The sequence below is a fragment of the Streptomyces sp. NPDC007929 genome (assembly GCF_042959065.1).
GTDB lineage: Bacteria > Actinomycetota > Actinomycetes > Streptomycetales > Streptomycetaceae > Streptomyces.
Map to the genome: position 1 here is coordinate 56,805 of NZ_JBIBKD010000010.1, position 55,976 is coordinate 112,780.

Genomic DNA, 55,976 nt, shown 5'->3' on the forward strand with positions numbered 1-55,976 from the left:
TCGAGGTCAGCGACCCTTGGGGGTATGGGCGTTCACTGGAGTGGGCGACCTCGTGCCCTCCCCCGCGGCACAACTTCGTGACGCTGCCGCGCATCCGCTCCGAATCCCCCGCCTTCGACATGCACCATCCCGATGTGGCCCAGCTGGATGAAGCCGAGAACACCGGGCGACGTGATGCGGTGGATGCCGAAGGGCACAAGGGCGAGCGGCAGTGAGACGCGTCCGACGCCCGGCGCCGACCGGTGAGGGGGGCCGTGGGCTGGCCGAGGAGGCCGAGGGCTTCCTCCTCGCCCAGGCGCATTGTGACCAGGCTCGGCGCGAGGCGGAGGACATCTGCGCGCGGATGCCGTGGCTGACCACCGCCCAGGCCGAGGAACTCACCGGTCATTACGTACGTCGGCGCCTCGACGTCACCCGTGACCTGCTGCGCACCACGGCCTTGCGGGCCGGCCAACTACGGCAGGAGTACGAAGCCCGCTACGTCGGCTTGCGCCGTGCCCTGCTCAGACGCCACGCGGCCGGCGTCTGCGCTCTCCTGGTCTGCCTCGGCGGAGCCGGCGCGCTGGCCCGCTTGCTCACACGCTGACCCGCCTGGGCACACGCTGACCGGCCTGGGCACACGCTAACCGGCCGCATGCAGCGATGGCTCCGCACCTGTCGGCTGAGTGCCCGGCCGGCTTCATGTGCTCATCGGTCGGCGCGCTCTGCCTGCCCCCCCGTCCTGCCTCCTTCCTGTCCGAAGGGCGCAGCGCCAGAGGCGGACAGCCGAACGGCCTAACGGCCCAACGGCCCGCCCGAAGGAGCGTGCCTCCCGCCGCAAAGGCCGCTGCGGTGGCCGGGACCACCGGATGGCTGAAACATGGTGCCGGTGGCGCCCTGTCACGGCATGCAGCGTGATGGCAGGGGTACTTCGTCCGCCTCACCCCCCATTCTCACGAGGAGCGTCCGGTGACCTTCAATCCGTTGGAGCAGCGGGGTATCCCGCTGGACCGCCAGCTGCGCAGCTGGCGCGAGCTGAACGTGGATCCCATCGACCCGGACCACTGCGACCCCTACACCCGCTGCCGCATCATCACCATGAACGGCATCGAGGTGGAAGCGATCCTCTTCAGCCACCAGCTGGCCCGGAACACCGTCGATCCTGAGGTCAAGCGGCAGCTGGCGCGGGTGCGCTACATCGAGGCGCAGCAGCAGAAGGTCGTGAACTGGCTGCTCCCGGGTGTCTCCTCGGTGCTGGAGACGACGATCGCCTACGAGCAGGTGGCGGTGGACCTGACGGCGTGGGTGGCACGGATGGAGCCGGACCCGTACCTGAAACAGGCGTACCAGTTCGGCGTGCTGGAGGACTTCGACCATCTGTACCGGTACGCCAACCTCTACGAGATGATCGAGCACCGCAAGGCGGAGTCGATCGTCGAGGGTCTCACGGAGGTCATGCCCGGCCGTCCCACGCGGTTCCACCACCGCGACCCGGTCGACAACGTCCGCGACCCGTACGCCAAGGACCAGACCGACCCGCTGTCCAAGCTGCACGCCCTGACGATCATGTCGGCGGAGCAGCAGACCATGAACTTCTACATGAACACCGGCCCCACCTACATGGAGCCGATCGCCCGCCAGCTCTACCAGGAGATCGGGCTGATCGAGGAGGAGCACGTCACCCACTACGAGTCCCTCGTGGACCCGGGTGAGACGTGGTGGGAGCAGCTGGTCAACCACGAGTACAACGAGTGCTACCTCTATTACTCGTTCATGGAGCAGGAGAGCGACCCCAAGGTCAAGGCGATCTGGGAGCTGCACCTGAACATGGAGCTGGAGCACCTGCACGCCGCCTGCGACCTGATGCGCCGCCACGACGGCCGCGACCCTGCCTCGGTTCTCGCTCCCGAGTTGCCCAACGTGCTCACCTTCGAGCCGAACAAGGGATACCTGCGCGAGTTGCTCGACACGCAGATGGATCTCACCACGCTCGGTGCCGGCTATGTGCGTGAGGCGCACGAGCGGTTCGAGAAGATGCAGGAGCAGATCCACGGCGGGGAGGCGCCCCCCAGCGACCGGGTCATGACCGAGCACGACGAGATGTTCGGCCGCGAGTACCGCGTCCAGACCGAGGGCGAGCACCCCGACCCCGCGCAGCGCGAGAAGTAGGAGGCCGGGATGTCCGAGCTGAAGACTCCGCACGCCGGGGACGACAACGCCGAGGACGACGACGTCGTCGCACTGCTGATGCGCCAGCACGGTGACATCCGCAACCTCTTCGACGAGGTCGAGGCGACCAAGGGCGAGGAACGCCGCGACGCTTTCCGGCGCCTGGTGCGTCTGCTGGCCGTTCACGAGACCGCTGAGGAAGAGGTCGTCCACCCCTTCGCGCGGAAGCGCTTGCCCGGCGGCGAGCGGGTCGTGGAGGAACGGCTCGCCGAGGAGAAGGCGGCCAAGGAGACCTTGAGCGCCCTCGACGACCTGGACACCGACGATCCGAAGTTCATGCCGCAGCTGCTGAAACTGCGCAAGGACGTCCAGGAACACGCCCGAGCCGAAGAGCGCTACGAGTTCACGCACATCCGCCGCAGCACCGACACCACCGAGCTCGCCGCCCTGGCCAAGGCGATCAAGGCCGCCGAGGCGATGGCACCCACCCGGCCTCACCCGGGTGTCGAGTCCGGGGCGAAGAACATGGCCCTCGGTCCGGTCGCGGCTCTCATGGACCGCACCAAGGACGCGGTCCGCAAGGCACTGAGCGGAGACTGACACTGCGGCGCCCTGGCCGGCCGCTCCCTCCGAGGGGCGGCCGGGGGGCTGGTGCCTTCCCGTGTCCACCGGTGCCGGTCTGGCGGCCCTCCGGACCGGCGGACGACGGGGCGGCGGCGTCAGGCCGGGGCGGCGAGCGGCGGGTGCTCGAGTACGCGGGGCCTGTACTCGACGAGCTGGATGCGGCCGTCGAAAGTGCGGTGTCCGATCATCTCGAGGCCGACGTCCGGATAGCCGTCGTAGATGCGCTCCGCACCCGTGGCTCCGGTGATCACCGGGAACATCACGACCCGGAACCGGTCGACGAGTCCGGCTCGCAGCAAGGAGCGGCACAGACTGAGGCTGCCGATCGTGCTCAGGAGCCCTGAGCCGTTCGCCTTCATGGCGCGGACCGCCTCGACGGCGTCGTCGCGGACCAGCGTGCAGTTGGCCCACGTCAGCGGTTCCTGGAGTGAGGAGGAGAACACCACCTTGGACGCTTGAGTGAGTTCGTCCACGGAGGCCTCTTCCTCGGGCCTGAAGTCGTCTTGGCCACTCGGGACCTCGCCTGCGGCGAAGCCGGACATCAGGCGGTACGTGTTCGCTCCCATCAGGTAGGTGACCTCGGGCTGCTCTTTGAGCCATGCGAGGTACTCCGGGCCTTCCAGGCCCCAGAACCCGGGCCATCCCTCTCCCGATGCGTAGCCGTCGAGGGAGGTGATGAAGTCGACGAGAAGCTCCGACATGGCGGTGTCCTTTCCTGGGTGTCACGAGCTTGGACCTTCCGGGAGCCGGAAACTCATCGGCCGCGCGTGGGGTGTGGGAGGGCGCACGCGGTGTGCAATGGGGCATGGGGTGTGCGCTCGGATGCGTCTGCATGGAACGTGCGCTCCCTGCCCTTACGCGGGCTGCCGGGGGCAGGGTGGGGGTTGCCCGGGGGCTGCTGTCCTGGCGCGACGTCCGGGAGAGGTGGGTGTGCCGGGTGGGCAGGGCGTGGTGCTCCCGCGCGGGGGCCGACATGCGCTGGTGTAGGGACAGGCGTGGCCGGTGCGGCCGGTCTGCCGCACCGGCCGGAGCCGGATCGTCCCGGGTGCCGCCGACGGGGTCGCGTGGGCGCCCACCTGCCCCGTGCCGCCCGTGCCGCCCCCGCCGACCGCTACCGCTCCGGGAGGACCCGTGCCGCAGGACATGGACTTCGATCTCCCCGACGACATGGGGATCAGCCCCGACCTCGAAGGCGCCCGCCGGCACAACCTGGACTGGGTGCGCCGCACCGGTCTGGTCGGTGATGACCGGTCCCTGGCCTGGTACGTCTCCTGGGACATGCCTCGCCTGGCCGCGCTCGGCTTCCCGCATGCCCGGGGCCCGGCCCTGGACCTGCTGGCGGACGCGATGGGGTTCTTCTTCGTCTTCGACGACCAGTTCGACGGTCCCCTCGGCCGGGACCCCGCCGAGACCGCCCGTGTCTGCCAGGTGCTGGTCGACATCGCGCACGGCGCCCCGCCGCCGCCCGGCGCGGACCCCTGCACCAGGGCGTTCGCCGACATCCGGACCCGCAGCACCGAAGGGGCCCACCCGGCCTGGACCGCCCGTACCGCGCACGAATGGGAGTACTACTTCGCCGCGCAGGCCCACGAAGCGCGGGGGCGTCTGCGCGGCACCCCGGCCGACCTCGCCGCCTACTTCCAGGTCCGGCGTGGCATCGCCGCCACCGATCTGCCCCTCTCCCTCGGGGAACGCGCGGCCGGCCTCACCGTCCCCGCGTCCGCCTTCCACAGTCCTGAGCTGCGCCTCATGCGCCGGGACGCCATCGACGTCACCCTCATGTGCAACGACGTGTACTCCCTGGAGAAGGAGGAGGCCCGCGGCGACATGGACAACGTCGTCCTGGTCCTTGAACGGGCCCGGCTCCTCCCCCGCCGCGAAGCCCTCATCGCGGCCCGGGAGGAGGTGGACCGGCGCGTGCTGCGTTTCCAGGACCTGGCCGGACAGGTGCCTGCCGTCTGCGCGCAACTCGGCCTCTGCGAGCGGCAGCGGGCCGACGTCGCCTGTTATGTCCGCGTCATGACCGCGTGGATGAGCGGCTACCACGCCTGGCAGAGCGGCACGCAGCGCTACCGCGATGCGCTCCGGGTCGTGCCGCCCTCCGGCCCCGGTCATCTCGGTCAGTTCTTGCACACCGACGTCCGCCGGCCACCGCGTCCCGGGTCGGGGTCGTCCCCGTCTCGGTGATCGAGGAGGCGCGTAGCAGGGGTGGGGTCGAACCCGGCCCCGAGACCCGCCGCCCGACCCGTCATATGATCTTGCGGCCGTGAACGGGGAGGACGAACAGCATGACGCGGAGCGACAAGCACCGGCGGAAGAAGCAGAAAGACGGGGAGTCGGAGGAAGGGTGCTGCATGGTCAGCCCGACCCGGTCGGCGTGCTGCCCCTACACGCCCACCTGCTCCACCTATGCCGTACAAGCCCTGCACCGCCACGGCGCCCTGCGCGGCGGCCGGTTGGTCCTGTCCCGTCTGCTGCACTGCCGGCCGGGTGCCGCCCGCCGACGGGGCCGGCTGGACCCGGTGCCATCGAGTCGCGGCTGACCGCTCCCCCGCGTTCGCCTGCCCGAGCCGGCGTGCGACCGGCCAAACCGCTGCATGACTGAACTACCCGGCGCCCTGAGGCCGTTCGGCGTGCTCTGTCCACGTGCGGTGGCAGTTGAGACTCGCGGGACCGGCGCTTCTCACGGAGTCATCGGGGCCCCCGTCCGGCCGGGCCGGCGCTTGAGCGGACTTTGGTGGCTGTCTTAAGGCTTCTTGAAGATGACCTTCGAACAGAGGTCTCAGCCCCGCCCGGGTCCTAGGCTCTCGAGCACCCCCCACAGGTCCGGTGGCCGCGATCGCGGCCACCGGATTCGGGGCCGAGTCAGCCAACCGACCAACCGAGGTGTCCTGCATGGGTTCCCGCCGAGCCGCTCGCCCGTCCCGCTTCCACGCCCGTCCCAGCAGCGGGCCGAAGACGCGTGGTCCCGCGCTGGTGATGGGAGCAGTCGCCGCGCTCGCGGGCGTCGGGATCACCGTGGCCGTGGTCAGCGGCGAGGACGGCGACGCGTCGGACCGGGTGGTCGCGAACAGCACGGACCGGACGCCGAACGCGGGAGATGCCGACGACGGGGCGGCGGCGCTCGCCTCTGCCTCGGCGAGCCCGAGCACCTCGGCGAGCGGCTCGCCGAGCGCGAAGCCGAAGGACGAGCGAAAGGAGTCGGCCGACCCCACTCCCCGCGCGCGGAAGACGACCGTCCCCGCCTCGAAGACACCCTCGCCGACCGCGGCGAAGAACGGTGGCGGCGGGGCGGCGGGTGGGTCCGGCGGCGAGCGGCCGGGCAGCGGTGGTTCGGGCTCCGGGGCGGGCTCGCAGTCCGGTGGCGGGCCCGAGGCCCAGGTGCTCGCGCTGGTCAACAAGGAGCGTGGCGCGGCGGGTTGCTCGCCCCTCACGGCGAACGACCGGCTCACTCGGGCCGCAGACGACTACAGCGACGTCATGGCGCGCAGCGGTGTGATGTCCCACACCGGGCCCGACGGCTCGACGATGACGACCCGGGTCGAGGCCGCCGGGTACCAGTGGTCGAACCTGGGCGAGAACATAGCCCGGGGCCAGGCCGACGCCGCCTCGGTGATGAAGTCCTGGATGAACAGCCCCGGGCACCGCGCGAACATACTCAACTGCTCCTTCAAGGAGCTCGGCGTGGGCGTCCACTTCGGGGACGGCGGCCCCTGGTGGACGCAGAACTTCGGCGCCGGGCGCTGACCCCGGCTGCTCCGCTTCCTCTCACCGTGCCCCGTCGCCTTCGGCGCCGCCCGCGTCGGCCAGTACGAACGACACCCGCACCCGGGCGCCGCCCAACGGCGCCCGGGTGATGGTCAGTTCACCCTCCGCCGTGCGGGCCGCCCGGGCCACGATGTCCAGGCCCAGACCCGTCGAACCTCCGACGCTGACACCTCGCGTGAGCGCTGCGTCGGGGTCGGCCACGCCCTCTCCCGCGTCGTCGACCGTGAGGTACACGTGCCGGTCCGCCCGCTCCACGCGCACGGCGAAGGCGGTGCCTTCCGGGGTGTGCCGGAAGACGTTGCCGATGAGGGCGTCGACGACGGCGGCGAGGTCGTCCTCGGGGAAGGCGACGGGCACCAGCCGCGGTGTGAGGGAGCGCTCCAGGGGCCGCCCCTGTTGGGTGGCGAGGACCGACCAGAAGTCCAGGCGCATGGCGACCACCTCGGCGACGTCGCACGCCTTCGCCGCACCGGACGCCGCTCGGGACGGGTGCGCGGACGCCAGTGGCGTACGGGCCGCGGCGATGATCGAGTCCAGTTCGCTCTCCAGCTGACCGGCCGCCTCCGCGACCCGGCGGGCGCTGGGCGTCGACCCCATCCGGTCGGCCTCCAGGTACAGCGCGGTCAACGGGGTGCGCAGCCGGTGTGAGAGGTCGGCGACCAGTTCGCGTTCCACTGCGAGCAGGTCCAGGACACGGTCGGCCATGGTGTTGAACGCCGCACCGGCCTCTTGAAGTTCGGGCGGGCCGTCGGGTTGGACCCGTACGTCCAGGTCGCCGGAGCCGAGGGCCAGTGAGGCGCTCTTGAGGCTGCGTGACGACCGTACGACGCGGGCGCCGAGCCGGTCGGCGACGAGCACCGAGCCGCCGACCAGACCCAGCGCGAGCAGCGCCATGACGCCCCAGGACGCGGCCACGCCCCGGGTGAGGTCGGCAGCGGGGACGAAGGCTTCCACGACCGCGACCCGGTCGCCCTGCAACACGACGGGCTGGAGGTAGACCCAGCCGCCGGAGGTGTCCACGGCCAGCGTCTCGCGCCCGCGTACGGCGCGGTCGAGCGCGTCCCTGGGCGCGTGCGGGGTGCCGACGAAGTCGCCGTCGGGCAGCCGTACGACGAGCTGGTCGGAGGAGCCGAGCTCGGCGACGGCCTGCTGTACGTCGGCGCGCCGGGTGGTGAGGGCGAGGACGGGAGACAGGGCGGACGCCCGCTGCTCGGCGGCGGTGGTGGCCCGGTCCCGTACCTGTTCGCGCACGAGGAGGGCGAGGGGGATGAGGAAGGACAGGGCCACCATGGAGGTGACGGCCAGGGCGATTCCGGCGAGGGCACGTCTCATGGCGAGCTGACCAGCTTGATACCCAGGCCGCGAACGGTGTGCAGATAGCGGGGCTTTCGGGCCTTCTCCCCCATTTTGCGGCGGAGCGCGGAGAGGTGGACATCGACCGTCTGGTCCTCGACGTACGGCTGCTGCCACACCTCGGCGAGTATGCGCTGCCGGGTGACGACCTGGTCGGCGTGGGCGGCGAGGTAGGCGAGCAGGTCGAACTCGCGGCGCGTCAGGGGCAGTTCCCGGCCGGACAGGTGCGCGGTGCGTGCGGTCGGGTCGATGCGCAGGTCCGCCACCTGAAGGACGGGCCGCCGGGCCGCCTGTACGTCAGCGGGTACGGACCGGCGCAGCACGGCGGCGAGCCGGGCGGCGAGCTGGCCACCGGAGAAGGGCTTGACCAGGTAGTCGTCGGCCCCCGCGTTGAGCAGCCGGATGATCTCGTTCTCGTCGTCGCGGGCGGTGGCGACCAGGACCGGTACGCGGGAGATGCCCCGGATCATGCGCAGTACGTCGAGGCCGTCGATGTCGGGCAGCCCCAGGTCCAGCACCACGATGTCGGGCGGGCTCTGGGTGATCTCGCGCAGCGCCTCGAATCCCTGGTGGGTGGTCCTGACCGCGTAGCCGTGCCCGGTCAGGACCTCTATCAGCGCGGCCCGGATGACGGGGTCGTCCTCGACGACAAGTACGGAGGCCATGAGCAGGCACGTTAGCCGGTCCGTCACTATGGTGTCGTGTCCCGCCTCCTGCGCTACCTGATCATATGGCTGGCCTGCACGGCAGCCAGTGTCACTGCTGTCATCCTCACGATTCACTTCGTGGTGGGGTCGACCCGGCCGACGGCGCCGGTCGCGCAGTCCGCGCAGGGGGAGTCCCTGAAGTCCCCGCGGCCCAGCCCCAGCTCCGCGAGACCCTCCCCGAGTCCGTCGGTCAGCAGCCGTGCGCCCAGCGCGCCGCCCCGCAGCAGCGAACCGGCGGCGGATCCCAGCCCGACGCCCACGCCTACACCGACACCGACCGGCCGCGCGAGCAGCTCGTCCGCGCCCGCCGATGTGGACGGCTCGGGGTGCCAGGAAGGCGGCGTGGGGGTCCACACGGTGACGTCCCAGGGCGGCAAGGCCACCGTGCGGTTCGGCGGCGACGCGGTGTGCCTGATCTCCGCGGTGCCGAATCAGGGGTTCACGGTGAGCACGAGCCGGACCGGGGCGCAGACGCTGACGGTGACGTTCTCGGGCAGCCGCCACCGGTCGGAGATCACCGCGACGGTCCAGCCGCAGAGCCGGGCCGGTGTCCGCGAGGTGTCGTGGTGACACCCCATTGAGCCGTCGCGAGGGGTCTGCCGCCCGGCCGGAGTGACCGGCTATGGGCTCTTCGGGTGTGTCCGCGCCAGTACCGCACCGGGCGTCGATGCTGCGGGCATCCTCGGAGCAGAGTCGCGGGACGGCTACGGCTCGGACGATCGAGGAGTGTTCATGTCAGGACAGTTTGAAGCGACCGTCGAGATCGATCGGCCGGTCGAGGCGGTCTTCGACTATCTCGCCGACGGGCGCAACGATCCGCAGTTCAGCCCTCGCGTGCTCCACATCGAGCGGGTCCCCGACGGCCCGACAGCCGTGGGGACCGTTTTCCGCAGCTCGGTCAAGGACGCCGGGATGAAGACGGCCAGGGAGTTCCGCATCACCGACCTCGAAGCCCCGGTGCGGATCCGGTGGGCAGAGGTGTCGAAGAACAGTGTGACCGCCGGAGAGGGGGGCTACGACCTGGAGTCACTGGGCGACGGCAGGACTCGCGTCCGCATCTTCAACGTTCTGGAAGGACACGGGATCGGCAAGCTCCTCCTCGGCCCGGCGCTCATCGCCGCTCGCAAGGACGCGCCGGCCTTCGGCGCCCGGATCAAGGCAGCAGCCGAAGCGGCCGTTCTTCCGAGCTGACCTCTCACGCCGCCGAGCGGCGTTCCGGCTGCGGAGCGGACCCTCCTGACCGTGGTGGCCTCGGGTGCGATCGGGCGGGGCGGAGGAACAACGCGATGAGGAGTGCCGACGCGACGAGGAATCCGCTCGCCCAGAGCGGCCCGAGGGCGCCTGCCCCGGTGCCGAGGGTGGCCGCGGCGATGACGGGGCCGACGGCGGCGCCCACGTTGAGCGCCGCCGTCGCGTACGAGCCGGCCATGGTGGGGGCTCCTGAGGCCTCGTAGAGCACCCGCGTGATCAGGGTGCCGCCCAGCGCGAAGGACAGTGCGCCCTGCACGAACACGAGGATGAGCAGGGCGACCGGCTCGTCGGCCAGCAACGCGAGGGCCGGCCAGCCGACGAGCAGCAACGGACCGCCGACCGCGATGACCGCTCCGGGACGACGGTCGGACAGGCGTCCGGCGACGGTGACGCCTGCGAAGGAACCGGCGCCGAAGAGCATCAGTGCGACGGAGATCCACCAGTCGCCCAGCCCGGCGCTGTCGGTCACCACGGGGGCGAGGAAGGTGAGACTTCCGAACGTCGCCGCGTTCACGAGCGCACCGAGCAGCATCATCTGGATCAGCCGCGGCCTGGTGAGCTGGGCGAGTTCCGTTCGCAAGGCCGGCCCGCCGGGCGCCTCGTCATCGCCGCGCCCTGCGGGGATGCCCTTCAGGATGCCGAGAGCCGCCGGCAGGCAGAGAGCGGCGACGGCCCAGAACGTGGCCCGCCAGCCGAGCGACGTGCCGAGCACCGAACCACCGGGGACCCCGGCGATCGTGGCCACCGTCGTGCCCGAGAGCAGCACCGCCAGCGCGCGTCCCGTCCTGCCGGGCGGGACCAGCGTGGCGGCAGCCGTCAGAGCGAGGGCGAGGAACCCCGCGTTCGCGAGCGCGGCGACGACCCGGGTGGCGAACAGAACGGGGAAGCTCGCCGTGACGGCGCCCGCGGCGTGAGCTGCCGCGAAGACGAGCACGAACCCGAGAAGGCTGAGGCGCCGAGGCCAGTGCCGGGCGAGCGCGGCCACCAGGGGGGCGCCGGCCGTCATGCCGATGGCGTAGGCCGAGGTGAGAGCGCCCGCTGTCCCGACCGTGACGTCGAGATCCGAGGCGATGTCCGGCAAGAGGCCGGCGAGCATGAACTCCGAGGTGCCCATGGCGAAGACCGCCAGGGCAAGAAGATAGAGCGGGAGAGGCATCGAGTGGCTCCGAGGTGAGGAGAAGCGCGAGAGGGTGATCTCGTCACCGCGGCCGGCCCCCGGCGCACGTACGCGTTCCCGTCGCGAGAAGCGGTACGACGACGGGCTACGAACTCAGTGGTTCAGGGGGCTGACGGCGTGACCGAAAGCCCCCACCTTGTCCGACTCAGGACTCGACATGGTCCGCACGCTACCCGACCGATGCCCGCCGAAGCATGGTGATTTCGAACCTGCCGGGCTGCGCCGTACGAGGGACTTAGGCATATTTTTCCCGGTCTCGCTCCACTAATGAGCAGGGAACGCCGAATCAGCTCGACCAGCAGGAGAGCGTGCCCATGAGCGGGACAGCCGACCCCCAGCGGAACTCGTCGCAGGACCTGCCCGACTGCGCGGCCGACCCGGTCGCCGGCATCGTGGCCGAGTTCGTGGGCGAGCGCATGGGGCAGCGGATCGCCCAGGGGCAGGACCCCGTGCTGCGCCCGGTGTTCGTCAAGTACCACGGCACCGCTCGCGGGGTGCTCAGCGTCGCCCCCGACCTGCCGCCGGAGTTGTGCGTCGGTTTCCTCCGGGCCGCCCGGGACAAGCCGGGCGGTCTGACCGCGTGGGTCCGATTCTCCAGCGACACCCTGCCGGACCGCCCGGACTTCCGCCGGACCCTCGGCATGGGCATCAAGCTGTTCGGCGTTCCCGGCCCGAAGCTGCTGGACGACGAGGACCGGGCGGACACCCAGGATCTCGTGCTCCAGAACCACGACGTGTTCTTCGTCGACACCGCCCGGGACATGTGCGAGTTTCAGCAGGATCCGATCGCGTACCAGAACGCCCACCCGGTGACCCGCGACATCCTGCAAGCCATGCGCAAGCCCGAGCAGAGCGCGCTGACAGCCGCGTACTGGGGCGTGCTGCCGTACGAGTTCGGGCCCGACCGGCATGTGAAGTACGTGCTCGTGCCCGTCTCCTGCCCGCCCGGTGACCCGCGGGCGGTCCCGCCGGACAAGGACCCCTCGTTCTTCCGGGGGGACCTGCGGCACCGGCTGGCCGCCGGTGAGGCGGCCTTCGACCTGCTGGTGCAGTTCCGCACGGATCCCGAGCGGATGCCCCTCGACCGTGCCACCGTCCGATGGGAGGAGTCGCTGAGCCGCCCGGTGCGCGTCGCGCGACTGACCCTGCGTCAGCAGGACGTGCGGGCGCGAGGCCAGGACGCCTACGGCGAGAACCTGGCGTACAACCCCTGGCACTGCCTGGCCGAACATCGGCCCGTCGGTAGCATCGCCGAGGCCCGCAAGGTCGTGTACCGGGCGTCGGCCGTACGGCGCCGCGACGCGAACGGCGTACCGGTGGCGGAACCCGGCCCGGCACGGGCACCGTCCGGTGAGCCCCACGGGCGTGACACCCGGGTCGTGCGGGCCGCGATCCATCCCGCCATCGGTGTGGCCCGGGTCGGTGACAGCGCGGAGGAGTTCTTCCTCGCGCCGGAGGTGGACGATCCTCCCCCGCTGCCCGCCGGGTCGTACAAGGACGCGACCGGCGCGCTGAAGCGGCAGGCGGCGCGGTTCCGGGTGTACGGCTACAACGCCGCCGGGGAGCCGGTCGCCGAGCTGACCGCGGACAACGCGGACATCCGCTGGACCGTGCACGTGGCCAACAAGAAGGCCGCCTGGTACCAGTTCCAGCTGGCCCTGGACATCCCCGAAGCGGCCGCGGCGCCCGACAGCACGCCCCGCAACGCCAAGGTGCCCGCCGCGGAGCGTGGCCGCCTGGTCATCGACCCCGGTCCGCGCTCGATCCGCGGCCGGGACCGCGCCGGCCGGCCCGAGTACCGGTTCGACACGGGCTGCTTCCTCGGCAAGCCCGTTGATCTGGGTGAGGTGCGCACGGACGGCGCCGGCCGACTGGTGTTCTTGGGCGGGCACGGTGTCTCGGCATCGGTGGACCACGCGCAGGCCACGCACTTCGCCAACAACGACGGCTGGCACGACGATGTCTCCGACGGCCCGGTGACCGCGCGGGTGCGCGTCGACGGCCGCGCGGTGCCGGTCGATCCGGCCTGGGTCGTGGTGGCGCCGCCCAACTTCGCGCCGGAGCTGAAGTCCGTGCGCACCATGTACGACCTGCTGTGTGACGTCTTCGTCTCCTCCGGGTCCCTGCCGGTCCCGGAGAAGGTCTCGTTCACCCGTGACGTTCTGCCGATCCTGCGGCGCCTGTGCGATCTGCAGTGGGTGAACCGCGGTATCGCCGCCCTGTTCGGGCACGGCGGCCGGGAGCACTTCCTGGCGCCGGAGCGGCTCGCCCTGCTGGCCGATGCCGGGCCGCGCACGGCGGAGTTGCGGCAGCAGATCTGGGCCACGATGCGGGACCTGGACCGTGACGGGCTGTCCCCCGTGCCGTGGCCGCCGCTCTACGGCGACTCGATGAGCGTGCGGCCGGTCTCCGCGCGGCAGCATCTGACGCTGACGTCGTTGCAGTACCGGTCCCTTGCCCGGTGGGCGGCGGGAGATTTCGAAGCCGACCACGATCCCGCGGCGGTGCCGCCCGCCGGCCTGGACGAGGTGCCGCTGACGGACCGGCCGGGCATGCTCGACCGCGCGGCCCTGTCGTTCTGTCTCGCCGACGCCTTCCATCCGGGGTGCGAGATGTCCTGGCCGATGCGGCACGGCACGCTGTACTCGGCCCCCTTCCGGGTGCGGCACCGCGATCCCGGCGCCCCCGAGGCCGACTACGGCCCCGTGCTGACCCCGCAGACGGCCCTGGGCGTCGACGGCCCGCTGTACGCGCAGGGCCCGGGTCATCTGACGCGGTGGATGGCGGTGCCCTGGCAGACCGACACCGCCCGCTGCCGCTCCGGCTACTACCTCGGGTACGGGCCGCGCTACGACCCCTACCTGCCCACCTTCTGGCCCGCGCGCGTGCCCAACCACGTGCTGACGGAGCAGGACTATGAGACGGCGGTCGACCCCGGCAGCCCCGCCGAGGAGCGTCGGGCCGCCTTCGAGCGGCGGGCCGTGTGGGACAGGTGGCTGCCCGCGGACCGCATCCAGCAGATGAACGCCATGGTCAAGGACTTCGGCAAGCTGGGCCTCGTGGAACGGCGCGCCGGTGCCGCCGACGATCCCGAGCTGCCCGCGACGATGTTCGTGGAATCCGCGGTGGGCTTCCGTCCCGAGCAGCCGCCGCCCGCGCTGCGCAACCTGCGGTGCCTGCACGTGCCGGAGGCGGCGGACCCGGCGCTGAACGGCGGCGCCGTGGCCGCGGCCCTCGCGCGGACGGACGTTCCTCACGAGCAGGTGATGGCGGGCTACTTCGAGAAGGTCGCGCGCTTCCCGGACGAACGGTGAGCTATGAGGTGATCGTGGCCGGAGGCGGCCCGGCAGGTGCCGTGGCGGCTCTGGTTCTGGCGCGGGCGGGACGCCGCGTGCTGCTCGTCGACAACGGCACGGCCGCGCTCGGGGCAAGGCCCGATCGCGGGGTCGGGAACGGGGCCCGGGCCGGGAACGGGAGCGGGAGCGGGAGCGGGACCAGCTTCGGGACCGAGCCCAGGTCCAGGTCCAGGTCCGAGTCCGAGCCCGGGACCGAGTCCGGGTCCGGCTCTGGGACCGAGTCCAGGTCTGGGTCAGGCTCCGGGACCGAGTCCAGGTCCAGGTCCGAGTCCGAGCCCGGGACCGGGTCTGGCTCCGGCGCCGAATCCAGGTCCGGCTCCGGGGCCGGGTCCGTGACCGTTCCGTTCCGGATCGGGGAGACCCTGCCGCCCGCGGCCCGGCCGCTGTTGCACGATCTGGGCTTGTGGCCCGGGTTCGTCGCGGCTCCGCATCTGCGGTGCGTGGGGACCTACGCCTCCTGGGGATCGGAGGCACTGCACGGTCACAGCCACCTCCACGACCCGCAGGGGCACGGCTGGCACCTCGACCGCGCCCGGTTCGACGCGTTCTTGCGCGCGGCCGCCGAAGCCGCGGGGGCGGAGCCGCGCCGGGCGGAGGTCGTGCCGCTTCCGCTGCGCGGCGGTGTCCCGCGCGTACTGATCCGGGCGGGCGGCCGGGTCGCGGAGGAGCGCTGCGACTGGCTCGTGGACGCCACCGGCCGCCGTGCCGTGATCGGCCGTCGGCAGGGGCGACGCCACAAGCAGGACCGGCTCGTCGCCGTGTACGCCCTCTTCGAACGCCGGCTGCCCGGTCAGCGCGCCGAGGACGCCGAGCTCCGTTCGCTGGTCGAGGCGGTCCCGCGAGGGTGGTGGTACACGGCCAGGGTTCCGGCCGGACGCGTGGTCGCCCACCTCACGGACGCCGATCTGGCCGACTCCGCGCTGCGCAGCGCCGGAGGATTCCTGGACGCGATCGGGCAGACCCGCCACGTCCGCACCCGTCTCGACGGCTACGACCCGGCCGCCGCCCCGGCGCCACGCTGGACCTCGGCCCACGGGCTGCGCCTGTACCCGGCGGCGGGTCCCGGATGGATCGCCGCCGGAGACGCCGCGCTCGCCGTCGATCCGCTCTCCTCCCAGGGCATCCTCAACGCCCTGCACACCGGGGCCCGCGCCGGCCTGACCGTCGAGCGGTGCCTGTCCGGGGAGCCGGCCGCCCTCGCGGAGTACTGCCTGTTCCTGGAGCGGATCGCGGGCGCCTACGCGCGGCATCACGCCGAGACCTACGGCCAGGAACAGCGCTGGCCGGGCCATACGTTCTGGGAACGCCGCCGGCACGCGCCGCTCGTTCCCCACCGGTCAGGAACTTGACCTTGACACGGTGACAAGGTCTTCACTTGGGCGCAGGAGGTGGTCCCGATCAATACGACCGGCGTGACCCTGCAGCACACCCGTGTGATCAATGCCCTGGGCGCCGAGGACGCGTCAGTACGGCTTCGGACGACCATGGCGCTCGGCTCGAACCCCGACCCCGTGTTCCTTGAGACGCTCGTCGAGCGGTGCGCGATCGAGCCGGACTTCTTCGTACGGGACATGCTGTCCTGGGCGCTGACCCGCCTCCCGCCGACGATCACCCTGCCCCGGATCCGCCAGGAACTCGGCTCCGAGCGTGCCCAGGCCCGCAGTCAGGCGCTGCACACCCTCTCCAAGATCGGCGACGAGGGCACATGGGGCTGGATCACCCGCGACATGCTGCGTGACGCCGACGACGAGGTCGCACGGACCGCGTGGCGGGTGGCGGTCGTCCTCGTGCCCGCGGACGAGGAGGAGGACCTGGCCGCCGAACTGGCGCGGCAACTCGGCCGTGGCGACCGGGATGTGCAGCTGAGTCTGAGCCGGGCGCTGGTCGACCTCGGTGACGTGATCGAGCCCGCCCTGGAGAAGGCCGCGGAGAATTCCGACCCGGCGGTGGCCGCGCACGCCCGTGCCACCGAGCTGCTCCGACTGGACCCTGAAACCGGTTTCGACGCGGCCCTCTACGAGGCGAAGCGCGTGGTCGCACTCGGCCCGCGGCGAGGGACGACAGAGCCGGTGCGGACCGCGCGCAACGCAGAGGCGCCGCAGGACGCGACGTGCTGATCGGCGATGTGGCCCGCCGCTCCGGCGTGAGCACCCGGATGCTCCGGCACTACGACGCGCTGGGGCTGGTGCGGCCGACGGGTCGCACCGTCGGTGGCTACCGCGAGTACTCCGCCGAGGATGTCCGCAGGATCTTCCATGTGGAGAGCCTGCGGTCCCTCGGGCTCTCGCTCAAGCAGATCGGACGCGTGCTGGAGGACCCGGCTTTCACGCCGTCCACCCTGGTCGGCGACCTCATCCGGCGGACGGAGGAGCGCCTGGCGCGAGAACGGGAGCTGCTGGAGCGGCTCCGGGCGATCGACGCGTCGGCGCCCACCGACTGGCAGGCGGTGCTGCGCATCGTGGAACTCATGCGGGGACTCGACTCGTCCAGTGCCTCGCACCGGCAGCGGGCGGCCCTGACCCCGCCGGAGGATGTGCCGGTGCCCGCCGAGTTGCTGGCCGGGGCGGTCCTGACCGAATCCGATCCGCATGTCGCGGGCGCTCTGCGCTGGGCTCTCGCCCGGGCGGGCGGCGACGGTGTGACGACACTGCGTGCGGGCCTGCGGTCGCAGAATGTCGACATCCGGCGGCGCGCGGTGCTGGCGATCGCCGAGATGCCGGAGGCTCCGGGAGCTGCCGCGGTGCTCACGGACGCCCTCGGGGACCCGGACCCGGTGGTGCGCCGGCACGCCGCTCTGGCTCTGGGCAGGCAGGGCGTGGCCGCGGCCGTGCCCACACTCGTCGGCATGGTGGTGGAGGGCGTCAACGACGTGGAGGCGGCGGAGGTTCTGGGGACGCTGTCCGTGGACCCCGGGTGCACGGACCGGGTCACGACCGCTCTGGTCGACGAACTGGACGCGCCCACCGTGGACGCCGCGACGCGGATCCGCCTCGCCCAGGCGCTGGTCGAGGTCGCGGGGGCCGCCGCGCAGGACGCCCTGCGCCGACTGGCCCAGGACGACGACGCCACGGTCGCCCTCGTCGCCTCGGCTCTTGCCGGAGTTCTACGAGAGCGGTCCCTGGAAGAGCGGACCGGCGAGCAGTCCTGACGGCGGTCAGGCCGCGGTCACTCGGCGGGCGTGGTGGGTCCCGGCGGAGGCCAGGTCCGTCGCTCGCCGGACGGAATTGGCGGAGGCGGCCAGCAGCGGCAGCCGGACGGCCGGGCTCGGGATTCGGCCCTGGGCGTGCAACACCCCCTTGATCAGGGTCGGGTTGGGTTCGGTGAAGAGCGCGGCGGACAGGCTGGCCAACTCGGCTCCCAGCCTGCGGGCCGGGTCGGTGGCGCCGCGCTGCCAGAGCGAGATCAGCTCGGCGAAATCGGCGGTGCGGATGTGGGACGACGCCAGGACGGCGCCGTGGGCACCCGCCGCGAGCAGCGGCGAGATGACGGCGTCGTCGCCGCCGAGCACCGCGAAGCCCGATGGTGAGGAGCTGAGCAGTTCCATCGTGGCCGCGTCGATCGCTCCGGTGGCGTACTTGACCCCGACGATCTCCGGCAGCCGCCCGAGCGCGTTCAGCGTCGGGACGCCCAGGGGCTGACCGGTGCGGTAGGGGATGTCGTAGACGATCAGCGGCATGCCGCCGTGCTCGGCGAGTGCCGTGAAGTGGGCGATCGTGCCCGCCTCGCCGGGCCGGGTGTAGGGCGGTGCGGGGACCAGCGCCGCGGTGACGTCACCGCTCTCGGCGAGTTCCCGCAGTGTCGTGATGGCGGCGGCGGTGTCGTTGGTGCCGACGCCGACGATCAGCGGCGCCCCGTGCGCCCGGCAGGCCGCCGCGCAGACGCGGACCACGGCCCGCTTCTCCTCGGTCGTCAGTGTGGCCGCCTCCGCGGTGGTTCCCAGGGCGACGAGTCCCCTGGCGCCACCGGCCGACAGCGCCTCGTGGGCAAGGCGGGCGAGCGCGTCCGGGGCGAGGCGCAGGTCGTCGGTGAACGGGGTCACGAGGGGGACGAACAGACCGGTGAGGTTCGCTTCGGGCTTCATGAGCCCAGCTTCACCGATACCGACCCGGTAGATCCAGTTCACATTTCTTCGCTCATACGTAAGCTGTCCTTATGCTCGATGTGCGACGTCTCCATCTGCTGCGCGAGCTGGACCGGCGCGGCACCATCGCGGCCGTGGCCCAGGCGCTGTGCTTCACCGCCTCGGCCGTCTCCCAGCAGCTGAGCGTGCTTGAGCGGGAAGCGGGCGTTCCACTGCTGGAACGCAGCGGCAGACGGGTGGTGCTCACCCCCGCGGGCCGTACCCTCGTCGCGCACGCCGATGCCGTCCTGGAGCGCCTCGAACTGGCGGTCGCCGAGCTGGCCGGGGCACGGGAAGGCATCGGCGGGCCGCTGCGGATCGGGACGTTTCCCTCCGGCGGCCCCGCGATCGTGCCCGCCACGCTGGCCGAACTGGCCCGGCGGCATCCCGCGCTGGAGCCGATGGTGCAGGAGATCGACTCGGCCCGGGTCTCGGACGGCCTGCGCGCCGACGAACTCGACGTGGCCCTCGTCCACGACTACGACTTCGTGCCCGCGTCACCGGACACGACGGTCGACCAGGTGCCCCTGCTGGAGGAGCCGATGTATCTGGCCACCGGCACCGCGCCGGCCACCGGTCGTTCCGCCCTCGGGGAAACGCTGGCGGAACTGCTCGGGCCGTGGGCCATGTCCCCCTGGATCACGGCCCGGGACGGCACGACCGGTCACGCGATGGCCGTACGGGCCTGTCAGGCGGCCGGGTTCCAGCCGCGCATCCGCCATCAGGTCAACGACTTCCGTACGGTCCTGGCGCTGGCGGCCATCGGGCAGGGCGCCGGATTCGTACCGGAGATGGCCACGGCCCACGCCCCCGAGGGCGTGGTGCTGACCCGGCTCCCGCTGTTCCGCCGTTCGAAGGTCGCCTTCCGTGCGGGCGGGGGAACCCACCCGGCGATCGCGGCGTTCGTGGCGGCGGCGCGGACGGCGGTGGGCATGACGGGCGGTGCCTCGCAGGCGGGCCCGGTCAGGCTGCCGGGGCGGGCGGAGCAGTCCGGGCCGCGGGCGGAAGGTGCCTGATCGGCGGATTCGGATCGCTCACCGCTGTCCGGCGGACTCCGCGATGTCCCGACGCAGATGCCCCATCACACTGCCCATCTCCAGCACCGCCGGGCCCGGGCTGTCCGCGTTGTCGGCGACGTCGCCGAGCCATGCGGTGGTCGCCTGGGCCAGGGCGGTCGCGTCCGCTTCCCGCTGCTCCACGAGGAGTCTCTCCATCCGGCTGGCCAGCGTCCCCAGGGTCTCGTCGTTGGTCTGGGGCAGCAGGTAGTCGCGCAGACCGGCCGGGAACGGGTCCTGCTCCCGGGCCGCGTGCAGGGCCGCGACGACCGCGTGGTCGTCGCTGTAGCGGTCGAGGTGGCCCATGAGGACGTACAGTCGCGCGATCAGCCGCGGACGGCCCGGGTGGCGGTCCAGCCAGGCCATCAGCTCCCGCTGGCCGCCCAGATGGTCGATAATCGCGGTTAGGGCCTCCCGCGACTTGGTCGGGATGTCCCAGCTGTGCGGGAGGAGTTCCGCGACCTCGTCGGCGAGCCTCTCCTCCTCCTGCGGTGTGAGCGTCCCCTCGGTGAACTGGCCCGCTCTCCGGCTGTCCAGGCCGTAGCCGTCGGACCCCGCTTCGGGGCGGGTGCCCCGGGAGGCACCGTGCCGCCGGTGCAGCAGTTCAGCGACACTCCTGGTGAGGGGCATGTCGTGCACGGTGTACCTCCACAGCGGTAGTCGGTCCGCGACGGCCGGGGCCCCGGGGGCGGGTGCCGGCCGGGTGGGAGGCGCGGGGGGCGCCTTCCTGGAGCTCAGCACCATCGCGGCACCATCCTCACGCCTGGTCCCGCGTCATGCCCGCCCGGCGGCGCGGACGGGCGACCCGGGCGCGCGCATCGTCCAACGCCGTCCGAGCAGGTCGAGTGCGGCCATGACCGGAGGGCCCGACTCGGACCCTCGGACCGGCATGCCCGGCACCTGTCGCCCAGGCACTGCGCCGGTGGATGCCGCCCGGCGTGCCGCACGAGCCGCTCACGCTGTTCCGTGTTCTGGGGCCGCATTGTGTCACCGGGCCGGGAAGCGGGCGCCCCAGGGTTCCTCCTCCAGGAGGAACCCGTTGGCCAGGTAGCTGATCGTGCGGTACCAGCCGGCCAGGGTCACGTCCGTCCCGCTTCGCCGGGGTCATCGTCACCTGGTCGCTGTGCCACCAGGCGAGCCTCGGCCGCCGCGCGCCGTTGCCTGGCGGCTTGCAGTGACGCGGCTGTGCGTGTTCCGGACCGAATCATCCGCAAGGACATGACGGCCATCGGCAGCATGGTCACGACGAGCATCCCCGCGCATACGGTGAAGTAGCAGAAGTCGGCCACCAGCGGAGCTGGTACGCCCTCACCCTCGGTCAGCCACCTGAGGGGGAGAGCCGTCGCCACGATCAACGCCGCTGACAGCGCAGCCCACAGCCGGCGCTCTTCAGCCTTCTCTCGCAGGTACTTGACGGCTTGATGTGCCTCCACCGCCCCGGCGAGCCACACGACCGGCGCGACGGCGGCAACGGTCGTGGCGAACGACTCAGTCATCTGCATGCCACGATCCTGCTCCAGGCGGCGTGGCTCTATCGCCGGCGGTACAGGTCGCGCAGCAGGGAGATCTCGGCGCCGTGGTGGATCAGTTCTCTGTTGACGTGCAGGACGATGCCTTCCATGGGGAACTGCTCGGGGCCCACCCGGGGCGGGTTGTCCAGGTCGGTGTCCGAGAGTTCGCGGACCCCCGCGGTCCATCTCCCGTACATGTCATCGAGCTGCTTCAGCGCCTCGTCAGCGGTCCCCGCGTAGGGGAAGGTCTCGGAGTCCATGTCGTGGCCGCCGAAGTGAAATCCGACGCGATAGCCCAGGCAGGAGACGATGATGTGCGCAAGCCGCCAGGCGATCGTGGTCACCGGCGCCGGTTCCGGGGCGGGTGAGGCGAAGTCCATCGTCCACTCCCCCGCGCCTTCCGGCATCGGCGCGCTCGACGTGTCACGGGGGCGGATGCTCCAGCAGTCGCGCACCGGCTCCCAGAAGTACTCGTCATCGGTGAGACCGTGCAGTCGCGGTCGCAGGTTCTTCTGCCAGTGCCGGTCGAGTTGGTCCGCGAGTCGCTCGCTTCTTGTCATGTCCGCAGATTACTGCCGACATCTCGGCCGCGACGCGAGGTCTGCCCTACGAGCGGCCGCGGCCCGTCCGACGGTCCCTGCCCTCGTCCCGGGCCTGCTGGAAGGCGTCGGCGATGGTCTCCGCCGCGCCGGACAGGGCGCCCTTGGTCTTGCCGCGGGCACCGGACTCGGTGATCTTCCCCGCGAGATCCGTGAGCCCGGCCGGTTTGCGCGGCCCCGCCTCCAGATCGAGACGGTTGCACGCCTCGGCGAAGCGCAGGTAGGTGTCCACACTGGCCACCACGATCCGTATGTCGATCTTGAGGATCTCGATGCCGACGAGGGAGACGCGCACGAACGCGTCGATCACCAGCCCGCGATCGAGAATGAGTTCGAGAACGTCGTAGAGGCCGCTGGAACCGCCCCCGCCACCCTGCTGTGTCGCGACGGTCATCGCGTTCACCCCTCGTCGCCCGCTTCGTGTCCCCGCATGCCGATGCCGGCGCCGCCCCGTCGGGAGGCGGGCCTGGCATGCGGATGACCCCTATTCGCCGCATCAAACGCGCGTACGAAGCACAGGGCCCCGGACCGTCCTCGCTCGCGCGGCTACTGCGTTCCTTCCGCCTTCAGGCGGTCCGGGAGTCCGAGTCGCTCGAACCGGTCGTCGTGGAAGGTGACGATCTCGGTGATCAGGCCGCCGGTGACGCGCAGGACGTCGATCGTCAGCGGCAGGTACGCGTCCTCCTGCCGCTCCCAGATGTAGAAGGCGAGGGCGGGCTGCCGGTTCACGGAGGTGGGGACGGCGCGCAGGCCCTTCATGCCTTCGAAGCCGCTCGTGATCCAGTCGTTCACCACCGCGTCGCGTCCGATGTACAGGCCCGGCGTGGGCGGCATCGAGCAGCGGACGTCCTCGCGCAGCAGGGTGGTGAGCCGGTCGATGTCCGTGGCCACGCTGGCGTCGGTGTAGCGCCGCACCAGCTCGCGCGTCCGGGCGTCCTGATCGCCGCCGCCGCTCCAGTCCTGCCGCTCGGCGGGCAGGTGCTCCCGCAGCCCGGCGCGGGCCCGCTGCAAGGCGCTGTTCACGGAGTTCACGGAGTCGCCCAGGCACTCCGCGACGTCCTTCGCGGGCCAGCCGAGCACGTCCCGCAGGATGAGCACGGCCCGCGGGCGGGGCGCGAGGTGCTGGACCGCCACCAGGTACGCCAGCTCGATCGTCTCCCGCGCGACGGCGACCGACTCCGGCTCGTCGGCGTCGGCAGCGGGCAGCTCGTCCAGCAGCCGGTCCGGGTAGGGCTGCAGCCACCGCACCTCGCCGCCGGTGGCGGGCTCCGGGCGGACCTTGGCGAGCAGGTCGAGGCAGGCGTTGGTGGCGATCCGGTACAGCCAGGCCCGGAACGTCGAGCGCCCCTGGAAGGTCTCCCGCCGCCGCCAGGCACGCAGGAACGTCTCCTGCACGGTGTCCTCGGCGTCCTCGAACGAGCCGAGCATCCGGTAGCAGTGCACGTGCAGCTCCCGCCGGTGCCGCTCCGCCAGACCCGAGAACTCCTGCTCGTCGACCTCGCCCAGACCGCTCACGCCCAGTTCCTCCAGCCGCGTGTCCGTACTCATCGCGTCGTCCCTCCGCCTCGTCGTGCCCCGTCGTAGGTGTGACGGGCGCGGGGGCCGAAACTCATCACCGGGGGCGGTCGGCTACAGCGGGCCGTCGGGCGGATCCGTCGGTTCCGGATGCAGGGAGTCGTCCTTGCGCAGCAGCGCGCTCACCGCGTCACCCGACGCGCGGTCCAGGCCCTCGCCGTCCGGCACTACCCCGAGCGCCGTCGCCACGTCGCGCCCGTACAGGTCCACCGCCCCCTCCACCAGGTCCGCGAGGGCCTCGGCCGCGCCCCGGGCGCGGATCCAGGCCGTGCCGAGCGTGACGGTGGCGATGAGCGCGGCGGGCCACCACCACAGTGCCACCAGCAGGTACATCAGGCCCCAGCCCGTCAGCCGGGCGTTGGCCCGGTAGGCGGCGTGCGCGTCCGTCAGCTCGGTGCGCGCCGGGTCCGGCAGCGCCAGCCACAGCCTCGGCCAGAGCGCCTCCATGTCGATCCGGTACGCGTGGTGGACCCGCAGGTCGACCGCCCGCAGCCGGTCCCCGATCCAGGTCGGGCGATCGGCCGGCACCGGGCAGATCCGGCGGCACCGGTCCAGCGACGCCCGCAGCGCCGCGCGGGCCCCGGGGTCCGCGCCGTGCGGAGGTACGGCGCTCAGTGCCACCGCCCGGCGCGCCGCGACGACCTCCGCGTAGGCCCGCCGCCACCGCTTGCGGCGCCGCTCGGCCAGCAGGCGCGCCGGGCCGCGCCGCCCCTGCGCCGCCCACAGCAGGGCCACACCCTCGCCGAGTGCCGCCGCGCAGAGGCCCACGCCCATGGCAGCCGCCAGTGCGCCGGCCGCCACGAGTACGACGATCCCGGCCTGACCGGCGCCCCGAGCGGCGGCGAGGGAGTCGATCCAGGAGCTCAGCGCCCGTAGGTCCAGCGCGTGGCCCTGGCCGAGCACCGACGCGGCCGTCGCCACGGCCACGTACAGCGCGCCCGGCAGCAGGAGCAGGGTCGCCCAGCGTTCGGCCAGCTTGCGGCCGAGTTCTCCCAGGAAGGCGTTCACAGCGGGATCTCCACCCTGAGCAGCGGGGTGCCCAGCGCTTCGCACACGGGCCCGGCGTCGCCGTCCGGGGTCGCGCCGTGCTGGGTGAACCGGGAGCAGCGATGGGCCGCCGGGCACACCCAGCCCCGCAGCACCGGATGCCCGACGGTCCCCGGCAGGCGTTGGTAGGCCCGGGTCCGGGTGGTCAGGCCGTCGATGCCGTGCCGGGCGAACCCCTCGTCCAGGGCTTCGAGATCGGCGCGTATCCGCTCGGGGTCGGTTCCGTCGCGCACGGCGCCGAGTACCCGCTCCAAGTGCTCGGCCACCCCGTACTCCCGGGCCCTGCGGGCGAGTTCGCCCCCGCCGAGCAGTCGGCACAGCCGGTCGATTCGATCCGCCAGGTCGTGCATGCGCCCTCCCGTCCAAGGTCGTCATGGCAGAGAATGGCAGATGGTGGCCGACCGGGGGACGGGAGCGTCGAGTGGCTGTGGAACTGAGTCTGTACGCCGAACTGCGCGCCCGGGTCAGCGTGTTCGAGGAGACCGGGGACCTCGGGCCGCTCCTCGACCCCACGACCGTGGGCCTGCTGCTGCTCACCGACCAGGCGCTGCAGGACCATCCACCGCCCGAGGCAGACATGGCCCGGACCGTCGCCGTCGCGTGCTGGCAGCTGCACCTGGCCGCCCCGCAGCCTCCCGCCGCGGCAGGTGCCCTGCGCCATCGCGCCCTGGAGCTGTCGGCCTGGCTCGACGCGCTCGCACCCGCGCTCGTGCCGTCGGGCGTCCGGGCCGGAGTACGGCGCCTGCCGCGGCTGCCGAGACCCCTGGCCAAGATCGCCCGCGACCTCGATCTGCGGCTGGAGGCGCTGTACGACCATGCCGCGTTCGCCGTCGAGCGCTACCGCACGATCCGCGACCCGGAGACCCTCCGCACGGCTGTCGTGCTGATGCGTGAACTGGTGGGCGCCACCCCGGGGTTGCTGGACATCCTGCCCGAGGAGCAGCGCTCCCGCAGCGTCCGCGCCCGGAGCGCGCTGGGCGTCGCCCTCCAGCACGAACTGGCCCTGACCGGCGACCTCCGCGTCCTCCAGGAGGCGCGCGGGTACAGCGAGGAGGCCTACCGGCTCTGCGCCGAGCACGACCCGCAGCGGCCGCTGGTCCTGTTCAACCACGGCTCGCTGCTCCTCGACGCGTTCCGCCGCACCGGCGACGAGGCGGCCCTGAAGGAGAGCCTGGAGGTGAGCATCGTCGCGCTGAACCTCACGCCCTCGCACGACCCGCTGCGCGCGGTGCGCCTCTGCCATGTGCAGAACCTGTATTCGGCGTTGTACGACCGCTCCGCGGATCCGGCGGTCCTGCGCTCCGCCGTCGATTTCGGCGCGGAGGCCGCCCGCACCGTGCCGGACACGGAGCCACAGCGGGCCGCGATCCTCAACAACTACGGCAAGGACCTGCGCAACCTCTACCAGGAGACCCGCGACGTGCGGCTGCTGCGCCGGTCCGCCGACGCGCTGCGGGCCTCGGTGGCGGGCTCCGCCGCCAACGATCCCAACCGGATCACCCGCCGCCTGCTGCTCACCCGGTGCCTGCTCGACCTCGCCGGGCAGGAACGGGCGGAGGGGCGCACGATGCTCGTCGCGGAGGCTCTGGCGTCCGCCGAGGAGGCGGTGCGTCTCGCGCCGCCCGGTCACTCCTCGTACCGCGACGCCGCCGGGCTGCTGCGGGAGGCCGAGCGGCTGGTCCACGCGGCCGGGAGGGACACCGCCGACCCCGTCGAGGAGGCGCGGCTCCGCGTACGGGCCGAGGCGCCCGGGCCCCGGTCGCGCCGCGCGCGGCGGTTACTCGCCGGGACCCTGCTGAGGCGGTACGACGAGACCGGGGACCTCGCCGCACTCGCCGAGGGCATCGAGCTGCTGCGGGAGCTCGACGGTGGCCCCGGCGGCCCGGACCCCGATCTCACCGCCGGGGAGCAGCTCACCTGGCTCACCGAGCTGAGCCAGGGGCTCTTCCAGCTGTACCAGCGCCGCCGGGACCTGGACGCCCTCAGGGACGCCGAGATCTACGCCCGCGAGGTGGTGGCTGCCTCGCCCCCGTCCGGCGTGGGGCGCGCCGTGGCGCTGGCCCATCTCGGCGAGGTGCTGGTGCGCGGATCGGACCGGCTGAGCGAGGAGGACGCGTACGTCGAGCGGATGTCGGAGGGCGTCAGCTGCTGTCTGGAAGCCCAGAAGACATGCCCCGACGACCATCCCCTGAAGCCGTCCCTCGTCGCCCGGGCCGGTCACGCCGTCCTGGGCCTGTGCGCGGGGCCCGAGCCTCATGCGGCCCTGCTCGAGCTGGCTCTGGCCCTGCTGCGCGAGGCGGTCGCCGAGATTCCGCTGGACGCGACGAACGGGCCCATGGTCCGGATCGCGCTCGCCGAATGCCTTCTGGCCCATCACCGGGCCGGGGCGGTGCTGGAGAGGCCGGAGCCCGACGCCCTGGCGCAGGCCGCCGAGTTGTCCCGTGCGGCGGCCGGTGCCGTGCCCGAGGAGCATCCGGACCGTGTCGAGTTCCTGCTGACGCTCGCGATGGTCCGCGCCGAGGAGTGCCACGAGGCGAGGGCCGCGGGTGACGCCGAGCGCGCCGCCGAGGCCGCCGCGGAGGCCGAGGAGGCCTTCCGGCAGGCCTCCTCGATCACCACGGCCCGGCCCGCCGCACGGTTCGCCGCCGCGGCCCGCGCCGGCAACCAAGCCATGGACCGCGGGGACGCCGAAGCCGCGCTCGACGCCTTCGGGACCGCCGTCGGATTGCTGCCGCTCGTCGCCCCGCACGAACTCACGCGCCGGGACCGGCAGTTCACGTTGCGGGAGACCGCGGGGCTGGCCTCGTCCACAGCGGCCGCCGCCGTCGCGGCCGGCCACCCGGCACGGGCCGTCGAACTCCTGGAACGCGCCCGCGGCGTCCTCGCCGCCGACGCCCTGGGCACCCCTGACGCGGCACTCGCGGACCTGCGCCGCGAGCAGCCCGAACTCGCCGCAGAGTTGGAGGAGTTGCGTTCCGCCGCGCCGACCGCGTTCGACGGCTCGGCCGAGGAGCGGCTACGGCACGGCGTCCGCTGGACGCGGCTGCTCGCCCGCATCCGCGCGGTGGGCAACGCCGACTTCCTGGACGGGCCGACGATCGACGAGCTGCGGGGCGCGGCGGGAGAGGGTCCGGTGGTGCTGGTCTACAGCAGCGGCTGGCGCTCCGACGCGCTCATCCTCGATCCTGAGGCTCCGCCCGCGGAGCCGGTCACCGTCGTCCCGCTGCCCGGTCTGATCGCCGAGGACGCGGTCGCCCGTGCGCAGCGGCTCCAGGACGCGCTCGCCGCCCTCCGCGAGCCGGGAGACGACCCCTTCGCCTCCTTCGGCGCGCAGGAGCACGCCCAGAGCGAGCTCCACGAGATGCTCGAATGGCTGTGGGACGCCGTCGCCGCCCCCGTGCTCGACCGGCTCGGCATCGACGGTACGGAGGACCGGCCCAGGCCCCGTGTGTGGTGGTGCCCGGTCGGGTTCCTCGCCTCGCTGCCGCTGCACGCGGCCGGACTGCACCGTTCTGTGCCGCCCGCGGGCCGGCGGCGCGCCACGCTCTTCGACCGGACGGTGTCGTCCACCACCTCCACGCTGCGGGTCCTGGCGCAGGCCCGGGCCCGGCCTGCCGCGTCCCCGGACGCGGGCACGCTGGTCGTCGCCCTGCCGCAGACCCCGGGCGCGGAGCCCCTCGGCCATGCCGAGGGGGAGGCGGCGCGGGTCGCCGAGCTGTTGCGGCCGGCCGGGCCCGTCACCGTTCTGACCGGCCCGGCCGCCACTTCGCACGCGGTGCTCGACGCCCTCCCCCGGCACGGCACCGCGCATTTCGTGTGCCACGGTCTGACCGACCCGATCGACCCGTCGGGCAGCCGGCTGCTGCTCGCCGATCACCGCGAGCGTCCGCTGACCGTCGCCGTGCTCGCGGACCTGCGCCTGCGCCGGGCGGACCTGGCCCATCTGTCCGCGTGCAGCACCGGTGTCACGGCACACCGGCTCGCGGACGAGTTCGTGCACATCACGGCGGCCTTCCAGCTGTGCGGATACCGCCAGGTCGTGGGCACCCTCTGGCCGGTCACCGACGCGGCGGCCGAAGCGGTCGCCGAGGCCTTCCACACCCGCCGTGCCGCAGGCCTGCCCGGCGCCCAGGCCCTCACCGACGCTCTCTCGGACCTGCGTGACCGCTATCCCGCCACGCCCACCCGCTGGGCCGCCCACGTCCACACCGGTGTCTGAGCATGCGCCGGCGGGTCGCCGGATCGGTCGCGCCGGCCGTACCGGCGGTACGGGCCGCACCCGAGATGCTCGTGCTGCGCCTGTGAGGACGGATGAAAGGATGGGGGCATGACTATCAAGGTTTTCTTCGACATCACCATCGACGACGTCCCCGCGGGCCGGATCAACATGAACCTGTTCGACGACGTCGCCCCCAAGACCGTGGAGAACTTCCGCGCGCTCGCCACCGGTGAGAAGGGCTTCGGCTACAAGGGCTCGTCCTTCCACCGCGTCATCCCGGAGTTCATGCTCCAGGGCGGTGACTTCACCCGTGGCGACGGCACGGGCGGCAAGAGCATCTACGGGGAGAAGTTCGCCGACGAGAACTTCACGCTCAAGCACACCAAGCCGGGCCAGCTCTCCATGGCCAACGCGGGCCCGAACACCAACGGTTCGCAGTTCTTCATCACCACGATCGTGACGTCGTGGCTCGACGGCAAGCACGTCGTCTTCGGTGAGGTCGCCGACGAGAGCAGCATGGAGGTCGTGCGCAAGATCGAGAGCTACGGCTCGCAGTCCGGCCGCACCTCGGCCAAGATCACCATCGCCGACTCCGGCGCCCTCTGACGGGACGCCGTCGCGTGCGGGGCCCGGACCGGCCGGACCCCGCACCGGAGGGTGCTCACACACCCCCGTGTGGCGTGCCTACGGCTTGTCGAGCACCGTGCCCGTCAGCACCGGCTTGCCGGGCAGCGGCTCGGCGTTGTCGTCGGTCAGCGCGAGCCGCATCGACTCGGCCGGCTCGGTCACCTGGTCCCGTACGGTCGGCACGGCGAAGTCCACGCCGGTGCTCCCGGGCGGGATGTTCAGCCACATCCACAGGTTCGCCTCGGACAGCGGCCGCTCGGGGTCGGGCACGTCGCCGGACCAGTCCTTGAGCCACTGCGCGTCGACGTCCTTGGTGGACAGCTCGGCGCCGTCGGTGGCCGGGAGCACCCGCACGGGCTGCCAGATGTCCACCGTCGTGGGGGTGTCGATGGACAGCCGCCAGGTCAGCGGCTCGCCCTCGGTGACCCGGTCCGCGACCGGCGACAGGGTCATCTCCGGCGCGGGGTCGTCGTTCTCGACGGTGACCCCTCCCCGGTGCTTGCCGACGACGGCGGCCCGGACGGCCTTGACGGCGATGTCGTGCGCCACGTCGTCGCCGTAGACCGTGTCGCCCTTCACCTTGACCGGCACGTCGATGGCGTGGCTGCCGGGCCGTACGGTCACGAGGCGGTCGCCGGCGCGGCCGCTGTCCGGGTCGAGGACGTACACCCGCACCTGCCCGCTGCCGCGGCCGGAGATCTTGACCGGGATCCGGTAGGTGCGGGTGCCCGAGTCGCCTTCCTTGACGGTCGTGCGGCCCACGTCGACACGCGGCAGTACGGCCGCCTTCACCGCCGGCATGCCGGGTGCCCAGCCCCAGGCGTCCATCAGCCAGGCCTTCCCGGTCCGCGAACGGGGCGTCAGATCAAGGGACTTGACGCGCTTGAGGTCGAGTCCGGCGCGGGTCGCCGCCGACAGCGGGACGCGCAGCTCCTGAGCCCAGTAGGAGGCGGTTCGCGCGGAGCCGGGGAGTCCGTCCACCCGGACCGAGCCCAGCTTCGCCCGGTGGCCGGAGGAGTCGGTGACGGACACGTCGAACTTCGTGCCCGTGGTGTTCGGCGGTACGAAGACCCGCAGCGCGAGCTTCTGGGCGCCGCGCAGGGACAGCGGCTTGGCGGGCGTGACCCGGGCGGCCCTGCCCGGCGCGGACCACTTCAGCGCCACCGCGCTGCGGCCGGTCTCCCGTTCCGTCTCCCAGGACGCGAAGTGCGGTGACGATCCGGGGGTCGCCGGGGCCAGGCAGGCCACGGCCGGGTCCGGGTCGATCGCCGAGCACAGCCGGGCGCCGCTCACCTTCGCGCCGCCGTCCGGCAGGAAGCCGCCGCCGCGGCGGCCGCCGACCGCGTGGGTCAGCACCCGGGCCGGGCCCGCGGACGGGGCCCGCCTGCCGGAGCCGTCGAGCAGCGGTCGCACCCGGTCGTCCCCGGCGAGGAAGAGCCGGGCCGCGGCGGCGATGTAGGTGGCGCCCGCCTTGTGCTGCTGGGTGGCGGTCAGCCGGGTCGCGGCGCCCGGGGCGCACACCGGGTCCGGCTGGTCGGGGTCGGTCCCGAAGTCGTCCTGGGCCGGTGCGACGGCCTCGCCAGGGGTCCACTCGCTGTTGAAGTAGTTGTGGTTGGCGCCGACCATGTAGACGGCGCTGTGCAGTGCCGTGCCCCGGCTGATCCCGCGCGTCCCGTCGACGAAGTCCTCGCCCTGGAGGTCGGAGACGTCGCCGTCGCAGCCGGGCAGCAGCGTCACGGACGGCACGTCGGCGACCGGATTCTGACCGAAGATCGTCGGTCCGATGAGCACGGTGCCGCGCACCTTCCAGCGCACCGGGCCGCGGTAGCCGTCCTCGGCGGCCGGCGGCGGGTAGAGGCTGTCCATGGCGGCCCGGTTGACGCCCTCGCCACCACGCGAGTGGCCGACGAGCAGGACGCGGGAGAGGTCGGCCTTCGGTGCCTCGCGGACGGCGGCGGGGGCGGAGGAGCGGTGGGCGGTCCAGTCGGCCCAGCGCGCGAGGTGCTGCCGTACGAGCGAGGAACGCGCCTGCGCGCCGGCGTCCTCGGCCCGCCAGTCCTGGGCGTTGATGCCGTTCGCCGAGATCGACACCGTCACATAGCCCTGGGAGGCCAGCAGGCGCTGGTCGCGCAGATAGCCCAGGTGGCTCGGGATCGGCTTGTAGCCGTCCGCGCAGGGCCAGTCGCCGGTGACGTCGTCCTCGGAGCCCGGCTTGTAGCAGGTGGAGTGGCGGCCGTGCAGGAACAGCGCGAGCGGCCGCTTGCCGGTGGCGCCCTTCGGTGCCACGACCTCGGCGGTCATCTCCACCGGGGTGTCGTACCCGGGCAGGCGCACGGGGTCGAGGTCGTACCGTCCGGTGACCGTGCGGTACGAGCCGGGCTTGCCCGGGTCGACGCCGTTCGCCGGTGCCTGCGCGGGCGGCCGGGCCTCGCGCGAGGCGGAGTCGTGCGGGGCGTCGGCCGCCGCGTCCAGCCTGCGGCCCGCGGCCGTCACTTGAAGGTCCTTCAGCTGTTCGGGCCGCGCCGTCTCGTCGAGAGCGAGCCGGAAGGTCCGCCCGTCCCTCGCCGGCTTCGGCACGCCGAGCAGCCGGTTCCCGGTGCGGAACTCGACCCGGGCATCGCCCATGGGCACGGTCCTGGGCGCACGCCAGACCAGCTCACGCGCCCCGCCCTTCTCGCCGATCCGCCATCCCGGCGGGAGCGGGGCGTCGTCGGTCGCGCTCAACAGCCCCGCCGCGCGCGGCTGTTCCGCCTGTGCCAGTCCGGGCGAGCCCACCAGGGCCGCCACCACCGCCACGGCGGTGACACCTATTCGCCGGGCACGGTTCAATGGTCCTCTCCTCTGTACCCCGAGCGCAGACGTCCCGTCGGTCCCGGGCGCCTCTCGCGCCACGTAGGAGGGGGTGGGGTGTCCGGGGGTTGTCTTTGGAGGGGGTGCGGGTGGCGGGCGGGGGTGTGATCAAGCCAGTGCGGCCCTACCGGGCGAGCGGGCTCGGCGATCCGGTCAATGCCGCACCAGGTCGGGTCGGGCACCTACGACTTCGCCGCCGGGCCGGATTCCCGCGAGGGCGGTCCGGGGGCAGGCAGCCCGCGGCGGCACTCGGCCGGCCGAGTGGGCCGGGATCTCCCGGACCACCTTCACCGTTCTGTCACGGTCCGGGCACGCCTCACGCATCCTTCTGGCCACGCAACCGCCGTGGCCGAAAGATATGTCCTCGAATGCGGGGCCGGCCGATGCCGAACGGTGGCCCAGGGGGGTGCGATGAACACGTGGGAGGTGCCCGGGTACACCGGGTCGCTCGAACTCGGGGAAGGGGCGAGCGGGCGGGTCGTCCAGGCCGTGCACGAGGAGACCGGTGTTCCGGTCGCGGTGAAGTACCTCAGCGAGTCCCTGCGCACCCGGCCGGGCTTCGTGCACGACTTCCGCGCGGAGGCCCGGCTGCTGGGCGGTCTCGAGAGCCCGTACGTCGCCGGGCTGTACGAGTACGTGGAGAGCCCGGACGGCGCCGCCATCGTGATGGAGCTGGTCGACGGCGTCTCCCTGCGTGCGCTGCTGAAGCGCCAGGGCCCGCTCGACCCCGAGGCCGCGCTCGTCGTCCTCAAGGGCTCGTTGCTCGGGCTGGCCGACGCGCACCGGATCGGCGTCGTCCACCGGGACTACAAGCCGGAGAACGTCCTGGTCACGCCGGACGGCTGCTCCAAGCTGGTCGACTTCGGCATCGCGGTGGACGCGGGCGCCAGCTCGGGTGTGGCCGGGACCCCTTCCTACATGGCCCCCGAGCAGTGGACGGGCGCTCCGGCCTCGCCGGCCGCCGATGTGTACGCGGCGACGGCCACGTTCTTCGAATGCCTCACGGGCCGCAAGCCGTATCTCGGCGACAACCTCGCCGAACTCGCGCTCCAGCACGTCGACGCACCCGTGCCGGCCGAGGAGACCCCGGAGGCGGTACGGGACCTGGTGCGCCGCGGCCTGGCCAAGAATCCGCAGGAGCGGCCCGCACGCGCCGAGGACCTCGTCGCCGAGCTGGAGAGCGCCGCCGGCAGCGCCTACGGTCCCGACTGGGAGGAACGCGGCCGGGGCCGGCTCGCCGCCCTGGTGGCCCTGCTGCCGCTGCTCCTGCCCTCGTCCCACGAGGCTCCCCGGGGCACCACGGACACCGCTCGCACGGTCCTGCACCGTCCACCGGGGCTCGGCCGGGCGCGGTCCTGGCTGCCCGGACGGCCGGGGCTGCTCGTGTCCGCGGGTGCCGCCCTGCTGGGTCTCCTCCTGGCCCTCGGGGTCCCCTTCGACCCGGGGACCGCCGCGCAGCGGACCGCGCGGGCTCAGGCCACCACCAGCACGCGGTCCGGCCACGAGGCGGCGCCGCCCGCTGCCGCCTCGTCCTCGCCGTCCGCGTCCACCACATCCGGCGCGTCGGCCTCCCCGTCCCCCTCCCCCAGCCTGTCGTCGTCCACGGACCCGACGGCCACCGGGCCGGATGATCCCCCGGCCTCCGTCACCCCCTCCGGCGACCCGGAGAGCACCGAACCCGGCGGCCCGGCCACTGCGGCGACACCGACGACCAGCGAGCCCGCGCCGCCTGCCGCACCCTCCGTCAAGGACGTCGTGGTGTCGGCCTTCCGGCAGACGGGTCCGGCGAGCGCCACGGCCACCATCGCTGTCACCACGGACGGCACCGGCCCGGTCTCGATCACGGTGTCCTGGTTCGCGGGCCGTACGGCGGGCCCGCTGGGCGCTCAGGACGGACCGACCCAGACCTTCGAGCGCGGCGGCTCCACCCAGTACACCCTCACCGTCGACCACACCTTCCAGAACCTGGCCTGCTACTGGGCGGTCCAGGCCACCACGACCCCGGCCTCCGCCGACGGCGGCGCAGCGCAGCAGCTCCTCACGAGGCGGTGCGACCTCCGGTGACCGCACACGACGATCAGCACGCTCCCGCGCCCGACGCCGAGTACAGCGCCACGGTGCTGGCCAGTCACTGGATTCAGCGCCCCGGTGCGGACGAGACCCTCGTCGAGCCCACCATGGAAGGGGGCTCGACGCCGCCCGACCGCGTCGAGGGCACCGTGCTCCGTTTCGGCCCGGGCGTCACCGCCACCCTCGCGCAGCGCACCCATCGGATGCCCGCCGCCGCTGCACCGCCCGCTCCTCGGCGTCGACGGCTGCGCCGCCACACCCTGCCCGTGCTCGTCGTGCTCTGTGTCCTCGCGCTCCTCGCCTGGCAGCGGCTCGGGCAGCCGCTGCGGGTCGGCACGATCACGGTCACGGCCCGGCCGACGGCCCTCGGCTGTGACGGCACCGCGCACATCGTCGCCCTCGTCACCACCAACGGCCGCCCCGGCACACTGTCCTACCGCTGGGTTCGCAGCGACGGCACCGCCTCGGACGTCCTGGAGGAGGTGACGGTCCGGGGACAGAAGCGGGCGCGACTCCATCTGCGGTGGACGTTCCAGGGCCCAGGACATCACACCGCCCGGGCGGAGCTGCGCCTGCTGTCCGGGACCGAGCGCACGGCGGCCACCCGTTTCACGTACACGTGCCCCTGACCGCCGGAACCGGGCCACGGGCCCGGTGTCAGCGGCCGGTCTGCGGGCTGTAGGGCTGCAGGAGTTGGTCGACGGGCGCGTGGTCGTCGGTGAGCAGCGGGGCGTCGCCGGTCCAGACGTCGAGGTCGTCGCCGGTGGTGATCGTCCAGCCGGTCTTCCGGGCGTCCAGGTTCTTCTGCGTCGTACGGAGGTCGACCGGCCGTTCGGAGGCGAGCACCACCAGATTGCCGCCCTCGGAGTCGGCAGGCGGGCCCTGGCCGATGTCGGCGGGTGCGCCGAGGACGGCGACGTGCTCGAAGGTCTCGCTCAGGGTGGCCACTTCGGCCCGCGCGAAGTCCAGGTCACCGTGATCGATGAGGTTGGCCACGTACAGTCCGTCCTCGTCGAGCACCCGCCGTACGTCGGCCATCGCCTCCGCCGTGGTGAGGTGCCACGGGACGCTCACGCCTCCGAAGGCGTCGCCGACGACCAGGTCTCGGCTGCCGGTGTCCAGGCGCCGCAGACCCAGCCTGCCGTCCTCGACGCGTACGCCGATGCCGGCCTGCGGAGGCAGTCCGAGCTGCTCACGGTTGATGGCGACGACCCCGCCGTCGATCTCGGAGACGTGGCTGCGCGTTCCGGGCCGTGTGGCCGCGAGGTAGCGGGGCAGGGTGAGTCCGCCGCCGCCCAGATGATGGGCGGCCAGTGGTTCACGGTGCGCGAAGGCGGCATCCACCGCTGCCGCGATGGCGCGTACGTATGCGAATTTCAGATGCGTCGGGTCGTCGACGTCGACGTAGGAGTGCCGCAGGCCGTCCAGGACGAGGGTGCGGCCGGTGCCCCCGCCGGGGTCCGCGACGACCCGCGCGCAGTGGTACTTGGTCTCCACGTCGCAGCCCCCGGGCGCGACCGTGACACCCAGGCCCCCGGCCAGGACCACCAGGGTCAGGGCGGGGGTGCCGCTCCATCCGCGCGTTCGCCACTCGAACCACGCCGAGCCCGCCACCAGCAGTGCTCCGAGGCCGAGCAGTATCCCGCTGACCGGGAGCCGTGAGACGAGGACGAAGCCGGTGAGCACGGTGCCGACGATGGCGCCGACGGTACCGACCCCGGACAGGCGGCCGACGACCGTACCGGTCTCCGCCAGGCTGGTGAGCCGCAGCTTCGTGACGAACGGCGTCACGGCGGAGAGCAGCGCGCCCGGCACCAGGATGGTCAGGGACGCGATCACCAGGAGCACCGCCGGTGCCCATTGCGCGGTGGAGCGCAGCACCGAGGGGGTGAGCGCCACCACCGCTCCGGACACGCCGAGCGCGGGACCGATGAGCCGGCGGGGATCGACCTGGTCCGCGATGTGCCCGCCCATCCAGGAGCCGAAGGCGATGGCGGTCAGTGCGATGCCGATCACCATGGTGCTGGTCTCGAGGGTCAGGCCGAGGTAGGGAGCGAGCAGCCGCAGCGCGACGATCTCGACCACCAGGACGGCTGCGGAGGATCCGAACACCAGCAGGGCGGCGGCGCGGGGGCCCAGACCGACACGGCCCGGCGTGTGCTCGGCGACGGGCGGCGTAGACGATTCGGTCACGGGCGACATTCTTACACGCAGCACCCGGACCGAACGGTGCCGCGCGAACCCTCATCTCTCCGTCGCGCCGGGTGACTTGCGGCCGACGACGCTCACGGGGCCCGGCACGTGAGGTCATCGATCGAGTCGCCGGGCCGGCCCGGGCGGAGAGCGAAGGGTTCGGGCCGGTCAGGCCGGGCGTTCAGCACCCTCGGTCCCTTTGCACCCTTGCGTCACTTCTGGAAGCATCGAAGTGACAACACTTCCACGCAAAGAGGCCCGCGGCGCATCTCGCGCGTGTCTCCTCGGCAGCGCCGACGCCTTCGCCGCTCCGGACGCGTCCCGCCTGTCCTCCAAGGAAAGTGTCCCGGACACCTCCGCCCCGATCCAGGCCAGGAGGCGGATCATGGCCACGGCGGAAATCGCTTCCGAACGCGAGTCGGACTATCTCTCCCAGCTGACGATGGCCGCGGCGCGCTACGCGAACCGCACCGAACAGCGCGACCGGCACCGTTCCGTCCTCGACACCCGCGGCGTGCTGTACGCGGACGAGCCGGAGCGGGTCGAGAAGAGGCTCGCGCGTCTCGGTGCCGACTGGGCCATGGCGCGGGCCATCGAGCAGAACCCCACGGTGCCCGCCGGCAGCGCGGGCAGCACCCTGGGTCTGCCCCCGGAGTCCTTCACCGGTGAAGTCCTGGGTCTGGAGCGCCTGATCGGGCGCAACAACCTCACGCCGGTGGCGTTCCTGGAGGAGGGGGTGCGGGCCTCGCGTCCGGTCGGCCGGGTCACCATCAGCGGTCCGGGCGGCGGGCACGGCACCGGCTTCCTGGTCTCGTCGTCCCTGCTGCTCACCAACAACCATGTGCTGCGCGACGCGCAGGTCGCCTCACGCAGCACGGTCGCGTTCGCCTTCCAGGACGGTGTCGACGGGGATCCGCTGACGCCCGCGGTCTTCCCGCTCGATCCGGCCCGGTTCTTCGTGACCGACCGGGCGCTGGACTACAGCCTCGTCGCGGTGGCCCCGCGCGGCGCACAGGGCGAGGAGCTGTCGTCGTTCGGCCGGCTCGCCCTCACTGACGCACAAGGAAAGGCCGTCATCGGGGAGTTCGTGAACATCGTGCAGCACCCGAGGGGTGAGCCGAAGCAGCTCTCGCTGCGCGACAACCAGATCGTGGACGTGCTGGAGCGGTTCCTGCACTACGAGTCCGACACCCGTGAGGGTTCCTCGGGTTCTCCGGTCTTCAACGACCAGTGGGAGGTCGTCGCGCTGCACCACTCGGCCGTTCCGCAGACCGACGCCGAGGGCCGGCCGCTGAGTGTCGGCGGCGCGGTGTGGCAACCGGAGATGGGTGAACAGCAGCTGGCCTGGCGGGCCAACGAGGGGGTGCGGATCAGCCGCGTGCTGCGTGCCCTGCACGAGACGCCGCTGACCGGTGAGGCGGCGCGGCTGCGGGACGAGGTGGCCACCGCGGGTCTGACCCCGGCTCCCTCGACCGGCCGCCCGCCGGAACTCTCCACCTCCGCGCGCCCCGACGGCGTTCTGGGCCAGGCCCCGACCATGGACGCTACGCCGGCCGAGGCCCAGCTCCGGGTTCCGGCCCGGGCGAACGGGGCGTCCGCGCAGCTCGTCGTCCCGCTGCGGATCACCGTCGCCCTCGACGGCACCCCCGCACCGCAGCCGCCGCCCGCGCCCGGGCGGCCGGACGTCGTCTCGGCGGTGGAGAAGGACATCGACGCGGCCCTGACCAACCACCGGCTGGCGCAGGAGCGTCCCTACTACGACCGGCAGGCCGACGCCGTGGCGCGCGAGGCCTACTACGCGAACGTCCGTGCCGACGACGGTGACGTACTACGCCGCGCCCTGACCGAACTGCTGACCCGGACCCACGCGCCGCAGCCCCGGTACAAGCCGATGCGGCTCGTCTACCCGTGGGTCGACCTGCACGAGAACGGGCGGCTGTGCAGCATCTACTCGGGCAGGGAATTCTCCGCCGAGGAACTCATACGGGCGGACGCGGCCGTGGAGGAGGCCCGGCTGGACCGGGTGCAGGAACTGCTGCTGCACGAGCGCACGGCCGGGCCGGCCGAGTTCGAGGCGGAGTTCGACGTGCTGGAGGCCTCCATGCCGTTCAACTGCGAGCACGTGGTGCCGCAGTCGTGGTTCGGCAAGAAGGAGCCCATGCGGGGAGATCTGCACCATCTGTTCGCCTGCGAGGTCGGCTGCAACAGCTTCCGCGGCAACTTCCCGTACATCGACTTCCCCGACTTCGACGAAGCGGTCCGGGGCGCGTGCGGCAAGCGCGAGACCGTGGGGTTCGAGCCGGAGAAGGGCAAGGGCGTGGTGGCCCGGGCCACCCTGTACTTCCTGATCCGCTATCCGGGCCAGGTCGGCGACGTCGCCCGGGAGTTCCCCCGGGAGCGGCTGCCCCTGCTGCTCCAGTGGCACGAGAGCGAGCCGGTCACCGAGTACGAGCGGCATCGCAACGCCGCCGCCGCGGAACTCCAGGGCAACCGGAACCCGCTGATAGACCACCCCGAGTGGGCCCGCACGCTCGACTTCTCCGGTGTCTGGCCCTGAGCCACCCGGCCGGACCGGGCCGGTCCCCCGTACCGGCCCACGGCGACCACCCCCTTCTGGAGCGTCCCAAGGGCGACAAGGCGGCTGAGGCCCAGGCCGTGCGACGCAGCGCCCTGCGCGGGGCCGGGCCACGTGCGGCGACCGGCCGCGCCCACGGGCCGGGGGCGTGCGGGCCTCGGCGGGCGGCCCGGGTCTGCCGCCGGCCGTCGGCGAGACCCGGCTGATCCGTTGCACGCCCCCTGGGTGCGGCTGCTGCCGAGGGACGGCTTCGAGGACGTGGGCCGCCAGGTGGTCCTGGCGCAGGTGTCGTTCGACGCGGCGGGCGCCGTCACCGGACTACCGGCGCGGCGAAGCGCAGTTGCAGCGGCTGATGCAGGAGGGGTCGGCGACACCTCGGCTCTTCGCGTCGCGAGGGGCGTCAGCGGGGCCCCAGTACCTCCAGTGCGCCGGTCTGCGTGTCGTAGCTGCGCAGTGTCGTGAGCCGGATGGACAGCGGTGGCACCGGCAGCAGATCGGGGATCCGCCGGTCGGCGAACGCGCCGGCCCGACGGGTCCGGCCGAGGGTGATGTGCGGGGCCCAGCGCCCGGGTTCGTGGAAGGGGTTGAGGGTCTCGGGCGGGCTGTCCGAAGCCACTGCCTCCCACACCCTGCGGTGCAGACCGGCCAGCGCGGAGTCGAGGTCCAGCGCCCAGGCCAGCACGGAGGTGGGCCGTTCGAAGCGGACCACACCGGTGCACCGGACCGGCAGCGGGAGGCAGGCCACCACCTCGGCGAGCTCCCAGCGGATCGGGGCGGTCAGTTCCGGGCAGGCGGCCAGCGTGAGGTGCGGGCTGTTGGTCGGGGAGCGGTGGCGCGCCTGACTGGGCAGCCCCGCGTCCGCGAGCCGCCGCCAGGCCTCCCGGACCGCTTGCTCCGCCGCCTCGTCCAACAACAGCTCGACCGTGCGCACCGCGGCAGCCTACCGGCGATCACCTGCGCGGTGACGACCGACCGGGCCCGTCCGGCGGGCCGGGTGCCGTACACGCGGCCACCGCGTCCGGCTCCACCCGGCGGTGCGAGGGCGGGTGCGAGGACCGCTGCGCTCGGCCGGCCGGGAGAAACAGCCGTGGGGGGGGCGAGCGACGGCGACGGCGCCCGCCGTGCCGTGTCGGGGCGGCACGGCGGGCGCCGGTCGAGGAGGACTACTCGACGATCTTCAGCAGCTTGTTCGCGGTTCCCTGGGAGGGGTTGGAGATCTTGTCGGCAGTGGCGCCGTCGGTGAGGGCCTTGGCGACCTGGTCCGGTGTGGCGTCCTTGTGTCCGGCCAGGTAGACGGCCGCGGCGCCCACGACGTGGGGGGTGGCCATGGACGTGCCGGATATGGTCTTGGTGCCTTCGTCGCTGTCGTTCCAGGCGGAGGTGATGTCGGAGCCGGGGGCGTAGAGGTCGACGACCGCGCCGTAGTTGGAGAAGTCCGACTGCTTGTCGTCCTTGGTCGAGGACGCGATGGTGAGGGCTTCCTTGACACGGGCCGGGGAACCCTGCCCGGCGTCCGAGGATTCGTTGCCGGCGGCGACGGCGAAGGTGACGCCGGCGGCGACGGCCTTGCGCACGGCCTCGTCGAGGGCCTCGTCGGCGCCACCGCCCAGGCTCATGTTCGCGACGGACGGCCCCTGGTGGTTCTTGGTGACCCAGTCGATGCCGGCGACGACCTGCTCGGTGGTTCCGGAGCCGTTGTCGTCGAGCACCCGGACGGCGACGATCTTCGCCTTCTTGGCGACACCGTGGGCCTCGCCGGCGATCGTGCCGGCGACATGGGTGCCGTGCCCGTTGCCGTCGGAGGCGTCGTCGTCGTTGTCCACGGCGTCGAAGCCGGAAGCGGCCCGTCCTCCGAAGTCCTTGTGTGTGGTCCGTACGCCGGTGTCGATGACGTAGGCGGTCACGCCCTCGCCCGCGCCGTCGGGGTAGGTGTACTTGCTGTCGCCGGCGGTGTCCGCCTGGTCCAGGCGGTCGAGACCCCAGGAGGGCGGGTTGTCCTGGGTGGCGTCGATGCTGAACTTCTTGACCTGTACGACCTTGGCGACCGCCGGGTCGGCGGCGAGACGCTTGGCCTCGTCCGCCGACAGGCCGCCGGCGGAGAAGCCGTCGAGGGCGGCCGAGTACGTGCGCTTGAGTTTGCCGCCGTACTCCTTGGCGAGGTCGGACTTGTCCACCTTGTCGTCCAGCGTGACGATGAAGGCGCCCGGGACGGCTCCCTTGGCGCCGAGGCCGTACACGGTGCCCTCGGCGGGAGCGGATTCGGGAAGGATCTGCGCGTGCGCCGTCCCGATGGTCGTCAGGGTCGCGACGACAGCCGTGGCGGTGAGGACCTGCATTCTGCGTGTGAATGCGCGAGCTGACATGTGAGGGTTCTCCTCGTCGCTTTGTGGGGGGTGTGGGGGGCGGACCGGAACCGCGATCGGTCCGCCTCGAACCTGACCTATTGATGTGCGCAGATCAAGAGCTTCACGCCACTCCAGGCAGTATCAGCAGGTCGGTTGGGCCTGAACCGGCCATCTTTTCCGGCGCTTTCCTCCATCACACGCCCGACCCTCATACGGACGTTGTGTCGAGGATGTGTGACCATGCATCAGGAGTGGCGGTGGTTCCGAACAATCTGGGTAGACAGCCCCCGTTCCGCAGCAAGCGATTACCGACCGGCAACTCGTCCAATACGAAATTTCTCGCGGCTCGCGCCCCGCACAAAGAACCAGACCGATTCACCACCCCGGCCCGGGAGTTCCCCGGTGATGCCCATTCAACTTTTCCCGGCTGAGAAACGCGTCGAAGAATCCTTGAGGGAGCACGCGTTCAGGAGGGTCGCGGCGTCTGCCCCTTCGGGCATCGGAACGGTGTGGGAGGCGGGCGGGCGGTGTCCGGCTGTGAGCCAGTTGTCCAGGGCCGTGAAGGCCGTGCGGTGGCATGGCGTGAGGGGACGCAGGCGCTCCGGGTGGGTGTCGACGAGGGCGTCCGTGTGGGTGCCGCCCGCGATGCGGTAGTAGCGGTGCAGTGGGGCGCGGCCGGCCCGGCGCACCATGCGGGCGTAGACGTCGGAGTCCTGGGTGATCGGCAGCAGGACGTCCAGGGTGCCGTGCAGGGAGAACCGGGGCGGAACGAGAAGCGCACGTGTGAGCCTCCACCGTGGGGAACAGGGATACGCGGGAGGCTATGGCGGGGTGTGGCCGACACCTATGGGGGCGGCCAACACGACGCGGGGCGCCGGGGTAGCCGGTGGCACCACTGGGCGCGGCAGCGTCTCACCCGCCCCGACGGCCTGAGCCGCTCACCCGATGCCCTCAGCCCTTGGCCTCGGAATCAAGGTGTGCGAGCCCCTCTTCCCAGCGTCGTCGGCGCTCGTCCTCGGGCTGCTCCCACCAGGGGGTGCCCCGTTCACCCAGTGCGACCTTCGCCCGGTGCACGCGCGCACGCGCCGCCTTCTCGGCCGTGGCATCGCCCGCCGTCATCGCCGACCGCACCGCCCGACGAGCCGACATGAGGTGGCGTCGAAGCCGGGCGGCGGTGTCCTCCGGGACGGAAGGATCGGTGGCCCGCCACTTCCTTCCGCCGATGACGACGAAGTGACCGTCGGGGGTTGTCTCCGGTGACTGGTGTGGTTCCACGCGAATGATCCTGCCCACTCGGGGTCACCGGGTGCCCCGCGTGCTCTGCGGATCCGCTGAAAGGGTGTCACCGGATCCGCAGAGCGGGAGGTCATCGTCTGCGGGTCCAGCCGCCGCCGACGCCGGCCACCTGCAGAGCGAGGCACAGCAGTCCCAGCAGCATGACGTTCGTCGAAGAGAACACGTCGTTGGTGCTGATCTCCGCCGCGTTGATCAGAAACGCGAAGAAGAACAGCACCGCCGCGACTATGCCGAGCATGGATGGGGCTCCTCTCTCAAGGGGGTGAAGCCCGTATGCCCCGCCTCCGCCCCCGCAGTCACATGTGCGGTGTCCTGGACACGCCAGGCAGCAGGACGTGGGCCGCGACGCGCTTGCCGACCGTTTCCCGAGGACGGTCGGTGTGTCCTTCGTCGCCACCCACCGGCAGGTCAGCGGCGGCGAGGTGCTGCGTCAGGTGCCCATGACGGCGTCCCGACAGTGACGTGGCACACGGGCGGTCGCCGGCATTGGGTGTGACTTTGCGGGTATGCGCTGCCCGTGCTGGACAAGGGATCGAGGGACACGGCTAACCGTATGGACCATGAAGAGGCAGGTGAGGACCGGCATCCGCTGGCCACCAACGCCATTGCCGTGTCCGCGGCGTTCGAGGACGACACGGGCATCGCCGCGGCCCGGGACATGGCCCACACCTTCCTGACCCGGGTGCAGGCCGTACACGGCCTTCCGGTCTCCGGCCGGGCCATCGGCATGGTGCAGCTGGTGGTCAGCGAGCTGGTCACCAACGCCCGCAAGTACGCCCCCGGCCCCTGCCTGCTCACGCTCGAGATCGCCGACGGGGCCGCGCGCATCAGCGTCTGGGACAGCAACACCACCCTGCCGACGATCCTCGCGCCCGACCCCAGCCGGGTCGGGCAGCACGGCCTGGAGATCGTGGCCGCCGTCTGCGTCGGCTTCGCCATCCACCGGGAGCCGGTCGGCAAGCGCATCACCGCCGACGTCATGCTCGCCGACGACCCCGGCGGGGACCTGGCGGGCCGGCAGATGCTGTGACCCGGCGTGGCCGCACCGTCGTCCCGTGCGCGCCGTCGCCGAGGCCCCGGTCACGGGAACGACGTGACCGGGACCTGGACCTGGACCTGGACCTGGACCTGGACCTGGATCAGCGACAGCGACAGCGACAGCGACAGCGACAGCGACAGCGACAGCGACAGCTCATCGTGCCCGCCGCCGCTAGTTGCGGTACCGGAACACGATCCGGCCGCGTGTCAGGTCGTAGGGCGGGAGTTCCACCCGTACCCGGTCCTCCAGCATGATCTTGATGTAGTGCTTGCGGATCTTCCCGCTGATGTGCGCGAGCACCTGATGGCCGTTGTCGAGCTCCACCGTGAACATGGCGCTGCGCAGGCACTCGACGACCTTGCCCTCGACCTCGACGACGTTCTTGTTCCTCGTCATCGCACCAGCTCCAGGTTGCTGCTCATCGGCCGGGCGCCGATGCCCTCGAACACGGCCGAAGCCGCTCGATTGGACTCCTGGACCTCCGCCCAGGCCGCGCCGGCCCCGGAGTGGTGCAGTGTTCCCAGCGCGTGGGCCAGCAGCGCCCGCGCGATACCGCGGCGCTGCTCGGCGGCCCGGACCGCGACCAGCCCGATGCGCGGCCGTTTCACCCTCACCACCCGGATCAGCCCCAGGTAGCGGTCCGGTCCCGCGGCCACCGCGTACATGGACGGATCGACGATGGTGTCACCGTCAGGAGCGCCAACCACCTCCGCGGGCATCGACTGCCACCCGGCGGTCGCCTCGACCTCGTCACGGATCGCGCGGTCCACCGCCCGCAGCAGCGTCTCGTCCGCTTGACCGGCAGGCATGATGGTCACGCCCGCGGGTGGAAGGACGCCGTCGAGACCGGTGACCCTCGGGTCGGTCGGCACGACGTACTCCCACTCTCGGCGCCGGATCGTGAACCCGGCCCGCCGCCAGCGGGCGGTCAGTTCGGTGTCCGCCTCGTCGACCAGCGTGTACAGCGGTGCCGGCAGTTGCGCCAGCATCGCCTCGGCCAGGAGGTCGAAGGCCGCGTCGTGCCAGGCGTCGATGCTGACGAACAGCCGCCCGTCGGGGCGGTGCTGGGCATGTGCGCGGCCGACCACCAGGTCGTCGTCCAGTGCGTGCCATTGCCTGTCCGCGACGCGCGTGATCATCACGGCGTCCCCGCCCAGGCCGGATATGAAGGGCTTTGTGTTCATCGGAGTTTCCTTCCAGGAGTGCCTCGGACTCAGGCGCTCCTGGCGACACCGAACGTCAGCCGCCGGACCGTGACGGGATGAGGGAGCACCCACGGGTAACTGTGTTCACGGGGCTCACCTCCAACGACGATTGCACGGTCCACCGCGAAAGTAGCAGTGGGCCGTCGTCGTACTCAAAGTCTTTTCCGGCAAGCCGCCCTGGGGCGGTGCCGGGGCCGTCGGTGACGAGGCCCCGGCTCGCGTGGGCGTGCTTACACGCGGTCGGCCGCGATCAGGACGTACTGGAAGGAGCCGTCCCGGTAGGACTCGATGAACGCCTCCTCGATCCCGGTGACCAGCGATGACGTGGCCCGAAGCTCCCAGTAGGGCAGCGTGTCCGGGGTGAGGTCGACGATGGTCTGCGGCACGAGCCGGTTGTCGGCCATGGCGCGCAGATACTCACGGCGGGAGTGGATGTTGCACTCGAAGTGGGCGTTGATCTGGGAGACCCACTTCGACGGCTGGCCGTAACGAGGGTTCCAGCAGCCGGTGATCGTGACGTACCGGCCGCCGACCTTGAGGAAGCGGGAGTGCTCGGCGAACAGGTCGTGGAGGTCGACGTACATGCTCGACTCGTTGTTCCAGGAGGCGGCGACACTGCCCTTCTCGAAGGGGGTGTCGAGCATGTTGCACACGCGGGAGCGGACGTGGTCCTCGATACGCAGTTCTCGCGCGCGCCGGTTGCCGAAGTCGGCCTGGGTGGCGGACAGGGTGACGCCCTCTACCTTGCAGCCGAAGCGGCGGTGGGCCATGACCATGGACCCGCCGCGGCCGCAGCCGGCGTCGACGAGGGTGTCGTCGGGCCCGATGGCGCCGAGGTGGTCCAGGAGGGTCTCGGCCTGTGCCGATTCCAGGCGGTGCAGCTCCGCGATGAGCTTCTTCTCGTACTCGCTGTGCGCCGGGTCGCCGAGCGCGGAGTGGTCCACGGCGCCGATGCCGTAGTGGTGGTGGTAGAGCCCGTCCACGTCACCGAGGCGCAGGTTCACCGGTCGCGCCTCGTTGTTCCAGTAGCGGGCGATGTCCCCCTGGTACGGCGTCGCCGGGGCCGGGATCTTCGCGGTGACGGGGGCGGTCGTTTCAGTGGTCACAGAGATTTCCGTTCTTTACCAGAAGTCGGGCAGGCTGTAGCGGAAGGTGTTGGTGCGGTGCCAGTCGTGGTTGCCGTCGACCCAGGCGGCCACGCCTTTCAGGAAGCGCTGCACGACGGGCAGTGGGCATGCCGCGGCGAGTTCGGCGGCGGCGGCCTCGAAGGCGTGCATGAGTTCGTTGTGGACGTCGACGGCCTTCAGGTACGCGTCACGCTCGGGGAGTTGCTCGCGTTCCGCGATCACCACCGGCAGGTTCAGGTGCCGGCCCGGGCTGTTGAGTTCCTTGGTGTACGAGTAGAGGTCGTTGACGATGGTGGTGGCGTTGCCGGCGAGGGCGATGACCCGCTGCATGTCCGGCTGGGCGTGCAGGTCCGCGGGCAGTTCGTAGCCGCCGACGGTGTCGGTGATCGTGGGGCAGGGACGGAAGTTGTTGAACTGACGCATCGCCAGGTACTCCCACACCTCCGGGAGGTGCTCGGTCTCCGCCCAGGCGGCCTCGGCGAGGTAGCCCATGTGCAGCCGGGCCATGTCGTGCCGGTAGCGGTCGGCCTGGGAGGGCGTGGCCGCGCGGACGAAGTAGTCCATGGCGCTGCGGTAGGCCCGGCGCGGGGCGTCGGAGGTGAGCGACTCCTGCCATGCCGGCGCGTACTCGGCGGTGGTGTGGAGGTGGTCGAGCGCGGTGTGCGCGAGGAGGATGCGCCCGCCGAGTCCGACGGGCGAGCCGCCGTGGTCCTCGCAGTAGCAGTCGTCCAGCGCGTTCTCCGCGACCATCAGCCGGGTGGCCAGCATCAGGTGGTCGACGGTCGGGGCGTCGGGGTGGCAACCCACCATGTAGCGGCCGACGGAGAAGCCGTCGAACTGCCCCTCCCACTCCTTTGGATAGAGCTGGACCTCGTCCTCCGCCCAGCGCTTGATCCGGCTGCTCACCTCCGCGACGCGTACGGGGTCGGGTTCCGGGACGGGGTGGTGGTAGAGGCCGGGGACGGCTCGCCCCTCGGCGGGCGGGGCGGGAGTCGCGGGCACCTGGTCCGGGGCCGGGGGCTCGGGCCTGCGGGCCACGGACAGCGACGACGTGCCCGGTCCGGTCGGCCCGCGCAGGATCCGCTGGAGGGCGGAGTCGGCCGCGGCCGCGGCGGGCTTGTCCTGGACGGCAAGAGCGGCCGATGCCGCGGCGGGCGTGTCCCGAACGGCAGGAGCGGTCGTTGCCGCGCCGGGCGTGTCCCGTGCAGCCGCTGCCGTGGGGGGCGGTGGCGGGCTGGGGACCGGGACCGGCGGATGCAGTGCGGCGAGGAACTGCAGGGCCGTCGGCGGGGCCGGAAGGTGGTGCGCCACCGGCGCGCTCGCGTCCGGTACGGCTGCGGGCGGCGTCGGTTGCTGCCCGGGGGGTGGTGATCCGAGGGGCCCGGAGTCGGGCATCGGCGGCTCTCCTTGCTGCGATGGGGTGGGCCTGTCGCGCGGACCGGGGCTCAGTGGGGCCTGGGGGCGATCTGGACGTTCTCCAGCACGCCGAGGGCGTCGGGCAGGAGCACCGCGGCGGAGTAGTAGGTGGTGACGAGGTAGGAGATGATCGCCTGCTCGTTCATGCCCATGTACCGCACGGCGAGGCCCGGTTCGTACTCGTCCTGCAGTCCTGTCTTGTGCAGTCCGATGACGCCCTGGTTCTTCTCGCCGGTGCGCATCGCGATGATGGAGCTGGTCTGCTCCTTGGTGATCGGGATCTTGTTGCAGGGCAGGATGGGGACCCCGCGCCAGGCGGGGACGGACTGTCCGCCGAGGTCGACGTGGTCGGGGTAGAGTCCGCACGCGTTGAAGCCACGTCCGATGGCGGCGATGGTCCTGGGGTGGGCGAGGAACATCTTGGTGCCGCGCCGGCGGCAGAGCAGGTTGTCCATGTCGTCCGGGGTGGGCGGGCCGGAGTGGGGCTGGATGCGCTCCTTGAAGTCGGCGTTGTGCAGCAGCCCGAACTCGCGGTTGTTGATCAGCTCGTGTTCCTGACGCTCTCGCAGGGCCTCCACGGTGAGCCTGAGTTGCTCCTCCGTCTGGTTCATCGGCCCGTTGTAGAGGTCGGCGACCCTCGAGTGGACCCGCAGCACGGTCTGGGCCACGGAGAGTTCGTACTCGCGCGGTTCCGGTTCGTAGTCGACGAAGGTGCCCGGCAGGTCGGGCTCGCCGACGTGGCCCGCCGACATGGCGATCTCGGCCTCGCCGTGCTTGTTCTGCCGGTGCCGCGCGCGTGAGCGGTAGGTGTCGACGTGGGCCCGCAGGGTGGGCGCCGCGTCCTGGACGGCGGCGAAGTCGGCGCGGCTGAGGGTGAGGAGGGTGCCGGAGGTCTCGGCGGTGACCGTGCTGTCGTGGCAGGCGTCGGCGTCCAGCAGGGCGTGCTCGCCGAAGCGGTCGCCGTCCGCGAGGACCCCGAGGGTGATCTCGCCACCGTACCTGCCCTCGGAGGTCTGGCTGAGCCGGCCGTGGGCGATCAGATGGATGCGGTCGGCGGGGGCGCCGCGCTCGGCGAGGACGTCGCCGGCCGCGAAGTCGTGCTGGGTGCAGCGGCCGGCCAGGGCGGTGAGAACGTCCGTGTCCTCGAATCCGCGCAGCAGGGCCAGTTCACCCAGTTCCCGGGGGATCACGCGGACCGTGGCGCCCTCCTGGACGAACTCGACGCACCCGTCGCCGACGGTATGTCGCAGCCGCCGGTTGACCCGGTAGGCGCCGCCTTCGGCCTCGACCCAGGGCAGCATCCGCAGCAGCCAGCGGGAGGTGATCTCCTGCATCTGCGGGACGGACTTGGTGGTGGTGGCGAGGTTGCGGGCGGCGGCGGTGCTCAGGGACTGCTGCGGCGCGGCGCGGGTGGCACCGGTTTCCGGGATGCTGTCGACGGTCATCGGAGGTGGTTCTCCTTGCACAACGGGGCGCCCGACGCACACGGGTGCGCCGACCGGGAGACAGGGAGGAGTGGACGACGAGCGGGAGGAACCACGCGGCTCCGCCCACCGCAGAAGCTATCCACTGCGCGGGCCGTATCCACCGGGGAGAGGAGATGCTTACCTCGAAGCAGTGACAATGTGTTGAATGCGGTTTATCGGTGCGTGGGGTGAGATCGGCACCTGACCTCACGCCGAAGCCGCCGGCCCCGGGGTCGGCAGACCCCGGAACCGGCGGCATGGTGGGGGTGAGCGGCGCGGATGGTGGCGCGGCCCGCCCCGAGGGCTCAGCCCGCCGCGCTCCACCACGCGGGAGAAACGCTGAGGCTCCAGACCTCACCCGCGGGCCCCGGGGCGTGTTCGTCCGTGCGGACGAAGATCCGCACTCCGGACTCGGGCACCCGGTAACGTCGCATGTCCCCGGACGTGCCGTCCTGGTCCGGCTCGGGGTCGAGCGAGCAGCCGAGCTCGGTGATCGCGGCGGCCAGGTCCTCGAAACGCGTCGAGGAGGCGAAGGTGCCGTACGTCTCACGCAGGGCCGGCGGGACGGACGACTCGGTGTCCCACCGCAGACGGTGCACCTGCACGCTCACCCCGAAGCAGGGCCAGGCGCCGTCCTCCTCCTGGAAGGACAGCTCCACCAGCCCGTAGTCCCGGCGCAACAGGCCGCCGTCCTCGGTGTCGAGGCAGTCGGAGCCCAGCGCGGTGTCCCATGCGGCGGGCTGCGCGCCGATCCCCACGCCCAGTACGTCGCCGCGGGTGGCGACGTGGGCGTAGAAGTCCAGGTCGGACATCTACATCCTCTCCATCGCTTCGATCAGGGCCTGCAATTCGGCGGTGCGGTCGTTGCTGAACCGCCACTGCGGGTTGCGGCCTTCCTTCATGGCCTTGGCGCTGGACTCGAAGACCTCCTTGGCGCCCTTGGTCACCCTGATCATGTCAGCGCGCACCTTGGGGTCGGACTTGATCTTCGCCACGGCGGCGTCGACCTGCTTCTGCGTGGCGGTGCCGTTGCGCAGCCTGATCGCCTCGCCCCGGATGCCGCCCTGGCCGTCCGGGCGCAGTGCTACTTCCATGCCGTCCTTCATGTTGACGTGGGCGCCCTTGGTGACCCAGTCCTGGTCGACCTGGCCCACGTGGTCGATCTCGAGGCCGCACTTGTTCTTCTTGGCATTGTGGACCAGGAGGGGGGTGCTTCCGGCGAGCACGTAGTACGTGTGCGTGCCGGCGACGGTGAGGTTGTGGACCGTCTGCTCGGCGGTGCGGGTCGCGACGGCGGTGATCTCCGCCTCCGCGCCGGTGCTGGTGCGCAGCTCGGTCCCGGCGGTGAGGTCGATGGCGTCGGTCCACAGGTCCGGGCCCGGCGTCCAGAACGGGTGGCGGTCCGTCGCCGTGACCGTGTCCGTGCGCTGCCCCGCCGTGCCGTCGGTGTCCACGGTGAGGGTGATCAGGCGCTTGTGTCCCGATCCCGTGATCAGGTCGGTGACGGGCTCGGCCCGGGTGGAGCCGGTCGCGGGGTCGGTGGCCAGCACCTCGTCCCCTTCACGCACGCGCTCGATCGGCGTGGTGCTCCCGTCGCCCATGAGGACCAGGGTGCCGGCCGGGAAGCTGTTGTCGTCGGTGACGCTCCCCGCGGCGCACTTGCCCTTGCGGGCGGTCCGTACGTCGTCGCCGCCGAGGGCCTTCTTGCCCACCTTGAGCCAGCGCAGGACGACCAGCGCGCCCGTGGCCCGGTCGAAGCCGCTGAGCTCCTCGTCGGTGGCGACGTCCTTGCCCGTGATGGCCTCGACGATGCCCTTGCCGTCGCCGATGCCGGGCAGCAGGTCCAGCAGCAGTCCCATGCGCCGCTGCTGTGTGTCGGAGTCGAGCCCGGAGGTCCCGGAGCCCCAGGTGTCCTTGAGGTGCGAGAAGTCGAACTCGATGCCGGGCAGTTCCTTGAGCTTCTCGGCGCCCTTCTTGATGCCGGGCACGTGCTTGTTGAGCTCGTTCATGCCCTTGTTGGCCTGGCCGATGCCCCGGTTCATCTCGTCCATGCCCTTGTTGGCGCGGCCGATCCCCCGGTTCATCTGGTCCAGCGCGCCGTTCACGTCGCCCAGCGAGTCGTTCATGTCGTCGAGGGCGTGACTCATCTGCCCGAGACCGGCGTTGATCTTGTCGAGGTCCTCGCCCATGCCCTTGAGGCCGGTCTTGAGGGCGGTCGCCGCCTTCTGGAACTCCGGGTCGCCCACGAGCGCGGCCAGCGCGAAGATGATCTGCAGGAACGCGACGGTGACCTCGGCCATGAGCAGCAAGGTCTGGATGGTCTCGTTGACCTTCGCGAGCCGGTGGTCGACGTCAGCCTGCGCGGCGGCGTACGCGGCGCGGATCTGCTTCTCCGCCTTGGCCCGCAGGGCCGGGTCGGTGATGGCGGCGGGGTCCTGCTTGACCGCCTCCTTCAGCTCGGTGAACCCGACGAGTTCTTTGCGGAGGGTGGCGAAGTGCTGGGTGTTGTCCTTGTGCAGCTGATGGAAGGCGTACGCGGCCACCCCCACGCCCGCCCCGACCCGGATGGCCTTGTCGGCGAACTCCCGGTAGCAGGCGGGCTTTTCGAGCAGTGGCTTACCGCCGCAGCCGGAGTACCTGGCCGCGGCCTTGACGATTCCGGCGAGTTTCTCGGCCGCGGTGACGGCCGCCTGCCGTTTCTCGATGCCCTCGGCCGCCGCCGCGGTTTTCTCCCCCAGGCCCGGGCCGAACACCATCGCCAAGGCCATCAGAAATGCGACAGTGTGCCGCGTCATACGGTGTTGCATACACGTCCTACGTCGAGGGCCCGCGGATGCACGGCTGGTCGACCGTCACGCGGGCCCAGAGTCCCCGGACGAGAACTCCCCCTGAAAATTACCGAGCGGTAGCTTACTCGAGCCGCCGCACCGCCCCGGCGCGTAAGATGCTCTCCATGCAGGTGAGCCGTACATCCAGACGCGGCGGGATCGTCGTACGCCGGGCCGTCGCCCGGGACGCCAAGCGGCTCACGCGACTCGTGCGCGGCTCGCGTGCCTACGAGGGGCAGTACGCGGCGATGATCGCGGACTACCGCGTCGGGCCCGACTACGTCGAGACGCATCGGGTGTTCGTGGCCGTCGACGCCGATGACGCCGCGGGCCCGGTGCTCGGCTTCTACGCGCTGGTGCTCGTGCCGCCGGAGCTGGACCTGCTCTTCGTGGCGGACGGGTCGCAGGGCCGTGGCATCGGGCGGCTCCTCGTGGAGCACATGAGGTCCGAGGCACGCACGGCGGGACTGACCCAGGTCCGGGTGGTGTCGCATCCTCCGGCCGAGGGGTTCTACCGCAGTGTGGGCGCGCTGCCCACCGGGACCGTCCCCGCGAACCCGCCCGCCGTGGCCTGGGACCGGCCCGAGCTCCGGTTCTCGATCGGCTGATCGTCGGCCGCTGAACCCTCGGACCCGTCAGCGCGGGCCGGGCTTCTTGCCCTTCTGCTTCATGCGCGCATGTCCCGGCGCTTGATCGCGGCCTTTCGCCTTGCCCCTTGCCGCCCCCTTGGCCTTGGCCACGGGGTGGGTGGCGGGCTTTGAGCGGTCAACGGGCCGATGGTCGTGCCGCGTCGGTGCGGCGTCCGTCGGTGGCGGAGCGGAGGCGGCAGGGCCGCGCGAGGGTGGCGTGGCGGCGGCGGAGGACGGGGCGCCATGGTCGGCCGCGGTGTCGGGGCGGGTGGAAGGGGCGACCGGGTCAGGGGCCGACGGCGCCGCTTCGCCCGCGGCGTCGGGGTGGGAGAAGCCCTCGGTGACCACCAGTCCGGCGGCGACCAGGGCGGCCAGTGCGGCCGCCGCCCCTCGCGTGCGAAGGCGGCCTCGGCGGGAGGCGCGGCGGGGCGGGTCCTGAGGGAGGCTCCGGTGTGTGCTGCCTGCGCGGCCCGCGGTGGTGGGAGGTACGGCGCTGAGCACGGGCCGGGCCACGGACGCGACGGTATCGGCCGGGCTCGTTCCGGCGAGCCGGGTCAGGGTTCGGGCGCAGTCGCGGGCCGTGGGCCGAGCTTGCTCTTCCAGGCTGGTCATGTCCCGCAGGAGGCGGGCGAAGTCGTCGGGCAGGGAGTCCGGGAGGGTGGGCCTGCGGTGGAGGCGCGCTATGGCGGCCTCCAGGGGACCGCCGTCGTATTCGAGCCGCCCGGTGAGGCATTCGAGGAGGACCAGGCCGAGGGCGTAGATGTCGGCGGGCGTGCCGACGGGCCTGCCCAGCACCTGTTCGGGAGACAGATAGGCCGCGGTGCCGGTCAGGGACTCGGTGGCGGTGCGGGTGGTCGCGTCCAGCAGCCGGGAGATGCCGAAGTCCGTGAGATGGGGGCGGCCGTGGGAGTCGAGGATGATGTTGGACGGCTTGACATCCCGGTGGACGATCCCCACCTCGTGGGTGTGAGCCAGCGCTTCGGCCAGGGCGGCGCCGAGCGCCGCCGCGGCGTCGTACGCCAGGGGTCCGTCGGCAATGCGGGATTTCAGGGTGCGTCCGTCGATCAGTTGCATGACCAGGAAGGCGTCGCCGTCGTGGTGTCCGGCGTCGAAAGCGGTCACCAGCCCCGGGTGTTGCAGCCGGGCGAGGATCTCGGCCTCGCCGCGGAAGGTCTCCTCCGTGTCGAAGCCGGTGCCGGCGCGGAACACCTTCACGGCGACCGGCCGCCGCAGCCGCAGGTCGAACCCGCGGTACACGTCGGCCGCCCCACCCGATCCGATGACGTCATCCAGTCGGTAGCGGCCCGCCAGGATCCGGGCACAGCCCCGAACAGCCCGGGCGTCCCGCACCTCGCGCACCGCCACGACGATCTCCCCACTCCGCACACTCGCGCCGCAAGGCCACCCGGGGTCGAGGGGCCGCCGCACGCAGGTACCCGCCGGTCACGTCGCCACACCCCGCCCCATTCGACGGCAGCGGCCCCTGGCTCAGCTCGACAGCTCCAGTAGGCGCTGCATCAGGTGCTGTTCCCTGTCCGCGGCCTCATGGACGAGTTCTGACGCGCTGTGGAGGGAGTCCCGTGACGACGTGAGACCCGCCTCGTTCAGGAGTCCGGCCACCTCGGTCCACTTCTTCGACACCTCGCGGTAGGCGTCCGAGACCTCCTGGTAGGCACCGGTGCCGGTGATCTCGGCGGTCTCGGCGAGGAACTCCGCCCACATGGTGCGGAACAGGCCGCCGCCGGTTCCGGCGTCCTCCATGATCGTGCAGATCTCGGGGAGGCTGTCGGCGGGCGAGTCGAGATCGTCGAGCCACTGGGGCATCAGGTCGGCGACTTTGTGCATGCCCTTGTATCCGAAGTTGGAGATCGGTGGGTTCAGGAATTCCTCGGCCGATTTCTTGATGCCGTCGCGTGCGGCTTTGCCCAGATCGGGAAGGCCGCCCTTCGGGAGGTCGAGGGTGAAGGCGCGATTGCGGGAACTCATCGGTCCCCGGGCGTTCCGCGCTGTCTCCAGGGATTCACCGGAGGCCCATTGCAGGCCGAGCGGCCGGGTTTCGACCAGTGCGAAACGGCCGTCGTCGTGTCCGACGCAGGCGACGTAGTGGGCGGCGAACCGGAAGTCGTCGGTGGAGTAGTCGATGAAATAGCGGTCGAGTTTGAGACCGACGACGGTTCCGGATTCAAGCTCGGCCAGGAGATGTTCCCTGGCCCGCTTCACCGACGACGTCTCGTGAACGGACAGCCGCAGTTTCAGCGCGGTCGCGAGATTCTCGGTCAGCGTGTCGGGCTTGATACGGCCACCGACGAACGGGGTCGGCATCTGCTTCGTCCGCCAGTAGATGAATGACAAACCACCGGCGAGCCCGAAGATGAGCGGCTCCGACAAGTCGACGTCTCGTTGCCGCAGGAGATTCACGAGGGTGGTCGACTCGCAATGGTTCCCGACATACGGATCTTCTTCTAAAAGCGACACTTGTCCTGGTCTCCCTTCCTTCGCGTAGAGCGTAGCGCAACCCCCTGAAGTGCGATTGCGGACGCCGGAATCAGGGAGACCTTCACTCGTTCAGATTCGCGAAACCAGGAAGTTCCCGAGGAACAGATGATCCATCTCGGTCTTGAGGAAGCAGGACAGGGCATCGGTGGGCGAGCAGACGATGGGTTCTCCGGCGACGTTGAACGAGGTGTTGATCAGGCAGGGAATCCCGGTCAGCTCGGTGAACTCCCGCAGCAGCCGGGCGAGCAGGGGGTTGCTCTCCTCGGTGACCGTCTGGATCCGCGAGGTGGCGTCGACATGGCAGGCGCCCTGGATCTTCTCCTGGTACTCGGGGCGTACCGGGACCACGAAGGTCATGTAGGGCGAGGACGTCTTCTTGCCGAGTTCGAAGACCTCGGGCGCCAGGTGCTCCAGGACCACCGGGGCGAAGGGCCGGAACTGTTCGCGGTGCTTGATGCGTTCGTTGATGATGTCCTTGATGTCGGGGAACTTCGGGTTGGCCAGGATGCTGCGGTTGCCCAGGGCCCGCGGACCGTACTCCATCCGCCCCTGGAACCAGCCGATGACGCAGCGCTCCCGCATCAGGGCGGCGGCCTCCCGCGGTACGTCATCGGGGTCCAGCTCTCGCCAGACGACCTGGTCGGCGAAGTGCTGGAGGGCCGCCTGGATCTCCTGGCCGTCGTAGCTCGGGCCGAGGTACGGGGACGGGTCGACCCGGGGCGGTGTGCCGGACCGGCCGCTGGCGAACAGCGCCGCGCCGATGGCCACGCCGACGTCACTGGCACCGAAGCTGACGTCCATCCCGGTGAAGCGTGAACGCTCCAGCAGTTTGCTGTTGTTGACGCAGTTCAGGGCGAGTCCGCCCTCGAAGATCACGCGCGGCAGGTCGCTGCGGGCTTCGAGGGTCCGGATCTGGCCGGCGGTCACGGTCTCCAGCATGTGCTGGGCCGCGCTCGCCACGCGGACCCGGTAGCCGAACTCCTCCCGGCCGTCGGCGTTTCCGCCGAAGACGCGGTCGAAGAGTTCGTAGTAGGCGGGTACGGCGTTCGCCGGATATGGGATCTTGTAGGTGCCGTCGGGGCACATCTCGACCACGTGCTCAAGGAACGGATTCGGCTCCGGCGGCGGGCCGTAGCCGGCCAGTCCCATCACCTTGTACTCGTCGTTGTTCGGGACGAATCCGAGGTAGCGCGTCACCACCGAGAAGAGCATCGCCAGGGAGTGCCGCGAGTCGATGGTCATGTCGTCGAAGACCTTCACTTCGCCGTCGCGCACCTCGCCCATGATCGCCGACAGCCATTCGG

51 protein-coding genes and 2 pseudogenes (2 of these 53 cut by a window edge) are annotated in these 55,976 nt (G+C 71.8%); 23 read left to right on the forward strand and 30 right to left on the reverse strand.

The features are described from left to right. The 4 genes from ctaD to ACFZDE_RS30340 all read left to right on the forward strand — a co-directional run. Window positions 1-215: the 3' end of a cytochrome c oxidase subunit I gene (gene ctaD, locus ACFZDE_RS30325; protein WP_391205172.1), read on the forward strand. Its footprint begins 1,498 nt before the window's first position; the window shows 215 of its 1,713 coding nt (coding positions 1,499-1,713); the start codon falls outside the window, past its left edge; the stop codon is at window positions 213-215. After that, complete coding sequence (locus tag ACFZDE_RS30330) at window positions 212-586, forward strand: hypothetical protein (RefSeq protein WP_391205175.1); 375 nt, start codon at window positions 212-214, stop codon at window positions 584-586. Before ctaD ends, ACFZDE_RS30330 begins: the two co-directional genes overlap by 4 nt. A 362-nt stretch (window positions 587-948) precedes the next feature. Further along, a complete protein-coding gene (locus ACFZDE_RS30335) occupies window positions 949-2,148 on the forward strand; it encodes a hypothetical protein (protein ID WP_391205178.1) in 1,200 nt (399 codons plus the stop codon). Between the two features lie 9 nt (window positions 2,149-2,157). Beyond that, a complete protein-coding gene (locus tag ACFZDE_RS30340; RefSeq protein ID WP_391205181.1) occupies window positions 2,158-2,748 on the forward strand; it encodes a hemerythrin domain-containing protein in 591 nt (196 codons plus the stop codon). A 119-nt stretch (window positions 2,749-2,867) separates the two neighbouring features. On the opposite strand, the gene ACFZDE_RS30345 is transcribed toward ACFZDE_RS30340, so the two are convergent. Beyond that, window positions 2,868-3,473: a dihydrofolate reductase family protein gene (locus ACFZDE_RS30345; RefSeq protein WP_391205184.1), complete on the reverse strand. Its 606-nt coding sequence runs from the start codon at window positions 3,471-3,473 to the stop codon at window positions 2,868-2,870. 430 nt (window positions 3,474-3,903) lie between these two features. On the opposite strand from ACFZDE_RS30345, the gene ACFZDE_RS30350 reads away from it, so the two are divergent. The 3 genes from ACFZDE_RS30350 (at window position 3,904) to ACFZDE_RS30360 (ending at window position 6,519) form a co-directional block, all read left to right on the forward strand. After that, entirely contained in the window at window positions 3,904-4,959 is a 1,056-nt protein-coding gene (locus ACFZDE_RS30350) for a terpene cyclase (RefSeq protein ID WP_391205187.1), read from the forward strand. A 101-nt stretch (window positions 4,960-5,060) separates the two neighbouring features. After that, complete coding sequence (yidD, locus tag ACFZDE_RS30355; RefSeq protein ID WP_391205190.1) at window positions 5,061-5,315, forward strand: membrane protein insertion efficiency factor YidD; 255 nt, start codon at window positions 5,061-5,063, stop codon at window positions 5,313-5,315. A 352-nt stretch (window positions 5,316-5,667) separates the two neighbouring features. After that, on the forward strand, window positions 5,668-6,519 hold the full coding sequence (locus ACFZDE_RS30360; RefSeq protein WP_391205193.1) for a CAP domain-containing protein: 852 nt from the start codon (window positions 5,668-5,670) through the stop codon (window positions 6,517-6,519). Between the two features lie 21 nt (window positions 6,520-6,540). On the opposite strand, the gene ACFZDE_RS30365 is transcribed toward ACFZDE_RS30360, so the two are convergent. The 3 genes from ACFZDE_RS30365 to ACFZDE_RS30375 all read right to left on the reverse strand — a co-directional run bounded on the left by ACFZDE_RS30365 (window position 6,541) and on the right by ACFZDE_RS30375 (window position 8,956). Next, window positions 6,541-7,872 (reverse strand): ATP-binding protein, encoded by a 1,332-nt coding sequence (locus ACFZDE_RS30365; RefSeq protein ID WP_391205196.1) that lies wholly within the window; start codon window positions 7,870-7,872, stop codon window positions 6,541-6,543. Then, the gene (locus ACFZDE_RS30370) at window positions 7,869-8,558 is read right to left on the reverse strand and encodes a response regulator (protein ID WP_391001774.1); all 690 of its coding nucleotides are present in this window, start codon (window positions 8,556-8,558) and stop codon (window positions 7,869-7,871) included. Before ACFZDE_RS30370 ends, ACFZDE_RS30365 begins: the two co-directional genes overlap by 4 nt. Window positions 8,559-8,671: 113 nt before the next feature. Next, window positions 8,672-8,956 (reverse strand): hypothetical protein, encoded by a 285-nt coding sequence (locus ACFZDE_RS30375; RefSeq protein ID WP_391001772.1) that lies wholly within the window; start codon window positions 8,954-8,956, stop codon window positions 8,672-8,674. Between ACFZDE_RS30375 and ACFZDE_RS30380 the strand changes: the two genes are divergently transcribed. Further along, the gene (locus tag ACFZDE_RS30380; RefSeq protein ID WP_391205199.1) at window positions 8,943-9,170 is read left to right on the forward strand and encodes a hypothetical protein; all 228 of its coding nucleotides are present in this window, start codon (window positions 8,943-8,945) and stop codon (window positions 9,168-9,170) included. The two genes, ACFZDE_RS30375 and ACFZDE_RS30380, sit on opposite strands and share 14 nt — an antisense overlap. Before the next feature lie 162 nt (window positions 9,171-9,332). Continuing rightward, entirely contained in the window at window positions 9,333-9,791 is a 459-nt protein-coding gene (locus ACFZDE_RS30385) for an SRPBCC family protein (RefSeq protein ID WP_391205202.1), read from the forward strand. A 4-nt stretch (window positions 9,792-9,795) separates the two neighbouring features. On the opposite strand, the gene ACFZDE_RS30390 is transcribed toward ACFZDE_RS30385, so the two are convergent. Then, window positions 9,796-11,007, reverse strand: a complete 1,212-nt coding sequence (locus ACFZDE_RS30390; protein WP_391205205.1) for a Cmx/CmrA family chloramphenicol efflux MFS transporter — start codon at window positions 11,005-11,007, stop codon at window positions 9,796-9,798. Between the two features lie 335 nt (window positions 11,008-11,342). Here ACFZDE_RS30390 and ACFZDE_RS30395 point away from each other — a divergent pair, with 335 nt between their 5' ends. The 5 genes and pseudogenes from ACFZDE_RS30395 (at window position 11,343) to ACFZDE_RS30415 (ending at window position 17,532) form a co-directional block, all read left to right on the forward strand. Next, on the forward strand, window positions 11,343-14,342 hold the full coding sequence (locus tag ACFZDE_RS30395) for a LodA/GoxA family CTQ-dependent oxidase (protein ID WP_391205208.1): 3,000 nt from the start codon (window positions 11,343-11,345) through the stop codon (window positions 14,340-14,342). Window positions 14,343-14,356: 14 nt separating this feature from the next. Continuing rightward, window positions 14,357-14,431 (forward strand): annotated as a pseudogene (locus ACFZDE_RS30400) (hypothetical protein); the annotation flags it as partial. Between the two features lie 285 nt (window positions 14,432-14,716). Further along, entirely contained in the window at window positions 14,717-15,733 is a 1,017-nt protein-coding gene (locus ACFZDE_RS30405) for a tryptophan 7-halogenase (protein WP_391205692.1), read from the forward strand. Between the two features lie 63 nt (window positions 15,734-15,796). After that, window positions 15,797-16,501 carry a HEAT repeat domain-containing protein gene (locus tag ACFZDE_RS30410; protein ID WP_391205211.1) on the forward strand — a complete coding sequence of 235 codons (705 nt, stop codon included), beginning with the start codon at window positions 15,797-15,799 and terminating at the stop codon, window positions 16,499-16,501. Continuing rightward, entirely contained in the window at window positions 16,495-17,532 is a 1,038-nt protein-coding gene (locus ACFZDE_RS30415) for a MerR family transcriptional regulator (RefSeq protein WP_391205214.1), read from the forward strand. The genes ACFZDE_RS30410 and ACFZDE_RS30415 overlap by 7 nt, the downstream gene beginning before the upstream one ends. 6 nt (window positions 17,533-17,538) lie before the next feature. Here the strand turns inward: ACFZDE_RS30415 and dapA are convergent, their stop codons facing one another. Further along, window positions 17,539-18,465, reverse strand: a complete 927-nt coding sequence (gene dapA / locus ACFZDE_RS30420; RefSeq protein WP_391205216.1) for a 4-hydroxy-tetrahydrodipicolinate synthase — start codon at window positions 18,463-18,465, stop codon at window positions 17,539-17,541. 71 nt (window positions 18,466-18,536) lie between these two features. On the opposite strand from dapA, the gene ACFZDE_RS30425 reads away from it, so the two are divergent. Further along, window positions 18,537-19,520: a LysR substrate-binding domain-containing protein gene (locus tag ACFZDE_RS30425; RefSeq protein ID WP_391205220.1), complete on the forward strand. Its 984-nt coding sequence runs from the start codon at window positions 18,537-18,539 to the stop codon at window positions 19,518-19,520. Window positions 19,521-19,538: 18 nt separating this feature from the next. Here the strand turns inward: ACFZDE_RS30425 and ACFZDE_RS30430 are convergent, their stop codons facing one another. From ACFZDE_RS30430 to ACFZDE_RS30460, 7 genes are all read right to left on the reverse strand, one after another. After that, complete coding sequence (locus tag ACFZDE_RS30430; protein ID WP_391205695.1) at window positions 19,539-20,189, reverse strand: hypothetical protein; 651 nt, start codon at window positions 20,187-20,189, stop codon at window positions 19,539-19,541. 449 nt (window positions 20,190-20,638) lie between these two features. Then, complete coding sequence (locus ACFZDE_RS30435) at window positions 20,639-21,061, reverse strand: hypothetical protein (protein WP_391205223.1); 423 nt, start codon at window positions 21,059-21,061, stop codon at window positions 20,639-20,641. A gap of 29 nt (window positions 21,062-21,090) precedes the next feature. Further along, window positions 21,091-21,630, reverse strand: a complete 540-nt coding sequence (locus ACFZDE_RS30440; protein ID WP_391205226.1) for a DinB family protein — start codon at window positions 21,628-21,630, stop codon at window positions 21,091-21,093. A 46-nt stretch (window positions 21,631-21,676) separates the two neighbouring features. Continuing rightward, window positions 21,677-22,063, reverse strand: coding sequence for a gas vesicle protein GvpJ (locus ACFZDE_RS30445; protein ID WP_391205229.1), 387 nt, complete (start codon window positions 22,061-22,063; stop codon window positions 21,677-21,679). Window positions 22,064-22,215: 152 nt separating this feature from the next. Then, on the reverse strand, window positions 22,216-23,217 hold the full coding sequence (locus ACFZDE_RS30450) for an RNA polymerase subunit sigma-70 (RefSeq protein ID WP_391001747.1): 1,002 nt from the start codon (window positions 23,215-23,217) through the stop codon (window positions 22,216-22,218). An 81-nt stretch (window positions 23,218-23,298) separates the two neighbouring features. Further along, complete coding sequence (locus ACFZDE_RS30455) at window positions 23,299-24,252, reverse strand: hypothetical protein (protein WP_391001745.1); 954 nt, start codon at window positions 24,250-24,252, stop codon at window positions 23,299-23,301. Continuing rightward, entirely contained in the window at window positions 24,249-24,641 is a 393-nt protein-coding gene (locus tag ACFZDE_RS30460) for a hypothetical protein (protein ID WP_391001743.1), read from the reverse strand. Before ACFZDE_RS30460 ends, ACFZDE_RS30455 begins: the two co-directional genes overlap by 4 nt. A 71-nt stretch (window positions 24,642-24,712) precedes the next feature. Between ACFZDE_RS30460 and ACFZDE_RS30465 the strand changes: the two genes are divergently transcribed. Together ACFZDE_RS30465 and ACFZDE_RS30470 are read left to right on the forward strand one after the other, a co-directional pair. Further along, window positions 24,713-28,510, forward strand: a complete 3,798-nt coding sequence (locus tag ACFZDE_RS30465; RefSeq protein ID WP_391205232.1) for a CHAT domain-containing protein — start codon at window positions 24,713-24,715, stop codon at window positions 28,508-28,510. A gap of 108 nt (window positions 28,511-28,618) precedes the next feature. Further along, window positions 28,619-29,116, forward strand: a complete 498-nt coding sequence (locus tag ACFZDE_RS30470; protein ID WP_391001739.1) for a peptidylprolyl isomerase — start codon at window positions 28,619-28,621, stop codon at window positions 29,114-29,116. Between the two features lie 78 nt (window positions 29,117-29,194). Here ACFZDE_RS30470 and ACFZDE_RS30475 read toward each other — a convergent pair whose 3' ends face one another. Then, the gene (locus ACFZDE_RS30475; protein WP_391205235.1) at window positions 29,195-31,966 is read right to left on the reverse strand and encodes a hypothetical protein; all 2,772 of its coding nucleotides are present in this window, start codon (window positions 31,964-31,966) and stop codon (window positions 29,195-29,197) included. Window positions 31,967-32,398: 432 nt separating this feature from the next. Between ACFZDE_RS30475 and ACFZDE_RS30480 the strand changes: the two genes are divergently transcribed. After that, window positions 32,399-34,051 (forward strand): protein kinase, encoded by a 1,653-nt coding sequence (locus ACFZDE_RS30480; RefSeq protein WP_391205238.1) that lies wholly within the window; start codon window positions 32,399-32,401, stop codon window positions 34,049-34,051. Next, entirely contained in the window at window positions 34,048-34,686 is a 639-nt protein-coding gene (locus ACFZDE_RS30485; protein ID WP_391205241.1) for a hypothetical protein, read from the forward strand. The genes ACFZDE_RS30480 and ACFZDE_RS30485 overlap by 4 nt, the downstream gene beginning before the upstream one ends. A gap of 28 nt (window positions 34,687-34,714) precedes the next feature. On the opposite strand, the gene ACFZDE_RS30490 is transcribed toward ACFZDE_RS30485, so the two are convergent. Then, window positions 34,715-36,259 (reverse strand): fused MFS/spermidine synthase, encoded by a 1,545-nt coding sequence (locus tag ACFZDE_RS30490; protein WP_391205244.1) that lies wholly within the window; start codon window positions 36,257-36,259, stop codon window positions 34,715-34,717. Between the two features lie 376 nt (window positions 36,260-36,635). Between ACFZDE_RS30490 and ACFZDE_RS30495 the strand changes: the two genes are divergently transcribed. After that, the gene (locus ACFZDE_RS30495; protein WP_391205247.1) at window positions 36,636-38,807 is read left to right on the forward strand and encodes an endonuclease; all 2,172 of its coding nucleotides are present in this window, start codon (window positions 36,636-36,638) and stop codon (window positions 38,805-38,807) included. A gap of 418 nt (window positions 38,808-39,225) precedes the next feature. Here the strand turns inward: ACFZDE_RS30495 and ACFZDE_RS30500 are convergent, their stop codons facing one another. The 5 genes and pseudogenes from ACFZDE_RS30500 to ACFZDE_RS30520 all read right to left on the reverse strand — a co-directional run bounded on the left by ACFZDE_RS30500 (window position 39,226) and on the right by ACFZDE_RS30520 (window position 42,704). Beyond that, entirely contained in the window at window positions 39,226-39,756 is a 531-nt protein-coding gene (locus ACFZDE_RS30500; protein WP_391001727.1) for a 2'-5' RNA ligase family protein, read from the reverse strand. Between the two features lie 232 nt (window positions 39,757-39,988). Then, window positions 39,989-41,188 carry a S8 family serine peptidase gene (locus tag ACFZDE_RS30505; protein WP_391001725.1) on the reverse strand — a complete coding sequence of 400 codons (1,200 nt, stop codon included), beginning with the start codon at window positions 41,186-41,188 and terminating at the stop codon, window positions 39,989-39,991. Between the two features lie 395 nt (window positions 41,189-41,583). Beyond that, window positions 41,584-41,934, reverse strand: a pseudogene (locus tag ACFZDE_RS30510) (tannase/feruloyl esterase family alpha/beta hydrolase); the annotation flags it as partial. Between the two features lie 187 nt (window positions 41,935-42,121). Further along, window positions 42,122-42,445 carry a hypothetical protein gene (locus tag ACFZDE_RS30515; RefSeq protein ID WP_391205250.1) on the reverse strand — a complete coding sequence of 108 codons (324 nt, stop codon included), beginning with the start codon at window positions 42,443-42,445 and terminating at the stop codon, window positions 42,122-42,124. 91 nt (window positions 42,446-42,536) lie between these two features. After that, complete coding sequence (locus tag ACFZDE_RS30520) at window positions 42,537-42,704, reverse strand: hypothetical protein (RefSeq protein WP_391001719.1); 168 nt, start codon at window positions 42,702-42,704, stop codon at window positions 42,537-42,539. Window positions 42,705-42,801: 97 nt separating this feature from the next. Here ACFZDE_RS30520 and ACFZDE_RS30525 point away from each other — a divergent pair, with 97 nt between their 5' ends. Beyond that, window positions 42,802-42,927, forward strand: coding sequence for a hypothetical protein (locus ACFZDE_RS30525; RefSeq protein WP_391205252.1), 126 nt, complete (start codon window positions 42,802-42,804; stop codon window positions 42,925-42,927). Between the two features lie 92 nt (window positions 42,928-43,019). Beyond that, window positions 43,020-43,496, forward strand: a complete 477-nt coding sequence (locus ACFZDE_RS30530; protein ID WP_391205255.1) for an ATP-binding protein — start codon at window positions 43,020-43,022, stop codon at window positions 43,494-43,496. Window positions 43,497-43,676: 180 nt separating this feature from the next. On the opposite strand, the gene infA is transcribed toward ACFZDE_RS30530, so the two are convergent. The 7 genes from infA to ACFZDE_RS30565 form a co-directional block, all read right to left on the reverse strand. Continuing rightward, entirely contained in the window at window positions 43,677-43,901 is a 225-nt protein-coding gene (gene infA, locus ACFZDE_RS30535; RefSeq protein WP_391205257.1) for a translation initiation factor IF-1, read from the reverse strand. After that, complete coding sequence (locus ACFZDE_RS30540; RefSeq protein WP_391205260.1) at window positions 43,898-44,689, reverse strand: GNAT family N-acetyltransferase; 792 nt, start codon at window positions 44,687-44,689, stop codon at window positions 43,898-43,900. The genes infA and ACFZDE_RS30540 overlap by 4 nt, the downstream gene beginning before the upstream one ends. A gap of 251 nt (window positions 44,690-44,940) precedes the next feature. Then, window positions 44,941-45,816 (reverse strand): geranyl diphosphate 2-C-methyltransferase, encoded by an 876-nt coding sequence (locus tag ACFZDE_RS30545; RefSeq protein ID WP_391205263.1) that lies wholly within the window; start codon window positions 45,814-45,816, stop codon window positions 44,941-44,943. 15 nt (window positions 45,817-45,831) lie between these two features. After that, on the reverse strand, window positions 45,832-47,232 hold the full coding sequence (locus ACFZDE_RS30550) for a family 2 encapsulin nanocompartment cargo protein terpene cyclase (RefSeq protein WP_391205266.1): 1,401 nt from the start codon (window positions 47,230-47,232) through the stop codon (window positions 45,832-45,834). A 50-nt stretch (window positions 47,233-47,282) separates the two neighbouring features. Continuing rightward, window positions 47,283-48,698, reverse strand: a complete 1,416-nt coding sequence (locus tag ACFZDE_RS30555; protein ID WP_391205269.1) for a family 2B encapsulin nanocompartment shell protein — start codon at window positions 48,696-48,698, stop codon at window positions 47,283-47,285. A gap of 326 nt (window positions 48,699-49,024) precedes the next feature. Continuing rightward, on the reverse strand, window positions 49,025-49,531 hold the full coding sequence (locus ACFZDE_RS30560; protein ID WP_391205272.1) for a hypothetical protein: 507 nt from the start codon (window positions 49,529-49,531) through the stop codon (window positions 49,025-49,027). Next, a complete protein-coding gene (locus ACFZDE_RS30565) occupies window positions 49,532-51,514 on the reverse strand; it encodes a pre-toxin TG domain-containing protein (protein ID WP_391205275.1) in 1,983 nt (660 codons plus the stop codon). It abuts the gene before it with no gap. Window positions 51,515-51,672: 158 nt separating this feature from the next. Between ACFZDE_RS30565 and ACFZDE_RS30570 the strand changes: the two genes are divergently transcribed. Next, window positions 51,673-52,155: a GNAT family N-acetyltransferase gene (locus ACFZDE_RS30570; protein WP_391205278.1), complete on the forward strand. Its 483-nt coding sequence runs from the start codon at window positions 51,673-51,675 to the stop codon at window positions 52,153-52,155. 27 nt (window positions 52,156-52,182) lie between these two features. Here ACFZDE_RS30570 and ACFZDE_RS30575 read toward each other — a convergent pair whose 3' ends face one another. From ACFZDE_RS30575 to ACFZDE_RS30585, 3 genes are all read right to left on the reverse strand, one after another. Beyond that, window positions 52,183-53,541: a protein kinase gene (locus tag ACFZDE_RS30575; RefSeq protein ID WP_391205281.1), complete on the reverse strand. Its 1,359-nt coding sequence runs from the start codon at window positions 53,539-53,541 to the stop codon at window positions 52,183-52,185. Between the two features lie 123 nt (window positions 53,542-53,664). Further along, the gene (locus tag ACFZDE_RS30580; protein ID WP_391001697.1) at window positions 53,665-54,651 is read right to left on the reverse strand and encodes a DUF4872 domain-containing protein; all 987 of its coding nucleotides are present in this window, start codon (window positions 54,649-54,651) and stop codon (window positions 53,665-53,667) included. Between the two features lie 90 nt (window positions 54,652-54,741). Next, window positions 54,742-55,976 carry the 3' portion of a carbamoyltransferase C-terminal domain-containing protein gene (locus ACFZDE_RS30585; protein ID WP_391205284.1) on the reverse strand. Its footprint extends 544 nt past the window's final position, so the window shows 1,235 of its 1,779 coding nt (coding positions 545-1,779); its start codon lies beyond the right edge, outside the window; it ends in the stop codon at window positions 54,742-54,744.

What these genes read in the sequence shown, in the direction of transcription:
- infA (WP_391205257.1), bottom strand. Translation starts at nt 43,901, where the DNA reads ATGACGAGGAACAAGAACGTCGTCGAGGTCGAGGGCAAGGTCGTCGAG.
- ACFZDE_RS30365 (WP_391205196.1), bottom strand. Translation starts at nt 7,872, where the DNA reads ATGAGACGTGCCCTCGCCGGAATCGCCCTGGCCGTCACCTCCATGGTG.
- ACFZDE_RS30440 (WP_391205226.1), bottom strand. Translation starts at nt 21,630, where the DNA reads ATGACAAGAAGCGAGCGACTCGCGGACCAACTCGACCGGCACTGGCAG.
- ACFZDE_RS30490 (WP_391205244.1), bottom strand. Translation starts at nt 36,259, where the DNA reads ATGTCGCCCGTGACCGAATCGTCTACGCCGCCCGTCGCCGAGCACACG.
- ACFZDE_RS30360 (WP_391205193.1), top strand. Translation starts at nt 5,668, where the DNA reads ATGGGTTCCCGCCGAGCCGCTCGCCCGTCCCGCTTCCACGCCCGTCCC.
- ACFZDE_RS30520 (WP_391001719.1), bottom strand. Translation starts at nt 42,704, where the DNA reads ATGCTCGGCATAGTCGCGGCGGTGCTGTTCTTCTTCGCGTTTCTGATC.
- ACFZDE_RS30550 (WP_391205266.1), bottom strand. Translation starts at nt 47,232, where the DNA reads ATGCCCGACTCCGGGCCCCTCGGATCACCACCCCCCGGGCAGCAACCG.
- ACFZDE_RS30565 (WP_391205275.1), bottom strand. Translation starts at nt 51,514, where the DNA reads ATGACGCGGCACACTGTCGCATTTCTGATGGCCTTGGCGATGGTGTTC.
- ACFZDE_RS30345 (WP_391205184.1), bottom strand. Translation starts at nt 3,473, where the DNA reads ATGTCGGAGCTTCTCGTCGACTTCATCACCTCCCTCGACGGCTACGCA.
- ACFZDE_RS30395 (WP_391205208.1), top strand. Translation starts at nt 11,343, where the DNA reads ATGAGCGGGACAGCCGACCCCCAGCGGAACTCGTCGCAGGACCTGCCC.
- ACFZDE_RS30435 (WP_391205223.1), bottom strand. Translation starts at nt 21,061, where the DNA reads ATGCAGATGACTGAGTCGTTCGCCACGACCGTTGCCGCCGTCGCGCCG.
- ACFZDE_RS30470 (WP_391001739.1), top strand. Translation starts at nt 28,619, where the DNA reads ATGACTATCAAGGTTTTCTTCGACATCACCATCGACGACGTCCCCGCG.
- ACFZDE_RS30385 (WP_391205202.1), top strand. Translation starts at nt 9,333, where the DNA reads ATGTCAGGACAGTTTGAAGCGACCGTCGAGATCGATCGGCCGGTCGAG.
- ACFZDE_RS30570 (WP_391205278.1), top strand. Translation starts at nt 51,673, where the DNA reads ATGCAGGTGAGCCGTACATCCAGACGCGGCGGGATCGTCGTACGCCGG.
- ACFZDE_RS30460 (WP_391001743.1), bottom strand. Translation starts at nt 24,641, where the DNA reads ATGCACGACCTGGCGGATCGAATCGACCGGCTGTGCCGACTGCTCGGC.
- yidD (WP_391205190.1), top strand. Translation starts at nt 5,061, where the DNA reads ATGACGCGGAGCGACAAGCACCGGCGGAAGAAGCAGAAAGACGGGGAG.
- ACFZDE_RS30370 (WP_391001774.1), bottom strand. Translation starts at nt 8,558, where the DNA reads ATGGCCTCCGTACTTGTCGTCGAGGACGACCCCGTCATCCGGGCCGCG.
- ACFZDE_RS30530 (WP_391205255.1), top strand. Translation starts at nt 43,020, where the DNA reads ATGGACCATGAAGAGGCAGGTGAGGACCGGCATCCGCTGGCCACCAAC.
- ACFZDE_RS30340 (WP_391205181.1), top strand. Translation starts at nt 2,158, where the DNA reads ATGTCCGAGCTGAAGACTCCGCACGCCGGGGACGACAACGCCGAGGAC.
- ACFZDE_RS30540 (WP_391205260.1), bottom strand. Translation starts at nt 44,689, where the DNA reads ATGAACACAAAGCCCTTCATATCCGGCCTGGGCGGGGACGCCGTGATG.
- ACFZDE_RS30495 (WP_391205247.1), top strand. Translation starts at nt 36,636, where the DNA reads ATGGCCACGGCGGAAATCGCTTCCGAACGCGAGTCGGACTATCTCTCC.
- ACFZDE_RS30480 (WP_391205238.1), top strand. Translation starts at nt 32,399, where the DNA reads ATGAACACGTGGGAGGTGCCCGGGTACACCGGGTCGCTCGAACTCGGG.
- ACFZDE_RS30450 (WP_391001747.1), bottom strand. Translation starts at nt 23,217, where the DNA reads ATGAGTACGGACACGCGGCTGGAGGAACTGGGCGTGAGCGGTCTGGGC.
- ACFZDE_RS30555 (WP_391205269.1), bottom strand. Translation starts at nt 48,698, where the DNA reads ATGACCGTCGACAGCATCCCGGAAACCGGTGCCACCCGCGCCGCGCCG.
- dapA (WP_391205216.1), bottom strand. Translation starts at nt 18,465, where the DNA reads ATGAAGCCCGAAGCGAACCTCACCGGTCTGTTCGTCCCCCTCGTGACC.
- ACFZDE_RS30390 (WP_391205205.1), bottom strand. Translation starts at nt 11,007, where the DNA reads ATGCCTCTCCCGCTCTATCTTCTTGCCCTGGCGGTCTTCGCCATGGGC.
- ACFZDE_RS30505 (WP_391001725.1), bottom strand. Translation starts at nt 41,188, where the DNA reads ATGTCAGCTCGCGCATTCACACGCAGAATGCAGGTCCTCACCGCCACG.
- ACFZDE_RS30425 (WP_391205220.1), top strand. Translation starts at nt 18,537, where the DNA reads ATGCTCGATGTGCGACGTCTCCATCTGCTGCGCGAGCTGGACCGGCGC.
- ACFZDE_RS30430 (WP_391205695.1), bottom strand. Translation starts at nt 20,189, where the DNA reads ATGCCCCTCACCAGGAGTGTCGCTGAACTGCTGCACCGGCGGCACGGT.
- ACFZDE_RS30445 (WP_391205229.1), bottom strand. Translation starts at nt 22,063, where the DNA reads ATGACCGTCGCGACACAGCAGGGTGGCGGGGGCGGTTCCAGCGGCCTC.
- ACFZDE_RS30560 (WP_391205272.1), bottom strand. Translation starts at nt 49,531, where the DNA reads ATGTCCGACCTGGACTTCTACGCCCACGTCGCCACCCGCGGCGACGTA.